Source organism: Microbacterium sp. GXF0217 (assembly GCF_054798195.1).
This window is the reverse complement of the sequence record NZ_JBSJZG010000003.1, coordinates 571,567-613,812: the sequence shown is the minus strand read 5'-3', so window position 1 is coordinate 613,812 and position 42,246 is coordinate 571,567. Positions and strand designations below refer to the sequence as shown.

Genomic DNA, 42,246 nt, shown 5'->3' with positions numbered 1-42,246 from the left:
GAGACGAGGATAATTTGGCATTTGACAAGTGCACGCTGTTGAGTTCTCAAGGATCAGACGCTCCCCCGACCCAGCCTCACGACCAGGCCCGAAGGGCAACTTCTCTATCTTACCTCGCTTGATCCGTTTGTCAAATCGACGCGCCGAGCGAACTCGGCCCGCGATCCGAGGATCACAAGGCATCCCGTAAACAATCTCGCACCGGAGTGTGTGAACTGTTTTCGGGAGGTGTTCCGCCACTTGAGGGGAGCTGACCTGCTGGTCTCTCTCAACCCTGTGGGGCGAACAGGTAATAACTTACGCTGGATCCGGGGGTCGGGCAAATCCAGGCGGACCCCCGGGCGTGTCGCCTGGATTTCCGGGGCCTTCGCGCTGGGAGCGGTCGTACGATCGGGCCATGCAGACCCTCCCGTCTCGTCTCTCCGTCGACGCCCTCGCCTCTGCGAGCGTGCTTGCGCTGTGTCGCGCCGCCCGGCATCCCGCAGTGGATGAGACGCGGATCGATGCGCGCCGCCTCGCCGCCGCGTACCGGAGCGATCGATATCTCACCGTCGACAGCCACTCCCCCGAGGTGTGGTCTCCGATGTCGGGGTTCTGGCGCGTCGCCGACGGCTGGGTCCGGACCCATGGAAACTACCCTCATCACGCGCACGCTCTTCGAATTGCGCTCGACCTCGGCTCGGATGCCGGGGCCGATGCCCTCGCAGCCGCGCTGGCGGACCGCTCGATGCAGGACGCCGTCGCGCGCATCGCGGGTGCGGGCGGCCTCGCCGTCCCGGTACGGCCCGAGAACCCGGACACGGACCGAGCACTCCAGGACACCCCGCTGGTCGAGTCCGTCGACACCGGCCAGCCGGCCAGACAGCGGTCCGTCCCTCGGCGCGGTCTCGACGGCATTCGTGTTCTCGATCTCACGCGAGTGATCGCGGGTCCCGTGTGCACCCGGACGCTCGCTCTTCTCGGCGCGGACGTCCTTCGCGTCGATCCGCCGGGGCTCGCGGAACCGACCTGGCAGCACCTCGATACCGGACACGGCAAACGCTCGACGATTCTCGATGCGCGTTCCGCCCGCTTCCAAGAGCTCCTCGGCGCGGCCGATGTCCTCGTCCTCGGATACCGGCCGTCCTCGCTCGCCCGCCTCGGGCTGACACGCGAGGATCTGGCAGATCGGCATCCGGGTCTCATCGTCGCCGAGCTGAGCGCCTGGGGGCACGAGCATCCTGATCGACGCGGATTCGACAGCCTCGTCCAGGCCGAGTCCGGCATCGCGATGGTCGAGTCCCCGGACGGAGATCGCCCGGGGGTGCTTCCCGCACAGGCCCTGGATCATTCCGCCGGCTATCTGCTCGCCGCCGGGATCTGCGATGCCGTCCATGCTGAGGACGGCATCGCACGCGCGGTCCGCACCTCACTGCGACGCATCGCCGCCGAGTTGCTCGGGATGCCGCGCACCGCCGAACCCCACCCGGCACCGCCGGTCGACCCGGCCGCGCACACCCAGGGGTTCCTGGTCGACGGCCACGCGGTCACGACTGCGCGATCCGCGATTCCCGGCCTCGAGTTCGAGGCGCCCCGAGCCTGGGGACGGGACTCCGCGGTCTGGTGATCAGCGGGCGCTCCGCCGAATCCCGATAACCACGCAGAGCACTGCGGTGAGCCCTCCCCACACCGCGCATGCCGGCGGGAGGACCCGATAGGCCAGGTGCTGCACCGTGAATTCATCGGTGAACGGACCGAACGCGATCATCCCGGCGACCCATGCGACCACGAGCACAGCCGGCAGCGACAGCCACCACGCGACGCGCACCCCACCAGGCAGCAGTCGGACGAGCTCGGCACGCGGCATCCGATGGCGCAGCCAGACGAGCATCCAGACGCCGACGATGAGCAGGCCGACCACGCTGGAGCCGTGCTGCAGCCATTTGAATCCGGGCAACGGGCCCCACTCGGCATCCAGAATCGGAAGCAGTTGGCTGCCCCAGCGCCCCTCGTGCGTGAACAGGTCCCAGAGGATGTGCGATGCGACGCCGATCAGCAGGGATGCCGCCAGCAGCAGCGGATACCCGCGCGACTCCCCCGCGCCGAGCGCCTGTCGCACGGCCGTCGATGGCTTCTGCTCCCACTCACGCGGAAGGCGGGCAGCGATGAAGGACGGTGCGAGCTCCCCCGCGGCCGGCCGCAGCAGGAGCCGCCAGAGCAGGAACAGCGCGAATGCGATGACGCCCGTCCACAGCAGGTTCGCCCAGGTGTGGGTGAAGCCGTACCCTAGACCGATGCCGCGGAGGAACAGCGGAAGATCCGGCGTCATCGCGCCGATCGCGATCGCTGCGGGGATCAGCGGCGTGCGCACGAACGGCAGCGCGATGACCGCGTGGCTCGGCGTGAACGGCACGGGTCAGCCGATGAACACGCCCGCGAGCGTCTTCTTCCCTCGCCGGAGCACTGAGACGCCGCCGGGCAGGGTGCCCTGCACCACGGCCGACTCGTCCTCCACGCGAACGCCGTCCAGCGTCACTCCGCCCTGGCCGATGGCCCGACGCGCCTCACCGTTGGAGGACACCAGCTCTGTTGCGACCAGCGCCTCGATGATCGGAGTGCCGGCGGCCACCGTCGCGTTCGGCAGCTCCGCCAGGGCGGAGCGCAGCGTCTCAGCATCCAGTGCCGTCAGATCGCCCTGACCGAACAGCGCGTCGGATGCTGCGATCACGGCGGCGGTCGCATCGACGCCGTGCACGGTCGCGACCACCTCGAGCGCGAGGCGCTTCTGAGCGGCGCGACGGAACGGCTCCGTCTCGACCAGCGCTGCGTACTCCTCGATCTCAGCCTTGGTCAGGAAAGTGAAGACCTTGAGACGCTCAACGACGTCGGCATCGGCCGTGCTCAACCAGAACTGGTAGAACGCATACGGACTGGTCATGTCCGCGTTGATCCAGATCGCGTTGCCCTCGCTCTTGCCGAACTTGGTGCCGTCGCTGTTCGTGATGAGCGGTGTGCCGATCGCGTGCACCGACGTGCTCTCCACACGATGGATCAGGTCGGTTCCGCTGGTGAGGTTGCCCCACTGATCGCTGCCGCCGGTCTGCAGCACGCAGCCGTACTGGCGGTACAGCTCAAGGAAGTCCAGTCCCTGAAGGATCTGGTAGCTGAATTCGGTGTAGCTGATACCGGCATCCGAGTTCAGGCGCGCGGCGACGGCATCCTTCTTCAGCATCGTGCCGACACGGTAGTGCTTGCCGATCTCGCGCAGGAAGTCGATGGCGGACAGCGGTGCCGTCCAGTCCAGGTTGTTGACCATGCGCGCGGCGTTGTCGCCCTCGAAGCTCAGGTAGCGCTCGACCTGCCCGCGCAGACTGTCCACCCACTCGGCGACGGTCTCCCTGGTGTTCAGGGTGCGTTCTGCCGTCGGACGCGGGTCTCCGATGAGGCCGGTCGACCCTCCGACGAGTCCGAGCGGCTTGTGTCCCGCCAGCTGCAGCCGACGCAGCAGAAGCAGCTGCACGAGATGCCCGAGGTGCAGACTCGGAGCGGTCGGGTCGAAGCCGCAGTAATACGTGATCGGGTCCCCGGCGAGAAGGGCGCGCAGCGCCTCCTGATCGGTGGACACGTGGACGAGGCCGCGCCAGACGATCTCATCCCACACGTTCTCGAACGCGGGATCGATCGCCTGCGGGGCAGTCGTCAGAGCGGAATTCGACACGCGTTCCAGGCTATCAGCGCGGCACCTGCCGGACGATCAGGCGTGCACGCCCCACCACACCAGGAACGCCGCGCCCAACGCGATCACCCAGCTGACCAGGCTGCCGACCAGGAAGTACTCCGCGCGCGCCCCGGTCTCGCCGTCCTTGGAGATCTCGGGGAAGCGCACGATGCCCTTCGCCGCCAGCATTGCGGCCAGGATCGGGTACGCGGCAGTCAGGGTGAGCATGAACACGATCACGCGCTCGAGCGGTCCGATCAGGCGTCCGCCCTTGAACCCGCCGCGCTGCGTCGGCTGCGCCGGCTCGACTGCGGCCGAGTCGGAATCGTCCGCCGCGACGTCGGCTGCCGTCGTCGGCGCACCCGGGGCGATCCCCGCGTCATCCGGTCGCCAGGTGTGCTCGCCGGACAGCGCAGCCCTGACGACGAGATTCGCCGATTCCAGCAGGAACACCACGACGCCGATGACGAGCACGGCGAGGTCGAAGGGGATCGGCCCGAACGGGGAGCCCATCCGCCAGGACAGGCCGATGATTCCCGCATCCGGCCGCGCACCGGCCCACGCCACCGAGACCGCGACGATGAAGGCGAGGCCGACCGCAGGCCAGAAGCCGAGCCGGGAATCACGCTCCCTCGGCATGGCCCGTACCCAGGCCGCTCCGACGACGATCGCGACGATCATCGGCAGCAGCGCATCCGCGACGCTGCCGAGCACGAGCAGCACGATGAGGGTCACGAGGTAGCCGATCCAGCGCGGCGGCACGAACTGGCGGACGAGATCGACCGCTCCGACGGCCAGCAGCAGGAATCCGGCGAGGATCATGAGGCCGCCCCTCTCAGCTGCGCGACTCCTTCGATCAGCGCGGCTGCTCCGGCGCTGCGCAGCGACTTGGACACGCTCGGCTGGGTGATCCCCTCGGTGCGCGCGAGCTCGGCCTGCGGGGTACCGGTGAGACGCCCGTATGTGAGCCGTCGCTCCCGCTCGCTCATGTCGCCGACCAGTTCGTCACGGGTCAGCAGGTAGGCGTTCGATGCGGCGATCAGCGGCTCCATGACCTCATCCTGCCCCGGGGCACCGACGATCCATGTGCGCATGCGCGGCACGGCGCGCTGCTCGCGGGCGTGCACCGTCTCGATCGCCTCGCGCGCCGCGTACCAGCCTGGTCCGTCCGAGAGGGCGCCGTGCGCGGAATCAATCGCGCGGATCTCTCCCACCCCGATCCCGAAGCGGAACGAGATCCCGTCCGGAAGTGCGAGCTGAAGCATGAGCAGCGACGTCAGCGCATCGCCGAGCCGTGTGTAGACCGCCTGCTGCTCGTCGCCAACGGTGGGCGTCAGCGGCTGCGTCGCGAGCGGGAGATCCGCTTCCACGCGCGCGATGGCTTCATCGAGCACGCGCTGGGCGGATGCGCGGTCCTCGAGACGACGGGAGCCGACGATGTCGGCGATCACAGCGATGACCATGGCATAACCATAACACGCATGTGTTCGTTATATGCGCTAATAAGTTATTTGATTCAAATATGCGCCATGAGCGCATTCACTGATGGGTACGCGTCACAGCCCCAGAGCGTGCGCCGCCTTCTGCGCACGGGCGATGAGCTCGGCGCGCTGCTCCGCGACGCGGACCCCGGCCGTCCCGCCGGTTCCGGTCCGCGAGGCGACCGACCCCTCGATCGACAGCACTTCCCGCACCTCGGGGACGAGGTGCGGCGAGACCGAGAGCAGCAATTCGTCCGAAGCATCCTCCAGGCCGATCCCCTGCTCCTCGCACGCGCGCACGAGCGCACCGGAGATCTCGTGCGCGTCACGGAAGGGCACGCGGCGCTTCACGAGCCACTCGGCCACATCGGTCGCGAGCGAGAAGCCCTGCGGGGCCAGCTCGGCCATCCGCGCGGTGTCGAAGCGGAGCGTCGCGATCATCCCGGCGAACGCGGGCAGAACGACCTCGAGCGTCCGCACGGAGTCGAACACCGGCTCCTTGTCCTCCTGCAGATCGCGGTTGTACGCGAGCGGAAGTCCCTTGAGCGTCGCCATGAGGCCGGACAGGTTGCCGATCAGCCGACCGGACTTGCCTCTGGCGAGCTCGGCGATGTCGGGGTTCTTCTTCTGCGGCATGATGCTCGAGCCTGTCGAGTAGCCGTCGTGCAGCGTGACGAAGCCGAACTCGCGCGTGTTCCAGAGGATGATCTCCTCGCTCAGACGCGAGAGGTCGATTCCGGTCATCGCGGCGATGAACGCGAACTCGGCGACCACGTCGCGCGCGGCCGTGCCATCGAGGGAGTTCTCCGCCGGGCGATCGAGTCCGAGCTCGGAAGCGACCAGCGCCGGGTCGAGCCCGAGCGTGGAGCCGGCGAGCGCTCCCCCGCCGTACGGCGAGACGGCGGCGCGGACGCGCCAGTCGACGAGGCGCTCGAGCTCGCGCACCAGCGGCCAGCCATGCGCCTGCAGGTGGTGGGCGAGCAGTACGGGTTGCGCATGCTGCAGGTGAGTGCGTCCGGGCAGGATTGCCTCGGGGTGGGCCTCGGCCTGGGCGACCAGCGCGTCGATCACGCGCAGCAGGTCCCGGGCGATGACCTTCGCGTGGTCGATCAGGTACATCCGCACGAGCGTCGCGATCTGGTCGTTGCGGCTGCGACCGGCGCGGAGACGGCCGCCCAGCTCCGGTCCGAGTTCGACGATCAGCGCCTGCTCGAGAGCGCCGTGGACGTCCTCGTCGGTGGGATGCGGGACGATCGCCCCGTCGGCGACCTTGCGGGCCACGGCATCCAGGCCCTCGTGCATGCGACGGGCCTCATCGGGCTCGAGGTAACCGGCCGCCTCGAGAGCCGTGGCGTGCGCATGCGAACCGGCGATGTCGTAGGGGGCGAGGACCCAGTCGAAGTGCGTGGAACGGCTCAGCTCCACCAGTTCAGGCGACGGTCCGCTCGCGAATCGTGCGCCCCAGAGCGCGCCCTCGTTCGTACCGTCGTGCTTCGCCTCGCTCATGGATTCAGCCTACCGATCCCGCGGGGCCGTCCTGGTACGGCGACCTTCGCCGTACGGTCGAACAACCACTCCAGCGGCCCGCGCCCGATGAGCAGCGCCCATGCCGTGCAGCCGACGATCGTGCCGATCGTGAGCGGCCAGAACGGCTCCATCGCGCGGAAGGCGACAAGATCACCAGTATCGCCGAACGTCGCCAGTGCCACCACCGCCCAGATGAGCAGTTGAGCCGCGTACGCCGTCAGCGGCATGGCGCCGGTGGCGCGCAACGGGAGCAGGAGCATCCGGACCGCATCCAGCCGGCAGATCAGCAGACAGGCTCCGATCACCGCGATCGCGAAGCCGCCGGTGCCGAAGACCTCGAACATCCCCGACGAATGCGGAACGGCGGTCAGGACCCGCTGGAGGTACAGCGAATCGGACGGCCCCGAGAACCCGGCGTACCCCACCACGGCGAGAGCTGTTCCGGCTGCCAGCATCCAGAGCTGGGTGCGCAGACGGCTCACGTCGGCACGCGCGATGCCGAGCCCCGCGAGCACGAAGGCGATCCACACCGGGAACGGGTAGTTCCAGCCCAACGCGGCCGAGAACTCGCCGCCGAACGGCCCTGACCACAGCGGCAGTTCGTCCAGCAGCGGCTGCACGAACGCCATCACGGCGCCGATCCCGGCCGCGGCCCACAGCACGGTGCTCGACGACACGGTCGTGAACGGCAGGACGAGCAGGAAGAGGATCGCATAGGCGGGCAGGATCACGTACACCGGCACGCCGGTGAGGATGAGCAGGATGCCGGTGAGCCACAGCATCCCGGCACGCACGGCCAGCCGACCGCGCGCGGTGCGCATGCGGTCACCCGTGAGCGGGACGGCGCCTCCCGTCACCAGGCCGACCGAGACGCCCGCGAGCGTCGCGAACAGGATGGACGAACGGCCGTCGACGATGAAAAGCCAAGTCGACGGGTCCGTCCAGTCCCAGTGATCGGCCGTGACGAGCAGATGCGCCGCGAACATGCCGATGACCGCGAGACTGCGGGCGAGGTCGACGCCGCCGATGCGCGCGGGGCCGTTCAACCGCTCCCACCGGTCGGACAGCCCGCGCGCCATCCGTTCAGCCCTGCCGGAGCAGCCAGACGAGCAGCGCCTTCTGCGCGTGCAGTCGGTTCTCGGCTTCGTCCCACACCACGCTCTGCGGGCCGTCGATGACGTCGGAGTCCACCTCGTAGCCGCGATCGGCCGGGAGGCAGTGGATGAAGATGGCTTCCGGATCCGCGATCTGCATGGTCTCGGGGGTGACCTTGTAACCGCCGAGATCCCGGATGCGCGCGAGCTTCTCCTCCTCCTTGCCCATCGACACCCACGTGTCGGTGACGACGACGTCCGCGCCGGCCGCGGCCTCGTTCGCGTCGGTGTAGAGGGTGATGGAGCCACCGGTCTCGGCGGCACGACGATCGGCCGCCTCGATCACGTCAGCGCGCGGCGCGTAGTCGTCGGGCGACGCGATGCGCACGTGCATGCCGGCGGTGACGCCGGCGAGCGCGTACGAGTGCGCCATGTTGCTCTGTCCGTCGCCGAAGAATGTCAGCGTCAGCCCCGTGAGGTCGCCCTTGTGCTCTCGGATCGTGAGCAGGTCGGCGAGCAGCTGGCACGGGTGGAAGTCGTCGGACAGCGCGTTGACGACCGGGACGCGCGTCCCGGCGGCCATCTCCTCGAGCCCCGCCTGCGCATACGTGCGCCACACGATCGCCGCGACCTGGCGCTCGAGCACCCTGGCCGTGTCGCTCGGGGTCTCCTTGCCGCCCAGCTGGCTGCTGGCGGTGCTGATGATCAGCGGCGAACCGCCGAGGTCCGCGATGCCCACCGCGAACGACACGCGGGTACGGGTCGACGACTTGTCGAAGATCACGGCGACGGTCTGGGGGCCAGCGAGCGACTTATCGGCCCAGCGGTCCTTCTTCAGCTCGACGGCGAGATCGAGGATCTCGGCCTGCTCTGCGGGAGTCAGGTCGTCATCACGCAGCAGGTGACGGGTCATGCGGATACCCCTTCGGTCTCGGATGCCGCGAGCGTCGCCTGCACGTCGGCAAGCGAGTCGGCGAACAGCGTCTGGAATTCTTCGATCTCGGCATCCCCGATCGTGAGCGCCGGAGCGATGCGGATCGTCTCCGGGTTCGCGGCGTTGATGATCAGTCCGCGGTTCTGAGCGGCGGCGACGACCGCTCCGGCGACGGGCGCGTTCAGCGCGACGCCGATCAGAAGCCCCTTGCCGCGGGTGCCGGTGACGAGCGGCGAGCCGATCCCGTCGATGACGGTCCGCAGCTGCGCGCCGCGCGCGGCGGCGTTCTCGACGAGACCCGCGCGCTCGATCTCGGCGAGAACGGCATCCGCCACCGCCGTGCCCAGCGGGTTGCCGCCGAACGTCGAACCGTGCGATCCGGGTGTGAACAGCGAGCTCGCCGCACCGAACGTGACGAGGGCGCCGATCGGAAACCCGCCGCCGATGCCCTTGGCGAGCGTGATAGCGTCCGGGGTGATGCCCTCGTGACTGAATCCGAACCAGGCGCCAGTGCGTCCGGCGCCGGTCTGGATCTCGTCGATGATCAGCAGGGCGCCGTGCGCGAGCGTCAGCGAACGCGCCGCGGCGAGGTAGCCCTCCGGCAGTTCGACGACGCCAGCCTCGCCCTGGATGGGCTCGACGATGACAGCCGCGACACGGTCGTCCATCGCGGCCTCGAGTGCCTCGATGGTCGCCGGGATGTGCTCGACACCGCCGGGCATGGGCTCGAACGGAGCGCGCATGCTGGTCTTCGCCGTCATCGCGAGCGAGCCCATCGTCCGACCGTGGAATCCGTTCTCGAGAGCGATGATCCGCGGGCGCTCCGCGCCGCCGTGCAGGCGGGCGAGCTTGAACGCGGCCTCGTTCGCCTCAGCGCCGGAGTTCGAGAAGTACACCCGACCGTCGATGCCGGCGCCGGCCAGGCGCTTCAGTCGAGCGGCGAGCGCCAGCTGCGGCGGGGTCGCGAAGTAGTTCGACACATGGGCGAGGGTCGCCGCCTGCCGCGAGATCGCCTCGACGAACACCGGGTGCGCGTGACCGAGCGAGGTGACGGCGATCCCGGCGAGGAAGTCGAGGTAGCGACGGTCGTCGCCGTCGTACAGGTGCGAGCCCTCACCGCGGGTGAGCAGCTCCAGCCGGTCTCCTGCGTTGAGCACCAGATCGCGCGCGGCGTCCTCCTGCCAGCCGGTCATGCCTTCTTCTTCTCTCCCAGGACCACTTCGGTCCCGATTCCCTTGCTGGTGAACAGTTCGACGAGCACCGAATGCGGCACCCGCCCGTCGATGATGGCCGCGGCGTCCACGCCCTTCTCCACGGCATCCAGACACGCGCGCATCTTCGGGATCATGCCCGATTCGAGCGAGGGCAGCATCTCGATGAGATCCCCGGACGTGATGTGCGACACCAGCGAGTCCCGATTCGGCCAGTCGGCGTACAGCCCTGGCACATCTGTGAGGATCACGAGCTTGCGCGCTCCGAGCGCCGTCGCCAGGGCGGATGCCGCGGCATCCGCGTTGACGTTCAACGACTGACCAGGGTGATCGAGGTCGGGAGCGATACTCGACACCACGGGGACGCGGCCGGCCGACAGGTGATCGAGGACGGGCGTCGGGTCGACCTGGACGACGTCTCCGACGCGCCCGAGATCCACCTCCTCGCCGTCGATCACGACGCCACGACGACGACCACCGAACAGACCGGCGTCCTCACCGCTCAGTCCGGTGGCGATGGGACCGTGCGAGTTGATCTTGCCGACCAGCTGAGGGTTCACCTGGCCGGTGAGCACCATCCGAACGACGCTGATCGCCTCGGTGTTGGTGACGCGGTAGCCGCCCTTGAACTCGCTGGGGATCTCGAGCCGGTCGAGCATCTGCGAGATCTGCGGTCCGCCGCCGTGCACGACGACAGGCATCACGCCGACGTAGCGGAGATAGGCGATGTCCTGCGCGAAGGCGTCCTGGAGCTCGTCCGAGACCATCGCGTTGCCACCGTACTTGACGACGACGATCTGGTCGCGGAACTTCTTCAGCCACGGCAGCGACTCGATGAGAGTCGACGCCTTCTCGGCCGCGATGTCCGGCGTGGTGTCCTGGAGATCGGTCATGAGGAGTACGCGCTGTTCTCGTGGACGTAGTCGTGGGTGAGGTCGTTGGTGAGGATGGTCGCCTCGGCGTCGCCGACCTTCAGGTCGATGAGCACGTCGGTCGCGCGCGGCGCGAGATCGACCTCTTCCCGCGGACGGTCCGGTCCGCCCTCGGTGCACACGCGCACGCCGTTCATCCACACATCGACGTCGTACGGGTCGAACTGCGCGCTGGTCGTGCCGATCGCCGCGAGCACGCGACCCCAGTTCGGATCGTTGCCGAAGACGGCGGCCTTGAAGAGATTGTTGCGCGCCACGGAACGGCCGACATCCACAGCCTCCTGTTCGGTGGCCGCGTTCGTCACGCGGATCGTGATGTCGTGACCGGCGCCTTCGGCATCGCCCTGGAGCTTGACGGCGAGCTCCAGGCAGAGCTCGCGCAGCGCAGCGGTGAAGTCCGCCAGCTCGGGCTTCACGCCGCTCGCGGCGTTGGCGAGCAGGGTGACCTGATCGTTGGTCGACATGCAGCCGTCCGAGTCGAGACGGTCGAACGTCGTCCCGGTCGCCGACCGCAGCGCGGTGTCGGCTTCGAGCGCTTCCAGATCGGCATCCGTGGTGAGGACGACGAGCATCGTGGCGAGGCCGGGGGCGAGCATGCCCGCGCCCTTGGCCATTCCGCCGATCGTCCAGCCATCGCGCGAGATCACTGCCGTCTTCGCGACGGTGTCCGTCGTCATGATCGCGTGGGCCGCGCTGTCGCCGCCGTCGGTGGAGAGCTCGGCGATCGCCTGCGTCGTGCCGGCGAGCACCTTGGTGCGGAACACCTCGTCGCCGGTGCCGATGAGACCTGTGGAGCACACCAGCACATCGCCGGCGCTGATGTCGAGCAGCTCGGCAACCTTCTCGGCGGTCTGATGCGTCGTCTGGAACCCGAACGCTCCGGTGAAGCAGTTCGCACCGCCGGAGTTGAGGACCACGGCCTCGACGACACGATCCTGGATGACCTGTTGCGACCAGATGATCGGGTTGGCCTTGGCACGGTTGCTCGTGAAGACGGCGGCGCCGACCTTGCGCGGACCGCGGTTCACGACGACGGCGACGTCCGGCTTGCCGGTCGACTTCAGACCTGCGGCGACTCCTGCCGCCTCGAATCCTGCGGGGGCGGTGACGCTCACGGTGCGACTCCGTTCACGGTGAGGGCGCGAGCTTCGGGCAGCCCGAGCGCGATGTTCATGGATTGGATGGCAGCACCGGCGGTGCCCTTGACGAGATTGTCGACCGCGGTCACGACCGTCACGCGGTTCGCTGCGCGGTCGATCGCGAGTCCGATGAGCGCGGTGTTGGCGCCCAGGACGTCGGCCGTGCGCGGGAACTGTCCTTCGGGCAGCAGTTGGACGAACGTCTCGTCGCCGTATGCGCTCGCCCAGGCATCCCGGATCTGCGCATCGGTCGCGCCGTCGGCGATGGGTGCGGTCGAGGTCGCCAGGATGCCGCGCGACATCGGGACCAGCACGGGAGTGAACGAGATCCGCGGGTCGGCCGCACCAGCGGCGGCGAGCGCCTGCTGGATCTCGGGGATGTGCCGGTGCGTACCGCCGACCGCGTACGGGTTGGCTGTTCCGAGGATCTCGCTGCCGAGCAGGTTGGTCTTCAGGCTCTTCCCTGCACCGGAGGGACCGACGGCCAGGACCGAGACGATGTCGGAGGGATCGATGACGCCGGCGGCGACGCCCGGCACGAGGCTGAGGCTCACGGTGGAGGCGTTGCATCCGGGGGCGGCGATGCGGGTCGCGCTGCGCAGCTGCTCGCGCTGCTTCCCACCGCCCACCAGGAGCTCTGGGACGCCGTACGTCCACGCGTCGTGGAAGTGGCCGCCGTAGAACGCGTCCCACGAGGACTTCGAGGTGAGGCGGTGATCGGCGCCGGCGTCGATGACGAGGGGCACGTCGCCGAGCGCATCCGTGTACTGCCCGGACTGCCCGTGCGGCAGTGCCAGGAAGACGATGTCGTGCCCGGCGAGGATCTCGGGCGTCGTGTCCTGCAGCTCGAGGTGAGCGAGCGACCGCAGGTGCGGCTGATGCTGGATCAGCGGCTGCCCCGCGTTGGAATGCGCGGTGACGGTGCGGATGTCTATGTCGGGATGATCGGCCAGCAGGCGCAGGATCTCGCCCCCCGCATAGCCGGAGGCGCCGGAGACGGCGACGGTATACGTCATGGTTCCACCTTAACGGTCGGGATGGTCGTCGACGGAGGCGGCGACGCTCACGGCCGTGCCCGGTGCAGGCAGAAACGCGAGGTCGCCTAGAGTCGGCGGTCGCCGCGGCGTCGGCGCACCGGAGCGACGCTCGGGAGGAGCGTCAGCGAAGCGGGTGCGACCGAAGGCATGGCGCGACGATATCGCCCGCGGCGAGCTCGACGCAAATCGGCGGTGTCACACGTGTCCCTGCTCGCGCTGCGCCTGCACGAGGGAGGCGCGGCCGTCACACCACCTGCGGTGTGCGCACGGCATCCCGCAGCGGCGCGGCGAAGAACTGCAGCTCCAGCGCGCTGGAGCGCTCGAAGGCCCGGAACATCCGCGCTCTGGTCTCGGAGTCGGCCGCGGCTGCTCGCTGCGCGACGAAGGCGATCGCCTGCGTCGTCGCCTGTTCGAAGGCGGGGTCGGCGTAGGTCGAGAGCCACGAGGCGTACGGATGCCGCAGATCGCGCGCGTATTCGCCGAAAGCGCCCGCGTGCAGGCGCGTGCCCAGGTCGGTGTACAGCCAGAAGCAGGGCAGGATCGCCGCGATCAGTTCCGCGTAGTCGCCGCCGAACGCGGTCGAGCGGAGGTGGTCGAGGTACGCAGTCGTCGTCGCTGAGGGTTCGGCGCAGAAGGTGTCGGAACCCACGCCGCCCTCTGGCGTCAGCCAGGAGGCGTGCAGCTCGAGTTCTCCGACGATCGACCCCTGCGCGGAGTTCGCCCAGAACGCCTGCTCTGCCGGCGTCGGTGCGAGTCTGGCCGCCTCAGCAAGCACACGCGCGTACTCGCGCAGATACAGCGCGTCCTGGCCGAGGTAGAACAGGAAGGGCTCGCGTTCCAGCGTGCCATCGGCGAGCGCCCTGATGAAGGCGAGTTCGTCGATGCCGTCGCGGATGCCGCGGATGCGCGTCCACCACTCGTCCGCGACATCCGCGGCCGACGGGCCGACGTCGATTCCTCCCCGATTCCACAGACCGGCGAAATGACTGATCGGACCGTGCCCCTGGCCGACGTCGAGGCGTTCACCGGCCCGGAGAGATTCTCGCAACCAGGAGCGCGCCGACGCGACGGCCCCGGCGGGTGTCTCTCCCCTCGCGAGGCGAGTGGCGACGGCCGACGACAGCGAGCAGCCGGTGCCGTGTGTGTTCGTCGTCGCGATCCGCACGCCGGTGAACTCGTGCACGCCGTCGTGCGCGACGTCGACGAGCGCATCGGGGGCCTCATCTCCGGTCAGATGCCCTCCCTTCACCAGGACGGCGGCGCCGGTCTGCGCGGAGAGCGCGCGTCCGGCGGCGAGCGCGCCGGCCCAGTCCTCGACCGGCCCGCCGATCAGCACCCCGAGTTCGGCGATGTTGGGCGTGATGACGTCCGCTCGCGTCAGCAGCTCCCGCAGTGCGTCCTCGGCGTCGGCGTCGAGCAGCCGGTCGCCGCTCGTGGAAACCATCACCGGGTCAACCACGACGACCGGCGGGCGCTGCGCGTCCAGCCAGGCGATCACCGTGCGGATGACGTCGGCGTTCGCCAGCATCCCGATCTTGACGGCGTCGATGACGATGTCATCCGAGAGCGCATCGAGCTGAGCGTTCAGGAACGCGGGCGGCGGAATGTGGACGTCGCGCACGCCCCGGGTGTTCTGCGCGGTCAGCGCGGTGATGGCGGCCATGCCGTACCCGCCGTTCGCGGCGATCGATTTCAGATCGGCCTGAATGCCGGCTCCGCCGGATGGATCGCTGCCTGCGATGCTGAGCACGCGGGGCGTGCCTGCATTCGACGACTCGGAAAACGGACGCAGAAGATCGCTCATGCGCGACATCCCTTCGCTAGTACGAACTAGATCAGGTTCGACGGGTCTGTTCTCAGCCGCGGTCGCGGCACCCCGTGTCACTGCCCGCAGTCTATGCCCTGGCCAGGACCAGGACGTCAGGGAGTCAGAGAGGCGGACAGAGCCGCCACCCGCGTCGCCGCCTCGGCCAGGCGGTCGGCGAACGCGGGATCGGATGCCGAGCGCGCCGCGAGCGCGTCGATGATCTGTGTCGCCGTCTCGGGGCTCGAGCCCGCGATCGTCAGCACCATGTCCGCGCCCGCATCGACCGCCATGACGGCGTTGGCGACCGGATCGGCGTAGGCCGGATCGCCGGAGGACAACAGCATGCCGAGATCGTCGGTGACGGCGACACCGGTGAAGCCGAGCTCGTCCCGGAGTATCGCGTACCACTCCGGCGACAGCGTCGCGGGGAGATCCGACACCGCCGTGAATCTCAGATGCCCCATCATGACGAGCTCTGCACCCGCGTCGATCCCTGCGCGGAACGGCAGCGCATCGATCGCCCTCCACTCTTCCAGGCTCAGCGCGGTCGTGGGGATGGAATGGTGCGAGTCCCCCTCCGCGGCGCCGTGTCCGGGGAAGTGCTTGAGGGTCGTCGCGGCGTGTTTCTTCTCACCGGTCACGACCGCGGCGACCCGCTCGGCGACCGCCTGCGGATCGGTCCCGTACGACCGTCGGAAGATGAACGACCCGTCGGAGCGCGGCACATCGGCGACGACGCCGAAGTTGATGTCGATCCCGCCCTGTTCGAGCAACTGGCCGCGGGCGGAGAACGCAGCCTGCGCCGCCGCTGGGTCCTCGCTCTTCAGCGTCCGGGCGGAGGGCAGGTCATCCCACGGCAGACGGGCGACGTCGCCGCCCTCCTCATCCGTCGCGATGAGCGCCCCTGGCGACGCCGCATGCACGGCATCCGTCAGGGAGCGCAGTTCCTCGGGCCCGGCGGGGATGTTGTTCCCCATCAGGATCAGCCCGCGGGGAGCGCCCGCGACGTAGGAAGCAAGGGCCGCCGGATCCGTCCCGTCGGCGTAGCCCATGGTGATGAGAGCGGCCTGCTCTCTGCCCGGCATCTCCGCGACGCGTTCCGCCGCCCGTTCGAGCTCGGTCTTCGGCGTGGGTGTCGGCGTCGGCGTCGGCTCCGGTGACGCCGTCGGAGAGGGTGCGGAGGTCGCACTCTCCGGCCCCGGCCCGGCGGCCGGTGCGCATGCCGCCAGCCCCGCACCCAACGACACCAGCACCGCGGCGGCCGCGAAGCGCCGCTGCGAGATCGTCATGCGTCCATCCTGCCCTGCGTCGACTGGGCGTTCCCTCGATCATCGAGCAGGCGCGGCTCCGCCCGCTCGACGATCGAGCACGCAATCACTCGCGCAGCGTCGCCCCGAATCGCTCGGTCGCGACGGCGACGCCCGCGAGCTTCGCCTCGGTGGCCTCTGCCGCGGTCAGCGTCCGATCCGGCGCACGGAAACGCAGCGCGAACGTCAGGCTCTTCGAACCCTCGGGAAGCCCTTCGCCGCGGTAGTCGTCCACGAGCCGCAGGGATTCCAGCAGTTCGCCTGCGCCCTCGACGAGCGCCTCGCGGAGGTCGCCGGCGGCGAGAGCCGCCGGGACGACCAGCGACACGTCCTGCGTCGCCGCCGGGAAGGTCGACAGGCTCTCGGCCACCACGCGGCCGCCGGCGAGCTCGAGGATGCCGTCGAGATCCAGCTCCAGAACGACCGCGCGCCCTGGGAGGTCCGCGTCGGAGGCCACGTCAGGATGCAGCTCGCCCACGTAGCCGACCTCGGCGCCGCGCACGCTGAGCACACCGGTGCGCCCCGGGTGCAGCGCGGCGCGCTGCCCCTGGACGACGTCGATCTCGGTGCCGGCGGCCACAGCGAGGACCTGAACCACGTCGAGTGCGTCGCTGAGGCCGTACGCCTCGGCGGCGCGCCCCGGCTGGCGCGGTGTCGCGTTGCCCGTGAACAGGGCTGCGATGTGACGACGCTGCGGCGGGATCGAGGCGTTCAGGGCGGCGAGCGTCTCGTCGGACGGACGCGCACCGAGCGGCGGAACCTCGTCGGTGCCGTAGACGACATCGGCTTCGGGGAGGAACACGATGCCGGCCTCGAAGATCGCGACGTCGGTCAAGCCCCTCGCGACGTTTCGATGCGCTGTCTGCAGAAGGCCCGGAACCAGCGAGCGCCGCAGGAACGGCGCCTGGCCGTCGAGAGCGTTCGCCAGACGGATGCTGGCGACATGCTCGCCCGACTCCGATCCGTGCAGATCGTTGTGCGCCTCGGTCGTGAACGGGAACGACGGCGTCTCGACGAGACCCGCAGCGGCCAGCGCATTCGCGACGCGACGACGACCGAGCTGCATCGCCGTCAGCCCGCGGCCGGACGGCGGCGTGGGCAGCACGGACGGGATGCGGATGAGACCGTGGATGCGGGCGACCTCCTCGGCGAGCGTCCACTTGTCGGTGAGGTCTGGACGCCAGCTCGGCGGGATGACGAACCATCCGTCCGAGGTCTCCGCGACCTCGGCGCCGATCATCTCGAGGGCGTCGACGATCTCGGCATCCTCGTAGTCCACCCCGATCAGGCCGGGTACGAACTCGGCCGGAAGGTCGATCCCCGCGATCTCGACCTCGGAGTACAGCGCTCCGCCGATCTCGTCCAGGGTGCCGCCGGCGAGCTCGACCATGAGGTCGGCGACGCGACGAGCCGCGACGAACGGGATGAGGGGGTCGACACCGCGCTCGAAGCGCTTGGACGCCTCGCTGGGCAGCTTGTGCCGGCGCGCGGTGCGCGCGATCGACACCGGGTCGAAGTTCGCGGCTTCGATGAGCACGTTGCGCGTCTCATCCGACATCTCGGTCGTCCCGCCGCCCATGACGCCGGCGAGACCGATCGGACCGGACTCGTCGGTGATGAGCAGGTCCTCGACGTGCAGCGTGCGCTCCTGACCGTCGAGGGTCGTCATCTTCTCGCCCTGCTGCGCACGGCGGACCGTGATCCCACCGGAGAGCTTGTCCAGGTCGTAGCCGTGGATCGGGTTGCCGAGCTCGAGCATGACGTAGTTGGTGATGTCGATGAGCACGCCCAGCGAGCGGATGCCGGCGAGTGCGAGCCGCGACACCATCCACGGCGGCGTCGGCCGGGTCGGATCGACATCGCGGACAACGCGGACGACGAACTCCTGCACCGCGGGCGCTTCGCGCAGCGGCTCAGCGGTGACGGCGAGCGGGAAGCCGGCCCCTGGGGCCACTTCGTCCCACTCGTGCTCGGCCGGGTCGCGGAAGTCCGCACCCGTGGCGTGCGCGTACTCGCGTGCCACGCCGCGGAGCGAGAACGCGTAGCCACGGTCCGGCGTGACGTTGATCTCGATGGCTACGTCGTCCAGGCCCAGCAGGGCGAGGGCGTCGGTGCCCACCTCGGGGTCGAGACCCAGCGTCGACAGGACCAGGATGCCGTTGTGCTCGTCCCCCAGGCCGAGTTCGCGCGCCGAGGCGATCATGCCGTCCGACACGTGTCCGTAGGTCTTGCGTGCCGCGATCGGGAACGGACCGGGGAGCACCGCGCCGGGCAGCGTCGCCACGATCTTGTCGCCGACGGCGAAGTTGCTGGCGCCGCACACGATACCGCGGACGCCGCCGTTCGCGTCGCCGACGTCGACCTGGCACCACCGGATGGTCTTGCCGTTCGACTGCGGCTCCTCATCGAATGACAGGACCTCTCCGACGACGACGGGGCCGGAGATCTCGACCCGGTGGATCTCCTCCTCCTCGAAGCCGACGGCCACGAGGGACGCGAAGACGTCCTCAGGGGTGGCATCCGCTGCCACATCCACGTACTCACGCAACCACGAAAGCGGGACGCGCATCACACCACCATCCCGAACTGCTCGCTGAAGCGGACATCGCCCTCGGCCATGTCGCGCATGTCCTTCACATCACTGCGGAACATCAGCGCCCGCTCGATGCCCATGCCGAACGCGAAACCGCTGTAGACCTCCGGATCGATGCCGGCGGCCCGCAGCACGTTCGGGTTGATCATTCCGCAGCCGCCCCATTCGATCCAGCGCGCGCCGCCCTTGAACGTCGGGTGCCACAGGTCGACCTCGGCCGACGGCTCCGTGAACGGGAAGTAGTTGGTGCGGAAGCGGGTCTTCGCCTCCGGCCCGAACAGGGCGCGCGCGACGTGGTCGAGGGTGCCCTTGAGATGCGCCATCGTGATGCCCTGATCGACGACGAGCCCCTCGAACTGGGTGAACACCGGCAGATGCGTGGCATCGAACTCGTCGGTGCGGTAGACCCGCCCAGGGCACAGCACGTAGATCGGAATCTCGCGCTCGATCATCGAGCGCACCTGGACGGGACTCGTGTGCGTGCGCATCACGAGGTGGCGCGAGGTCGGGTCGACGTAGAACGTGTCCTGCTCCTGGCGGGCGGGGTGATCCACGTCGAAGTTCAGAGCGTCGAAGTTGAACCACTCGTGCTCGAGCTCCGGCCCCTCCGCGATCTCCCAGCCCATCCCGACGAAGATGTCGCACACCTCGTCCTGCAGGAGGGTCAGCGGATGCCGTGCACCCACGCGCGTGCGCGAGGACACCGCGGTGATGTCGACGCGCTCGGCCTCGAGACGCGCAGCCGTCTCGGCTGCGGCGAGCTCGGTCTCTTTCGCGGCGAGCGCCTGCGAGACCCGGCCGCGCCCTTGGCCGACGAGCTTGCCGAACGCCGCCTTGTGCTCGGGGGCGACCTGGCGCATCGAGGCGTTGAGGACCGCCAGGGGCGACCCCTCCCCGACATGCGCCGCACGCGCGGCCTTCAGCTCTGCGGTGCTGGCGGCGGCGGCGATCGCATCGAGCGCTGCTGCGACGGCGGTCTCCACCGCCTCGGGCGTGATCTCAGGTACGTCTGACACGAGAATCGAGTCTACCGGCGCGCGATGAGCGCGCCGTGCCGTCGATCACCGGAGGCCGGAATCCAAACCGTCCCTGCCGGCACCCTTCTGCATCGCGATCGCCTCGGTGAGCGTCGACTCGTCATCGGCCGCCGGGTTGTGCGCCGTCGCGATCGCCCGCAGCTTCGTCGAACGACGCGTGCGGATCTCGAGGTACTTCGCGATGCCGGAGAGGATCAGACACATGACGATGTAGATGCCGCCGATGATGAACGCGGACTGCAGGATCGGCCGGCCCTGCTGGGAGCTGAGCAGCTTCGCGTAATACAGCAGCTCGGGGTAGGTGATGATGAACCCGAGCGCGGTGTCCTTCATCGTCACGACGAGCTGAGCCACGATGACGGGCAGCATGACGCGGACGGCCTGCGGGAGCAGGATGAGCCGCATGACACCGCTCTTGCGCAGACCGATCGCGTAGCCGGCCTCCTTCTGCCCACGCGGCAGCGACTCGATGCCGGCGCGCAGCACCTCCGCGAGCACTGAACCGTTGTAGGCCATCAGCGCGAGTACGACGGCCCAATAAGGGTCCATCTTGATGCCGAGCGACGGCAGACCGAAGTACAGCAGCATCATCAGGACGAGCACGGGGATGGCTCGGAAGAGTTCGGTGATCGCCGTGATCGGAATGCGCACCCACGCGTGATCGGAGAGCCGTCCGATCGCCAGCACGAAGCCGAGAACCAGACTGAGCACGGCCGCGAGTGCGAAGGCCGCGAGCGTGTTGACCAGGTGGACGCCGATCTGCTCCCACACCCGGGTGAACGTGAAGACGTACCACTTGCTCGCGTCGAACTGCCCAGAGACGTAGAGGCGATAGACCAGGAAGCCGAGCACGGCGAGGACGACCAGCACCGTGACGACGCCGAGGATGCGGTTGCGTGCGATGGCCTTCGGACCGGGCACATCGTAGAGAACGGAAGTCATCGTGCGATCCTCCATCGCCTCTCAAGAGAGTTCTGCACCCAGCTGAGCAGCAGCACCAGGACAACGAAGATGATGGCCACCCAGAGCAGGACTTCCATGGGGTTGCCAGGGCGCGTGTGCGAATCGTTGATCGCGGCACGCACCGACGCGAGTTCGGCGACGGAGAATCCGGCAGCGACCGTCGTGTTCTTGAGCAGAGCGATGAAGACGCTCATCATGGGCGGCACCACGGAACGGAAAGCCTGCGGCAGCACGATCAGCGACATCACCTGGCCGAACGGCAGGCCGATCGCGCGGGCGGCCTCGGCCTGGCCGACCGGAACCGTGGCGATTCCGGCTCGCAGGACCTCGGCGACGTACGTGGCGGTATAGATGCCGATCGCGAGGATGCCGAGAGTCAGATTGCTCAGCTTCGGCAGACCGAGCTGCGGGTACCCGAAGACGAAGAAGAAGAAGACCAGGGTGAGGGGCGTGTTCCTGACGAGGTTCACGTACACCGTGCCGACGCCGCGGGCGATCGGAACAGGCGAGACGCGCATCGCGCCGACGATCACGCCGAGCACGAGCGCGATCGCTCCGCCGGCGAAGAACACGATCAGCGTGTTCAGGAGCGCTGCGCTCCACAGGTCGAGGTTGCCGAAGACGACGTCCACTGCGCCCTGCCCTTCTCAAGTAGGTGAGGAGGGGACGACCGGATGGCCGTCCCCTCCGCGGTCAATCAGTCGACAGCGGGCTGCTCGACCTCGATGCCGCTAGAACCCAGGTTCGCGTCGAAGATCGCCTGCCAGATGTCGCCACCGTCCGTGAAGAGGGTGTTGATGTGCTCCTGCAGCGCGGTGTCGCCCTTGGGCAGGCCGACGCCGTAGCGCTCTTCGGTGAACAGCCCGCCGACGACCTTGACGTCGTCCGGGTACTGCGCCGCGTAGCCGATCAGGATCGCCTGGTCGGTGGTGACGGCATCCACTTTGCCGGAGATCAGGTCCTCGACGCAGGCCGAGTACAGGTCGTACTCCTGCGTCTTGATCTCGGGGTAGTTCTCCTTGATGTTCTGGATCGGGGTGGAACCGGTCGCCGAGCAGACGGTCATGCCGTTGAAGTCCGAAACATCCTCGACATCGGTGATCTCGCTGTCCGCGCCGACCAGGAAGCCCTGACCGGTGATGAAGTACGGACCGGCGAAGTCGATCTGCTCCTTGCGCTTGTCGGTGATCGAGTACGTGCCGACGTAGTAGTCGATGTCGCCGTTCACGAGCGCCTGCTCGCGGTTCGCCGAAGCGATCGGCTGGAACTCGATCTGCTCCTCCTCGAAGCCGAGGGACGCAGCGATCCAGCGCGCGATGTCCACGTCGAAGCCGGTGCGCTCCCCCGTCGTGACGTCCAGGTAGCCGAGACCGGGCTGGTCCTCCTTGACGCCGATGATGACGCCGTCGCGCGCCGTCATGGCATCGAACGTCGGGCTGCCTTCCAGCGTGACGTCCTCAGCGACCTCGAACCAGGTCGTGTCCTCGCCGGCGTCGCCGCCGCCGGTGTCGCCGCCGGGGTCGGACGGCGTGCCGCTGTTGCAGCCGGTCAGCGCGAGCAGCGCTGCTGCCGCGATCCCGATCCCTGCCAGTGTCCGTGTGCGTCGCATGTGCGTCTCCTTCGTGTGCTGTGTGTGCAGGATGGTCAAGTCGGATCAGTGCGTGAGGAGCTTCGAGAGGAAGTCCTTCGCGCGGTCGCTCTTCGGGTTCGTGAAGAACTCCTCGGGCGTCGCCTCTTCGACGATCTTCCCGTCCGCCATGAAGACGACGCGGTTCGCGGCCTTGCGCGCGAAGCCCATCTCGTGCGTGACGACGATCATCGTCATCCCGTCCTTGGCGAGTTCGACCATGACGTCGAGGACCTCGTTGATCATCTCGGGGTCGAGCGCGCTGGTCGGCTCGTCGAACAGCATCACCTTGGGGTTCATCGCCAGCGCTCGTGCGATCGCGACGCGCTGCTGCTGGCCGCCGGAGAGCTGCGCCGGGAGCTTCGATGCCTGCTGGGCGACGCCGACGCGGTCGAGCAGCAGCATCGCCTCCTTCTCGGCATCCGCCTTCTTCATGCCGCGGACCTTGATCGGCCCGAGCGTGACGTTCTCGAGGATCGTCAGGTGGGCGAAGAGGTTGAACGACTGGAAGACCATGCCGACATCGGCGCGCAGGTGCGCGAGGCCCTTGCCCTCGGCGGGCAGTTCCTTGCCGTCGATAGAGATCGTTCCGCTCGTGATCGTCTCGAGCCGGTTGATGGTGCGGCACAGCGTCGACTTGCCGGACCCGGAGGGCCCGATCACGACGACGACCTCGCCCTTGCCGACAGTGAGGTTGATATCGGTCAGCGCCTGGAACTCGCCGTAGTGCTTCTGGACATTGTCCACGACGACAAGGGGCGCACCAGTCTCGGTCATGCTCCCCACCCTAGGAGTCGGGAGCCCCCGGAACCAGAGCCGAATCGCCCGAGTTACACAGTTGTAACCGGGCGGAATCGTTCAGCGCGCGGCGGCTGCGCGTTGCGTGAACGCGCTCTCGTACAGGCAGACGCTCGCCGCGGTGGCGAGGTTCAGAGATTCCGCGCGTCCGAAGATCGGCAGCTTGAGCGCGCGATCGGCCAGCGCGAGCGACTCGTCCTCGAGTCCGCGGGCCTCATTGCCGAACAGCCAGGCGGTGGGGCCGTCCAGCACGCCCTCCGCACGGGCGGCCAGCAGGTCATCGCCCTTTACATCGGCCGCCAGCACCGTGATCCCGGCGGCGCGTGCCCGCGCCACGACATCCACCAGGTCGCCGCCGACCGACACCGGAAGGTGGAACAGGGACCCCGTCGTCGCACGGACGACCTTCGGGTTGTACGGGTCGACGGTGCGTCCGGTGAGGACCACGGCATCCGCGCCGGCGGCATCCGCGGCCCGGATGATGGTCCCGAGGTTGCCCGGATCGCGCACTTCCTCACAGATCGCGATCAGCCGCGGGGATGCCGCGAAAATCTCCTTCACGGCGGTCGGGGTCTGCTGGACGACCGCGACGAGCCCCTGCGGAGTGACGGTGTCCGCCATCGCGTTCAGGACGTACTCAGTGACGTATTCCACTACGACGCCGTGCTGGGTCGCCTTGGCCCGTATGTCCGGATGCTTCTCCCACCCGTTCGGCGTCGAGAACAGCTCGACGATCGCGTCCGGACGGTAAGAGAGCGCTTCGCGCACCGCCTGCGGGCCCTCCAACAGGAACAGGCCCGTCTCGGTGCGGGCACTGCGCTTGGTGAGCTTGGCGACAGCGCGAACACGGGGGGACCGGGGATTCTCCAGCACGATCTCAGTCTAGGGACACCGGGACCGCTCCCGCGCGCATCGCGGAGCGCTGTTCACTCGGCGTCCACGCAGATGAGCGGGTTAGTGTGCCCTGGTGCCATCCGCCGTCCCCCGCTCTCCGAATCGTCGGCGCGCCGCCGTCGGTTCGGCCGCTGCCCTCACGCTCGCGGCGGGCCTTCTCGTGCACCGTTACGGCTCGGGGGATGCCGGCGACATCGTCGGCGACGCGCTGTATGCGACGCTCATCTACCTCCTGCTGGCACTGCTCGCCCCGCGCAGCCCGCGGCGCCTGATCGGCGCGCTCGCGCTCATCTTCTGCGCGCTCGTGGAGTTCCTGCAGCTCACCGGCATCCCGCGCGAGGCGGCGACCGTCTTCCCGCCGGCCGCCCTGGTCCTCGGTGCCGGGTTCGACCAGCGGGACCTGCTGGTCTATGCGGCGGCCGTGGTCATCGTGATGATCATCGACGTCGCGCTCTCGCGCGCCACGCGACCACGGTCGCACACGGCGTAGAGACGATGAAACGGGCGCCCTCCCGAAGGAGGACGCCCGTTTCCGAGAGGATGCTTACGCAGCCGTCTTCGGCGCGTTCACGTCCGAAGGCAGAGCCTTCTTGGCCGTCTCGACGAGCGAGGCGAACGTGGCCGGCTCGTTCACCGCGAGCTCGGCGAGCATGCGACGGTCGACCTGCACACCCGCGAGGCCGAGGCCCTGGATGAAGCGGTTGTACGTGATGCCGTTCTGGCGGGCCGCAGCGTTGATGCGCTGGATCCACAGACGGCGGAAGTCGCCCTTGCGCTTGCGACGGTCGCGGTACGCGTAGACGAGGGAGTGAGTGACCTGCTCCTTGGCCTTGCGGTACAGACGCGAACGCTGACCGCGGTAACCGGACGCGCGCTCGAGGATGACGCGACGCTTCTTGTGGGCGTTGACCGCCCTCTTGACTCTTGCCATTTTCCTGTATTCCTGTTCGTGCGTTCGGGCGCGTCAGCGACCGAGAAGCTTCTTCGCGACCTTGGTGTCAGCCTTCGACAGCACCTGGTCCTGGTTGAGGCGGCGGGTGCGACGGCTCGACTTGTGCTCGAGGTTGTGGCGCATACCGGCCTGCTGCTTCTTCAGCTTTCCGCTTCCGGTGATCTTGAAGCGCTTCTTAGCACCCGAGTGGGTCTTCTGCTTCGGCATCTTCTCTTCCTTCGTATGGCGCCTTCTCAGGCGACGGTGTTCACCCGCGCAATGCGGGAGTCTGTGGGGGCGGGTGTTACTCCGCTGCGGCCTTGTCCGCGGCATCCGCGGTGTCCGCGGTCTTGCCATCGCGGGCGGCCTGCTTGTTCGCGGCGCGCTGAGCGTCGCGGACGGCGTTCTGCTCGGCCTTCGCTTCGGACTTGTTCTTCAGCGGAGCGACGACCATGACCATGTTGCGTCCATCGATCGTGGGGTTCGACTCCACGGTCCCGAACTCGGCGACATCCTCCGCGAACTTGCGGAGCAGACGCACACCCTGCTCGGGACGCGACTGCTCTCGTCCACGGAACAGGATCATCGCCTTCACCTTGTCGCCGGCCTTCAGGAAGCCCTCGGCACGCTTGAGCTTCGTCGTGTAGTCGTGAGCCTCGATCTTCAGACGGAAGCGGACTTCCTTGAGGATCGTGTTCGCCTGGTTGCGGCGAGCTTCCTTCGCCTTCTGGGCGGCCTCGTACTTGAACTTGCCATAGTCCATGATCTTGACCACGGGCGGCTTCGAGTTGGGGGCAACCTCGACCAGGTCGAGGTCGGCTTCCTGCGCAAGGCGCAGCGCCGCCTCGATACGGACGACGCCGATCTGCTCACCCGCGGGACCGACGAGGCGGACCTCGGGGACGCGGATGCGCTCATTGGTGCGGGGATCGCTGATGCGGAACTCCTTAGACGATGGTTTCGGCCACCAGGATGCGGTTGGCATCCCGGGCGAAATCAGAATCGTCTCCCACCCACCGGCGTTCAGACACCGGCTGGCACCCTGTCTGCCGGCCGCTCTTTCGAACGGAACCGGTGGAGTGCAAGACCCGGTAGCCTGGAACGGCAAGCGCGGGTGGGAAGTGAATCCTCTTTCGTACCGGAACAAAACGTTCCGGAGCCCGGCACAGTCTAACAGAAGGCAAGGCGAAGTGACGACTCAGGCATCAGGCGACGACCACAGGCATGACGAGTGGGCTCGGCAGGAGGATGCCGCGACCGCCGCATCCCGCGATATCGCCGATGTTCCGGCGGTCGAGGTGATCACCACGACCGCGGTGCACCTCATGAGCGCGGCGGCCGTGAAGCTCGGCCTCGCCGACGACCCCGACACGCAGCTCGACCTCGACGAGGCGCGCAAGCTCATCAACGCGCTGGCCGGCCTCATCACCGCCGGGGCGCCGGAGATCAGCGACATGCACGCCCGTTCGCTGCGCGATGGACTGCGGTCGCTGCAGCTCGCGTTCCGCGAGGCATCCACCATCCAGGACCCGATCGGCAAGGGGCCGGGCGAGAAGTGGACGGGGCCGGTCACGTAATTCGGTCAGCCGGCTTCGGCCCTGCGGGCTCCGGGGCGCCGCCTTCGCTCGCAGAGTGGGCCCCTCCCGCTTCGCGGGCCCCTCCCGATGCTCGCTCCGGTCGGCGCCCCTGCGCCCTCCGGACCTGCGTCCTCACGATTCCATGATCGGTGGATGAGGAGGAGGCTTTCACGACGTCCCCGCTGACTCCGGCTGCTCGCTCGTATCCGTCGCTGAACTGGTGAACGGGGAGGGACGGGCGGAGCGTCGCTGTCAGGCGGAGCGGCGGAGTTTCACCGTCAGGGAATCGGCGAGGACGGCGATGCGGTCATCGGCGGCCCAGCGCTGCGCGAGGCGCGCGAGCACAGCATCCAGAACGTCGCGCTCCAGCCCGTCGACGAGCTCGAGGATGACGACGAGCTCGGGCCCGCGCAGCCGCGCATCGGGGTCCCCCGGCGCCACCGCGACATCGATCACGGCGAGCTCATGCGCGACGCTCGCCTGCAGCGCCGCGTACACCTCGGGCGAGAGGAAGCTCGGCTCCCAGGCCTGCCCCTGCGCAACGGCCCAGACGGCCGGACGGCGCAGCACGAACTCCGTGTCGCTGGTCGGATCGAGCACGATCAGATCGGTGTCCTCGGCGGAAGCGGCCAGCGCTGCCCTGACAGCCTCGACCGGGATCGGCCGGGCCGAAGCATTCCACCGCTGCATCGCCTGGACGGAGGAGAACACGGGCTGCACGCGCCGTCCGTCCGGCGCCGCGACCGTGACGATGGACAGCTCCTGCGTCTTGTCGACCGCGAGCCCAGAAGGAGCGACGCCCTCTTCGCCCTTCTCGGCGATCAGCGGGATCAGGACGCGCGCCGCACGGAAGGCGTCGACGACCTCGACCTGACTGCCCGCTCCCGCGCGGAAGCGGACAAGCGCATCGAGCAGCGCAGGATCGGCCGAACCGTCGTCCGCAGCGTGCGGGTTCGACTCGAAGCTGCGCCCCTCCCAGGGAACGCCGGCCGAGTCACCCTCGTTCGGGTGGTCGCAGGAATCAGTCCCCTGCGACATCCAGCGCCTCAGCCAGCGTGAACGCGCCGGCGTAGAGTGCCTTGCCGACGATCGCGCCCTCGACGCCCAGCGGCACGAGCTCGCGCAGCGCCGCGATGTCGTCGAGGCTGGAGATGCCCCCGGAGGCGACGACGGGCTTCGGGGTGCGCGAAGCAACCTCGCGCAGAAGTTCGAGGTTCGGCCCGCGCAGCGTGCCGTCCTTGGTCACGTCGGTCACGACGTAACGGCTGCAGCCCGCCTCCTCGAGACGGTCGAGGACCTCCCAGAGGTCCCCGCCCTCTTCGGTCCAGCCGCGCGCCGCCAGCGTCGTACCGCGGACATCCAGCCCGACGGCCACGGCCTCTCCGTAGCGGCCGATGACATCCGCCGCCCACTCCGGGTTCTCCAGAGCCGCCGTGCCGAGGTTGATGCGGGACGCACCGGTCTCGAGCGCGGCCTCGAGGCTCGCGTCGTCACGGATGCCGCCGGAGAGCTCGACGTTCACGTTGCGGAACTGCTTGATGACCTTGCGGAGGATGCTCGCGTTCGAGCCGCGTCCGAACGCGGCGTCGAGGTCGACGAGGTGGATCCACTCAGCGCCTTGATCGACCCATTCGGCCGCGGCATCCAACGGGTCGCCGTAGCTGGTCTCGCTGCCCGCCTCGCCCTGGGTGAGCCGCACCGCCTTGCCGCCGGCCACATCGACGGCCGGGAGAAGGATCAGGCTGGGTGTTGACGCGAAGTCGTTCATGTCGTCCTCGGGTGGGATGGATGCGCTCCGTTGGCGGGCACGAGACACGAGACTAGTCCGCCCGGCGGCACGGTTCAAAACGGTGACCTCCGCGTGACGGCATGCGTCATCGACTCAGAGCGTGCCGACCCAGTTGCGCAGCAGCTGGATGCCGGCCTCGCCGGACTTCTCGGGATGGAACTGCGTCGCGGAAAGCGGCCCATTCTCGACGGCGGCGAGGAACGGCGAACCATACGTCGCCCACGTCAGCGCGGGCTCGGGGAACGGCGGCATGACGTCCAGTTCCCAGTGCTGCGCGGCGAAGGAGTGCACGAAGTAGAAGCGCTCGTCCTCGATGCCCCGGAACAGCACGCTGCCCTCATCCGGCGTCACCGTGTTCCAGCCCATGTGCGGCAGCACGGGAGCGTCGAGTTCGGTGACGGCCCCGGGCCACTCCCCCAGTCCCTCGGTGTCGACGCCGCGCTCGACACCGTGCTCGAAGAGCACCTGCATGCCGACGCAGATCCCGAGCACGGGGCGCCCACCGGCCAGGCGCCGCTCGATGATCTCATCGCCGCCGTGCGACGCGAGCGCCTCGCGCACGGCGGAGAACGCACCGACGCCCGGCACGACGAGGCCGTCCGCCTCGAGCGCCTCTGCCCTGTTCCCGGTGAGCACGGCATCCGCACCGGCCGCGATCAGCGCCTTGACGGCGGAGTGGACATTGCCGGACTCGTAATCGAAGACGGCGACCCGGGGGCGACTCACAGCGCGCCCTTGGTGGACGGGATGCCGACGATCTGCGGGTCGAGCGCCTTGGCCTGACGGAACGCGCGTGCGAAGGCCTTGTACTCGGCCTCGGCGATGTGATGAGGGTCACGCCCGCCGAGCACGCGCACGTGGACCGTGAGCCCGGCGTTGAAGGTGATCGCCTCGAACGAGTGGCGCACGAGCGACCCGGTGAAGTGCCCGCCGATGAGGTGGTGCTCGAAGCCGACGGGCTCGCCGGTGTGCACGAGGTAGGGGCGGCCGCTGATGTCGACGACGGCCTGAGCGAGCGCTTCGTCGAGCGGGACGAGCGCGTCGCCGTAACGGGAGATGCCCGATTTGTCGCCCAGCGCATCGCGGATCGTCTGTCCGAGCACGATAGAGATGTCCTCGACCGTGTGGTGAGCGTCGATGTTCGTGTCGCCGGAGGCGCGCACCGTGAGGTCCGTCAGCGAGTGCTTGGCGAACGCCGTGAGCATGTGATCGAAGAAGGGCACCGACGTGTCGATGTGGCTGATGCCCGAACCGTCCAGGTTCAGCTCGAGCTCGACGGACGACTCGGACGTGCTGCGGGTGCGGCTGGCGGTACGGCTCATGAGGCCGATTCTATCGATGCCAGTGCGTCCAGGAACGCCGTCGTCTCGGCCTCGGTGCCAGCCGTGACCCGCAGGTGTCCTGCGATTCCGACGTCCCGCACGAGAACCCCCTGGTCGTACAGCGCCTGCCAGGTCGCCTTCGGATCTGCCACGCCGCCGAAGAGCACGAAGTTCGACCAGGAGTCGTGCGGCGAGTAGCCCAGCGCTTCGAGCGTCGCCGTGATCCGGTCGCGCTGCTCGACGATCTCGTCGACCATGGCGAGCATGGTGTCGGCGTTGCGCAGCGCGGCGATCGCCGCGGCCTGCGTGAGAGCGCTCAGGTGATAGGGCAGTCGGACAAGGCGCAGCGCGTCGATGAAGACGGGATCCGCAGCGAGATAGCCCACGCGCGCACCGGCGAATGCGAAGGCCTTGCTCATGGTGCGGGAGATCGCCAGACGCGGACGCCCGCCGAGCAGCGTCAGCGCGGACGGCGCATCGCGAGGCGCGAACTCCTGATACGCCTCGTCGACGACGACGATGCCACGGGATGCTTCGTACACGGCCTCGACGACATCGAGGCCGAGCGGCGTGCCGGTGGGGTTGTTCGGCGAGCACAGCAGGACGATGTCCGGGTCGGCGGCGGCCACCTGCGCCGCGGCATCGTCCGGCGTCACCGTGTAGTCGGGCTCGCGCGTCCCGGCGATCCAGGTGGATCCCGTGCCCTGCGCGATCAGCGGGTACATCGAGTAGGTCGGGGCGAAGCCGAAGGCGGTGCGCCCCGGGCCTCCGAACGCCTGCGCGATGTGCTGCAGTACTTCGTTCGATCCGTTGCCCGCCCAGATCTGATCCGCCGACAGTTCGTGGCCGAGGTACTCGGCGAAGCTCTCGCGCAAGGTCGTGAACTCGCGGTCCGGGTAGCGGTTCACATCCCGAAGAGCGACCGCGATGTCGTCGAGGATGTCGCTCGCGACGGCATCCGGAACCGGGTGGGTGTTCTCGTTGACGTTCAGCGCGACCGGAAGCGGCGCCTGTGGAGCGCCGTACGGGGTGAGGCCGCGCAGATCATCGCGGAGGGGAAGGTCATCGAGGGAGGTCACCCGCCCCATGCTACCGAGGCCCTCCGGCCGGCCGAGGCCGATGTGACGAACCGTCTCAGCCGGCGTACGCCGCCGGGATCGCGAGCTCATCTCCGATCATCAGCGTGCCACCTTCGAGAAGGTTGAGCTTCTGCAGACCGTCGACCACCTCGCGGGGATCGACACCGGGTGCGATTTCCTCCGCGATCGACCACAGCGTGTCGCCGGGCATGACGGTGACGGTCTCGAACGATGCGGTCACCTCTTCACCGCCGGCATACGCGGATCCTCCGCTCAGCACTGCGAACGCGAGACCGACCGCCAGAGGTAGCGCCGCGAGAGCGAGCAGAACACGGCGACCCCGTGCCGTCAGACGCAGTCGGGTGACTGCCGCGGACGGACGGATGGACGGTGCGGTGACGCTGATGCTGCTCATGATCGCTGCTCCTCGTGCTTCCTCTCCCGATCGGGAGATGTTGGCGTAGCGTTCGCATTCCCCACTCGGCCGGGAGTGGGGGATGCGAAGCTACGTACCGAATGTATCTTCGAATTCGAATCTTTGTCAAGCATTATTCGAAACCGGATCTTCGAATCCACCGACACGCTCGAACAGATCTTCCCCGAACAGGGGAACCTCGGATACGGTTTCGCTAACGACACCTCACCACGGGCCTCCGACATCGATGCCGGGCACCCGATAGGTCAACGAAGGAGCAGCCATGAGCGACGCATCAGCCCCCGGCACTGAGGCACCGCGCACTCGTCGACGCAAGAGCCTGAGCGCCAAGCAGATGGCGATCCTCGAGGTTATTCAGACCTCGATCGCGCGGCACGGCTATCCGCCGAGCATGCGCGAGATCGGCGACGCAGTCGGGCTGAAGTCGCTCTCGAGTGTCACGCATCAGCTCGGCCAGCTCGAGCTCAGCGGCTACCTTCGTCGGGACCCGGGCAAGACGCGCGCCATGGAGGTGCTGATCGATCTGCCTGGCAGCGGCACCGAGAACCCCGCCGACACGGCACCTCCGGTCGGTGATGCGGCGCTCGTGCCACTCGTCGGGCAGATCGCGGCCGGCGTGCCGATCACGGCCGAGCAGCAGGTCGAAGAGATCTTCCCCTTGCCGCGTCAGCTCGTCGGCAAGGGCGATCTGTTCATGCTCAAGGTCAACGGCGAGTCGATGATCGATGCCGCGATCTGCGACGGCGACTGGGTCGTGGTGCGCACGCAGAACACGGCGGAGAACGGCGAGATCGTCGCCGCCATGCTCGACGACGAGGCCACGGTCAAAACTTTCCGCCGCCGCGACGGCCACACCTGGCTGCTCCCCCGCAACTCCGCGTTCGAGCCCATCCTCGGCGACGATGCGACCGTGCTCGGCAAGGTCGTCGCGGTACTTCGCGCCGTCTGAGCAGCGACTCGGTGGTCTCGTCGTATCCACCTGCTGACAATGCGGACGCGGGCCGCGAAGAACCTGCGCTTCGCGGGCGGATGCCGGGATCGGCTGTCGCTGCACGCTCCAGGGTGAACGGGGCGGTTGCGTGACACCCTGTGTCGCGTCACGCGCGTCTCGTAGGCTCGGAGCATGCCCCAGCCGTTCGGATCCTGGCCCTCCCCGTTCCACGCCGCCGATATCGCGGCATCCGCTCCCCGTATCGACGGCGCCTGCTTCGCGGGAGACGAGATCTGGTGGGGCGAGTCCGTACCGGCACAGGGCGGCCGGGTGACCGTGCGCAGCTCCACCGGGACCGAGGTGCTCCCGTCACCCTGGAGCGCTCGTTCCCGCGTGCACGAATACGGCGGCGGGTCCTGGACGGCGGATGCCGACGGCATCCTGTACTTCGTCGAAGCCCGAGGGCAGCAGGTGCACCGATTGGAACCGGGCGGCACGCCGCAGCCCCTGACCGCGCCCGGACCGGCGCACGGCGGTCTGCGGCTCCAGCACGGCAGGCTGCTCGCCGTGCGCGAGGACCTCACGTCCGACCCGCACCAGCGCGCGATCGTCGAGATCCCCACCGACGGCTCGGCCGCGGCAGACGCATCAGCGGTGATCGTGCACGCTCAAGGTCCTGGATTCTTCGCACACCCGGCGCTCTCCCCCGACGGCGCACGGATCGCGTGGGTGCAGTGGCAGGGCGATCGGATGCCGTGGGAGAGCGCTCAGGTGCACATCGCGCGCATCGGCGACGACGCAGCTGCCGTTCTGCCGACCCGCGCGGCGCTGCAGCCGGAGTGGGCCGACGATGCGACGCTGATCTACTCGGACATCCCCGACGACCGATGGACACTGCATCGCGTCCGCGTGGACGGTGCGACGCCGTCCACCGCCGCGGCAGTCGCCCCGGCCGATGCCGACACCGGCTACGGGCTGTGGGTGCTGGGCAACCGCTGGTATCGCCCGCTGGACGATGGGCGCATCGTCGTCGTGCGCACCAACGGTCGCGATGAGGTCGTCGTGATCGCACCGGACGGCGGCGTCCGCGCACTCGCGGTCCCCTGCGACGGTCACGTGAGCATCGACGACGCCGACGGGACGCAGGTGCTCGTGACCGGGACGGGCTCGACCGTCTCCCCTGGGCTGTGGTCCGTCGACGTCGACTCCGGCGCCGTCGTCGCGATCGCCGGTGGCCGACCCGTCGATCCGGCCTGGATGCCGCCAGCGCGGCCGATCGTCGTGGACGGCGCCCACGGCCCCGTGCACGCGTTCGCTTACGCGCCGGCGAACCCGGAGTGCGCCGCAGCGCATGACGAGCTGCCGCCGTACATCGTGTTCGTGCACGGCGGTCCGACCGCCCATGTCACCGGCGCCGCGTCCGCCGGGATCGCGTTCTACACGAGCCGCGGCATCGGCGTCCTGGATGTCAATTACGGAGGTTCGACCGGATACGGACGCGCCTATCGGGAGCGTCTGGACCACAGCTGGGGCGTCATCGACGTGGACGATGTCCTCGCAGCGGCGCGCGGACTCGCGGACGCGGGACTCGCCGACCCTGCACGCATCGCGATACGCGGCGGTTCGGCCGGCGGATGGACAGCCCTCGCCGCGCTGGTCCGGGGCGGCGTCTTCGGCGCCGGAATCAGCCGGTACGGCGTCACCGACCTGCGCGCCCTGGCCGCAGACACGCATGACTTCGAGAAGGAGTACCTGAACGGGCTCGTCGGACCGCTGCCCGAAGCGGAAGCCCTGTACGTCGAGCGCTCGCCGCTGACCAACGCCGCGCGGATCGATGTCCCCGTCCTGCTGCTGCAGGGCGCGGATGACCCGGTCGTACCGCCATCGCAGTCCGAGGCGATCCGCGAGGCCCTGGCCGCGCGCGGGATAGACCACGAGTACGTGGTCTATCCCGGCGAGAGCCACGGGTTCCGCAGCGCGGAGACGATCGTCGACGCGCTCGAGCGCGAACTGGACTTCCTCGGCCGGGTGTTCGACTTCCGGCCCGTCCGGTAGTCGCTACTCGCCGACGCGGTTGCGCAGGCGCATCGCGCGCTCGGCCTCGCGGGTGTCCTGACGCTCGCGCAGCGTCTGGCGCTTGTCGAACTCGCGCTTGCCCTTGGCCAGTGCGATCTCGACCTTGGCACGGCCGTCGGAGAAGTACAGCTTGAGCGGGATCAGGGTGTAGCCGCCAGCCGAGACCGCATGCTGCAGCTTGTCGATCTCGTGGCGGTGCAGCAGCAGCTTCCGGGTGCGCTTGGAGGCGTGGTTGGTCCAGTGCCCCTGCGAGTACTCCGGGATGTGCACGGCATCCAGGAACGCCTCGTTGCCCTTGATGAACGCGTAGCCGTCACTGAGGTTCGCGCGACCCTGACGCAGCGACTTCACCTCGGTGCCGGTGAGCACGAGTCCCGCCTCGTACGACTTCTCGATGGTGTAGTCGTGACGTGCGCGACGATTGGTCGCGACGACCTTCTCCCCGCGTTCCCTGGGCATGCTGTTCTCCCGTGTCTGCGCCGTGCGGGCGCACGGCAGCCTGTCAGCTTATCAGGTGCGCAGCCAGCGACGGATCGCGAAGCCGGCCGAAAGCGCTGCGAGCACGACGCCGATCACGATGAGGATCGGCACCACGAGCGCGGCATCCTGCATCGTGACCCAGGTGGTGATCGATGGCACCCGCCCGCGGAGATATCCGTCGACGCCGAAGTGCATTCCGGCGAGGACGGCCGCGCTCGCGAGCACGGAGCCGAGGAACGCCGCGAACACGCCTTCGAGGACGAACGGCGTCTGGATCACTCTGTTCGATGCGCCGACCAGGCGCATGATGCCGATCTCCTTGCGCCGGGCGTACGCCGACAATCGGATGGTCGTCGCGATCAGCAGCACCGCCGCGATCAGCATCAGGGCCGCGATGCCGACCGCGATGTAGGTGGCGACCGTCAGGGCGGAGAAGAGCGGATCCAGGTACTTCAGCTGATCCACCACCTCCTCGACGCCCTGCACGCCGGTGAACGACTCCGCGATGACGCGGGACTGGGCGGGGTCCTTGAGTGTCACCCAGAAGCTCTGCTGCATCTGGTCCTCGGTGAGGACGCCGGCCTGCTCCTCACCGACGAGTTCGACGAGGTTCGCGTAGGCCTCCGCCTTGTCCTCGAAGCGGACGCTGCCGATGAGCGGTGACAGCGCGTCGCCGTCGAGCTCGGCCTGCACGGCATCCAATTGCTCCTGTGTCGCCTCGCCGTCCAGACACGTGTCGGTCTCGGAGACCGGCGAGCACATGTAGACGGCGACCTGCGCGCGTTCGGACCAGAAGGCCCGCATGGTGGAGATCTGCTCCTGCATCAGGATCGCCGCCCCCACGAACGTCAGCGAGACGAACGTCACGAGCACGACGGAGATGACCATGGAGGCGTTGCGCCGAAGGCCCACGAGAGCCTCGGTCAGGATGAGTCCGATCCTCATGACGTCGGCCCCACTTCGTTGTCATCCTTGTCCACGAGGCCGAGACGATCGGCCACCCCCACCTCGGCGATGTCGACCTCGGGGAGGACGATCGGGTGCGTGAGGGAGGGCGTCTGCTCCGCCGCGTCCACGGCGGCCGCGTCGGATGCCGGAGCGGATGCCGGCGGTGATGCCGGTGCCGTCGTGACCGGGCCGGTGGCCGCTCGGTTCTTCGTCTCCCGCATGCGGGCCAGCGTCTCGGCATCCAGCGGCGGGATGGAAGCCGTCTCGCGCTGCACCTCCTGAACCGCGGTGAGCGCTGCGGCGGCGGCGGCGCCGCGCTCCTGGGCGGGAGCCAGCAGCGGAATGGCCGAGGTGTCGCCGTAGCCGCCGTGCACCTCGTCGCGGACCATCTCGCCGTCGCGCAGCTCGATCACGCGGCGCTGCATCTGGTCGACGAAGGCGGCCTCGTGCGTGGCCATGAGCACCGTGGTCCCGCCCGCGTTGATGCGTGCGAGCAGCTGCATGATGCCGACAGAGGTCGCCGGGTCCAGGTTTCCGGTCGGCTCGTCCGCCAGAAGGATCTGCGGTCGATTGACGATCGCGCGCGCGATCGCGACGCGTTGTTGCTCGCCGCCGGACAGTTCGTGCGGCATCCGCTTCTGCTTGCCGTCCAGTCCGACGAGCGCGAGCGCTTCGGGCACGGCCTGCTGGATGAACCCGCGCGAGGAGCCGGTGACCTGGAGCGTGAACGCCACGTTCTGGTAGACGGTCTTCGACGGCAGCAGTCGGAAGTCCTGGAACACCGAGCCGATGTGGCGGCGGAAGTAGGGCACCTTGCGGTTCGCCAGCGAGCGGAGGTCGCGACCGAGCACGGCGACGCGGCCGGTGGAGGGGACCTCCTCGCGCAGGATGAGCTGCAGGCAGGTCGATTTGCCGGAGCCCGAAGCGCCGACGAGGAAGACGAAGTCCCCGCGCTGCACTTCGAAGTCGACTCCCGACAGGGCGGGGCGTTTGGTGCCCCGATAGCGTTTGGTGACGTTCTCGAACCGAATCATGGCGCTACGAGCCTAAGCGCGGCCAGGGCGCTGCCCGCGAGCGACACCCCTCATGCGCCCGCGCGGGGCGGCAGATGTCGCACAGGACTGATATAGATGAAGAAGGACACCGGAGGGGTCGTCCTGCGCCCGTGCCGCGCACAGCAACGGCGCGAGAACTCGAGGACATCATGAGCACGCCTGCCGGTTGGTATGACGACGGATCGGGGCGCCAGCGCTGGTGGGACGGCACGAAGTGGACCGACCAGTTCGCTCCGGAGTCGCCCGCGACGGATGCCGGGGTCCCGCCCTACGCCTCGAACGCGCCCGTCGGTTCGCCCGCGCAGGGGGACTCGGCGCCGTATGCGGCCGCTGCGCCTGCCGGATCCGGCGTGAAGCCGAAGCCCCACATCCTGGGGTGGATCGCGCTCGGCGTCGCAGCGCTCGGTTTCCTCCTCGCCTGCATCCCGGCGACCGTGATCGTCGGCCTCATCCTGCTTCCGATCGCTCTGATCCTGTCGATCGTCGCGCTCTTCATGAAGGGCGCCAAGTGGCCGGCCATCACCGGACTCATCCTCGCCGTCGTCGGCGGGATCATCGGCACGGTCGTGCTCGTCGTCACCCTGGTCTCGGTCGGGATGCAGGCGATCGAGGACATCTCGGACACGACGGTCTCCGCGTCGCCGCAGGACGAAGCAGACGACTCTGACGATGCGGCTGATGACGCCGTCGAATCCGGCGCGCGACCGACCGTCGACGAGGTCGCAGGCGCGATCGAGGCGTATCTCGCAGCAACCGGAACCGAAGACACCTACTCGGACGCTCAGATCACCTGCTTCGCTGAGGCGTTCGTGGCGTCCGACACCGACGACGCGACGCTGCGCGCCATCGTCGAGGCGAACGGGGACTTCACCCAGCTGGACGCCGCTGAAGCCTTCGCGACCCTGCTCGGCGAGAACATCACGACCTGCGCACTCGTCCAGTGAGGCACTGACATACGAAGGCGGCCCCGGTGAATCACCGGGGCCGCCTTCGTGCTGTGCGGATCAGTCGTCGTCGCGGCGCTTGCGCCAGCGGATGCCCGCGGAGATGAAGCCGTCGAGGTCGCCGTCGAAGACGGACGCCGGGTTGCCGGACTCGTACCCGGTGCGCAGGTCCTTGACCAACTGCTGACCGTAGAGGAAGTACGAGCGCATCTGGTCGCCCCAGCTCGCGGTGATGTTGCCCGCGAGCTCTTTCTTCTTCGCCGCTTCCTCCTCCTTCTGCAGCAGCAGCAGGCGGGTCTGCAGGACGCGCATGGCGGCGGCGCGGTTCTGGATCTGCGACTTCTCGTTCTGCATCGACACGACGATCCCGGTCGGAAGGTGCGTGATGCGCACGGCCGAGTCGGTCGTGTTGACGGACTGGCCGCCAGGGCCGGACGAGCGGAAGACGTCGACGCGGATGTCACCCTCGGGGATGTCGACCTCGGTCGCCTCCTCCATGAGCGGGATGACCTCGACCGCGGCGAAGGACGTCTGGCGCTTGTCGGCCGACCCGAACGGGCTGATGCGCGCGAGACGGTGCGTGCCCGCCTCGACGCTGAGCGTCCCGAAGGCGTACGGGGCATCCACTTCGAAGGTCGCGGACTTGATGCCGGCGCCTTCCGCGAAGGAGGTGTCCATGACCTTCACCGGATACTTGTGCTGCTCCGCCCAGCGCAGGTACATGCGCATGAGCATCTCGGCGAAGTCTGTGGCGTCGTCGCCGCCGGCGCCGGAGCGGATCGTGATGATCGCGCTGCGTTCGTCGTACTCGCCATCCAGAAGGGTCTGCACTTCGAGCTGGTTGATGATCTCCGTGAGGGAGGCGAGTTCGCTGCGCGCTTCGAGCGCAGAGTCCTCATCGCCCATCTCGTTGGCGAGGTCGATGAGCACCTCGAGATCGTCGAGCCGCTGCGCGATGCCGGTGATGCGCGCGAGTTCGGATTGGCGGTGGCTGAGCGCACTGGTCACCTTCTGCGCGCGCTCGGTGTCGTCCCAGAGATCGGGCGCACCGGCCTCTTCGCTGAGTCGCGCGATATCGTCGCGGAGACGGGAGACATCGACGACCTCGCTGATGTCGCCGAAGGTTTGCCTGAGCGCCTGGATTTCGGCGGAGAGATCGAGTTCGAGCATGACACCCCAGCCTATCCTGCTTCGCGACGCCGTGAGAGGCCGGGTGCCGCGAGTAGAGTTGCCGACGATGAGCAGTGCATCCTCGGTCCTCAGGCAGTTCGGGCCGATGGTGTACCTGCCGACGATCCTGTTCTCGCTCGGCGAGGGCGCCGTGCTCCCGCTGATCCCGGTGATCGCTGCGAACATGGGCGCCGACGTCGCCTCGGCCGCCCTGGTCGCCTCTGCTCTCGTCGTCGGACAGCTCTGCGGCAATCTCCCGGCCGGCTGGGCCGTGGCGCGCATCGGCGAGCGCTACACGATGGTGATCGCCGGCCTGATCTCGATGCTCGCCGTTGCCGGCATGATCTTCGCACCCGTGATCGGCGCCTTCGCCGCCGCGGTGTTCCTCCTCGGGTTCTGCGCCGCCGCCTTCGGGCTCGCCAGGCACGCGTTCATGACGACGCGCGTGCCGATCGCCTTCCGCGCCCGCGCGCTGTCGCTGCTGGGCGGAAGCTTCCGCCTCGGAGTCTTCATCGGTCCGTTCATCACCGCGGCCCTCCTGCAGGTGTTCGATGAGACCGCTGCGATCTGGTTCTTCCTGGTGTGTCTGGCCGCGATGGTCGTGCTCGTGCTGTTCGGGCCCGATCCGGAGAAGACCGCTCCCCCGTCCGCCGCGAACGGCTCGCTCGCCGAGGACACCGGCGAAGCGGTGTCCGGCTCGATTCCGACGACCGATCGGCCGGGTGTCCTGCGCACGATGTGGCATCACCGCGGCGTGCTCAGCCGGCTCGGGCTCGCCGCGGCATCCCTGTCCGCCGTCCGTTCCGCGCGGCAGGTGGTGCTGCCGCTGTGGGGAGTCTCGCTGGGTCTGGATGCTCAGACGATCGCACTCGTCGTCGGCGTCTCCGGCGCGATCGACTTCGCCCTGTTCTATGCGAGCGGTCAGGTGATGGACCGATTCGGCAGGCTGTGGGCCGCGATGCCGGCCATGGTGCTGATGGGCTCAGGATTCCTGGTGCTCTCGTTCACGCACGACGGCGAAGCCGCGGTGCTCTGGTTCGGCATGCTCGCCGCCGTGCTCGGAGTCGGCAACGGCCTGTCCAGCGGCATCCTGCTCACGCTCGGCGCCGACGTCGCGCCGCGCGCGGAACCCGCCGCCTTCCTCGGTTCGTGGCGGACCCTGACGGATGCGGGTGGCGCCGTCGCGCCGCTCCTCGTCTCCGGCGTGACCGCGATGGCCTCGCTGTCGGTCGCGACGGGGCTGATGGGGCTCGTCGGCCTGATCGGCGCGCTGGGTTTCGTGCGGTGGATCCCGAAGTTCAGCCCTCGGAGACCTGGCTGACGGTCATTGCAGCGCCGTCCGACTGGTCGCCGATGCTTCCAGGGCCATGCCGTCCGGCACGAAGGGCGAGAACAGCGGCGGATGCCAGGTGGCCGCGACCGTGACGCGTGCGGTCACGCCGTCCGGTGCGTCTGCGGATACGAGTGTCGCGGTCCCCGGCATCGCCGCCACGACGGCCTCGGCCTGTTCGCGCACGCCCGCCGGCGTGAGCTCGGCCCGTGCGGACTCGCCGTCGACGACGAGGGTGAACCCGTCCGACCCGGCGAGCGCCGCGGCATCCGCCAGCGAGTCGAGGCGTTTCTGCGCGATGTACAGGTCCGTCGCGCACACGCAGGCGAAGACGACCGCGATCGCGAGCAGGGCGTATCCGAGCATAAGCGGGAGGATGCTTCCCTCCTCACGCGACAGGGTCTGCGCGCGTCCGGTCGTCATCCGCCGCCCCACACTCGCGAGATCTTCTGCGCCGCCGCGGCCTCAACCGGGATCGCCGTGGCCTGGTCGAGCCCGAGGACCGGCGGCACGAACGGCAACGAGACCCGCGTCGTGACGGTGACGATCACGGTTGCGCCTGGGGCAGGGCACACAGCGGATGCCGGCGTGCAGGCGACCACCACCTGAACGGCCGCGGGGTCCATGCCGTACTCCTCGACGACCTCGGCGACGATCGCGTCGCCTCGTGCGGCGGCGGACGGGGCATCCGGACCCTGGCCCATCGCACGCGCCGTGTGGCGGGCGGCGGCCTCGGCTCCGAGGGTCTGTTCCTGCACGGTACCGAGCGCGAGCACGAGGTAGACGAGCGGGACGAGCAGGATCACGCCGACCACGATGAACTCGAGCGCGGCCGATCCGTCCTCGTCACCCGCCCAACGACTCGATCGGCGCATCCGCTTCCACCTCCAAGGCGAACGGGATCCCGATGAGGCCCAGCACGGGCAATGCCGTGCGGACCCGGACGGTGACGACATCCTGACCGGCCTGCTCGCCGGCGCTCACCGTGATGTCACCGGCGTAGTCGCCGCCGATGGCCGTCGTGATCACCTCCGACGTGCGGGCGGCGCCGTCGCCGAGAGCCGTGTCGGCGAGCGCCGCGTAGTGCGCGCCCTCGACGGCGGCGTCGTGCACCACGTTGCGGATATAGATCGCCAGCCCCAACTGCAGCACGGCGAGCGTGAGCACGGTGAGGATCGAACCGACGAGGACGAATTCGACGGGACTCGAGCCGTCCTCATCGCGCGTGATTCGCCGGAGCACGACTCAGATCCCCGAGACGCTCGCGATCGCCTGCTCGAAGAGCGACGTCAATGCGGGGCCGGCCACTGCCCAGATCAGGACGACGAGGCCCGCCGTCATCAAGGTCACGAGAACCCAGCCGGGGACATCCCCGGTCTCGTCCTCGACGAGCATTCTGGTGCGCCCCGCCAGGCGCATGCGCCACTGTCGAAGTCTGTTCATGTCGGTTCCTTTCGTGGGGGCGGTGCCCGGTCAGCCGAGACCGAGCCGGAGGATGAAGAGGCCGGGGAAGATCGCGAACAGGACCGAAAGCGGCAGGATCAGGAAGACGAGCGGAAGAAGCATGTAGATCTCCTTCCGACCCGACTGCTCGATGAGCCCGCGCTTCGCGTCCTCCCGGGCATCCGTGGCCTGCGCATGCAGGACCCCGGCGAGGGGCGCGCCGTGCTCGAGCGCGGCGACGAGCTGATCCACCGCGCGGGACAGCCCAGGAAGCTGCAGGCGGGATGCCGTTTCCCCCAGGGCGTCGGCGAGCGGGGATCCGGTGTTCACATCCAGCACGACGCGCCGCAACTCGGCGGTGAGCTCCCCTGAGCCGACATCCGCAACGCGGCGGATCGCATCCAGGAGGCTCTCGCCGGCGGACAGGCACAGCGCGAGGAACTCGAGCGTCGTCGGCAGCTCCTCCTCGAGCCGGGACATCCGCGAGCGTGCTCGCGCGGTGAGCAGCATGTCCCAGCCCGCGGCGCACCCGACGGCGGTGAGGATCGGCAGCACCACGGTCGGCGCGGTCATCCGACCGGCGAGGGCGAGCACGATGACGATGAGCGCGCCGGATGCGAGGCCGGTCAGCCCCCACGCCAATTGCCTGCCGCGGAA

45 protein-coding genes and 1 riboswitch (1 of these 46 only partly in view) are annotated in these 42,246 nt (G+C 68.7%); of the genes, 7 read left to right on the top strand and 38 right to left on the bottom strand.

The genetic code is table 11. The features are described 5' to 3' along the window. The first annotated feature begins 397 nt into the window (after positions 1 to 397). Complete coding sequence (locus tag ACWAT3_RS09055) at positions 398 to 1,606, top strand: CoA transferase (RefSeq protein ID WP_460797713.1); 1,209 nt, start codon at positions 398 to 400, stop codon at positions 1,604 to 1,606. Here the strand turns inward: ACWAT3_RS09055 and ACWAT3_RS09050 are convergent, their stop codons facing one another. The 20 genes from ACWAT3_RS09050 to ACWAT3_RS08955 all read right to left on the bottom strand — a co-directional run bounded on the left by ACWAT3_RS09050 (position 1,607) and on the right by ACWAT3_RS08955 (position 24,057). Beyond that, the gene (locus tag ACWAT3_RS09050) at positions 1,607 to 2,392 is read right to left on the bottom strand and encodes a DUF4184 family protein (RefSeq protein ID WP_460797711.1); all 786 of its coding nucleotides are present in this window, start codon (positions 2,390 to 2,392) and stop codon (positions 1,607 to 1,609) included. A 3-nt stretch (positions 2,393 to 2,395) separates the two neighbouring features. Beyond that, positions 2,396 to 3,697 carry a tyrosine--tRNA ligase gene (tyrS, locus tag ACWAT3_RS09045; RefSeq protein ID WP_460797709.1) on the bottom strand — a complete coding sequence of 434 codons (1,302 nt, stop codon included), beginning with the start codon at positions 3,695 to 3,697 and terminating at the stop codon, positions 2,396 to 2,398. 36 nt (positions 3,698 to 3,733) lie between these two features. After that, positions 3,734 to 4,519, bottom strand: coding sequence for a hypothetical protein (locus ACWAT3_RS09040; protein ID WP_460797707.1), 786 nt, complete (start codon positions 4,517 to 4,519; stop codon positions 3,734 to 3,736). Beyond that, positions 4,516 to 5,160, bottom strand: coding sequence for a SatD family protein (locus ACWAT3_RS09035; protein ID WP_460797705.1), 645 nt, complete (start codon positions 5,158 to 5,160; stop codon positions 4,516 to 4,518). Before ACWAT3_RS09035 ends, ACWAT3_RS09040 begins: the two co-directional genes overlap by 4 nt. A gap of 93 nt (positions 5,161 to 5,253) precedes the next feature. Next, on the bottom strand, positions 5,254 to 6,684 hold the full coding sequence (gene argH, locus ACWAT3_RS09030; protein WP_460797703.1) for an argininosuccinate lyase: 1,431 nt from the start codon (positions 6,682 to 6,684) through the stop codon (positions 5,254 to 5,256). After that, positions 6,681 to 7,784: a heparan-alpha-glucosaminide N-acetyltransferase domain-containing protein gene (locus tag ACWAT3_RS09025; RefSeq protein ID WP_460797701.1), complete on the bottom strand. Its 1,104-nt coding sequence runs from the start codon at positions 7,782 to 7,784 to the stop codon at positions 6,681 to 6,683. The genes argH and ACWAT3_RS09025 overlap by 4 nt, the downstream gene beginning before the upstream one ends. Positions 7,785 to 7,788: 4 nt before the next feature. Beyond that, positions 7,789 to 8,712: an ornithine carbamoyltransferase gene (gene argF / locus ACWAT3_RS09020; protein WP_460797699.1), complete on the bottom strand. Its 924-nt coding sequence runs from the start codon at positions 8,710 to 8,712 to the stop codon at positions 7,789 to 7,791. After that, positions 8,709 to 9,926 (bottom strand): acetylornithine transaminase, encoded by a 1,218-nt coding sequence (locus ACWAT3_RS09015; protein ID WP_460797698.1) that lies wholly within the window; start codon positions 9,924 to 9,926, stop codon positions 8,709 to 8,711. Before ACWAT3_RS09015 ends, argF begins: the two co-directional genes overlap by 4 nt. Then, a complete protein-coding gene (argB, locus tag ACWAT3_RS09010) occupies positions 9,923 to 10,837 on the bottom strand; it encodes an acetylglutamate kinase (RefSeq protein WP_460797696.1) in 915 nt (304 codons plus the stop codon). Before argB ends, ACWAT3_RS09015 begins: the two co-directional genes overlap by 4 nt. Continuing rightward, positions 10,834 to 11,991, bottom strand: coding sequence for a bifunctional glutamate N-acetyltransferase/amino-acid acetyltransferase ArgJ (argJ, locus tag ACWAT3_RS09005; protein ID WP_460797694.1), 1,158 nt, complete (start codon positions 11,989 to 11,991; stop codon positions 10,834 to 10,836). Before argJ ends, argB begins: the two co-directional genes overlap by 4 nt. Continuing rightward, the gene (gene argC, locus ACWAT3_RS09000) at positions 11,988 to 13,031 is read right to left on the bottom strand and encodes an N-acetyl-gamma-glutamyl-phosphate reductase (RefSeq protein WP_460797692.1); all 1,044 of its coding nucleotides are present in this window, start codon (positions 13,029 to 13,031) and stop codon (positions 11,988 to 11,990) included. Before argC ends, argJ begins: the two co-directional genes overlap by 4 nt. 265 nt (positions 13,032 to 13,296) lie before the next feature. Next, entirely contained in the window at positions 13,297 to 14,856 is a 1,560-nt protein-coding gene (locus tag ACWAT3_RS08995; RefSeq protein ID WP_460797690.1) for a bifunctional hydroxymethylpyrimidine kinase/phosphomethylpyrimidine kinase, read from the bottom strand. Further along, positions 14,848 to 14,941: riboswitch (TPP riboswitch) on the bottom strand. Its footprint overlaps the gene before it by 9 nt. Before the next feature lie 31 nt (positions 14,942 to 14,972). After that, on the bottom strand, positions 14,973 to 16,148 hold the full coding sequence (locus ACWAT3_RS08990; RefSeq protein WP_460797688.1) for a glycoside hydrolase family 3 N-terminal domain-containing protein: 1,176 nt from the start codon (positions 16,146 to 16,148) through the stop codon (positions 14,973 to 14,975). Positions 16,149 to 16,233: 85 nt separating this feature from the next. After that, positions 16,234 to 18,735, bottom strand: coding sequence for a phenylalanine--tRNA ligase subunit beta (gene pheT / locus ACWAT3_RS08985; protein ID WP_460797686.1), 2,502 nt, complete (start codon positions 18,733 to 18,735; stop codon positions 16,234 to 16,236). Then, positions 18,735 to 19,775: a phenylalanine--tRNA ligase subunit alpha gene (gene pheS, locus ACWAT3_RS08980; protein ID WP_460797685.1), complete on the bottom strand. Its 1,041-nt coding sequence runs from the start codon at positions 19,773 to 19,775 to the stop codon at positions 18,735 to 18,737. The genes pheT and pheS overlap by 1 nt, the downstream gene beginning before the upstream one ends. A gap of 45 nt (positions 19,776 to 19,820) precedes the next feature. Beyond that, positions 19,821 to 20,738 carry an amino acid ABC transporter permease gene (locus tag ACWAT3_RS08975; RefSeq protein ID WP_460797683.1) on the bottom strand — a complete coding sequence of 306 codons (918 nt, stop codon included), beginning with the start codon at positions 20,736 to 20,738 and terminating at the stop codon, positions 19,821 to 19,823. Then, positions 20,735 to 21,391 carry an amino acid ABC transporter permease gene (locus ACWAT3_RS08970; protein ID WP_460797681.1) on the bottom strand — a complete coding sequence of 219 codons (657 nt, stop codon included), beginning with the start codon at positions 21,389 to 21,391 and terminating at the stop codon, positions 20,735 to 20,737. The genes ACWAT3_RS08975 and ACWAT3_RS08970 overlap by 4 nt, the downstream gene beginning before the upstream one ends. A 65-nt stretch (positions 21,392 to 21,456) precedes the next feature. Beyond that, entirely contained in the window at positions 21,457 to 22,368 is a 912-nt protein-coding gene (locus tag ACWAT3_RS08965; RefSeq protein ID WP_460797679.1) for a glutamate ABC transporter substrate-binding protein, read from the bottom strand. Positions 22,369 to 22,413: 45 nt separating this feature from the next. Next, positions 22,414 to 23,163, bottom strand: a complete 750-nt coding sequence (locus ACWAT3_RS08960; RefSeq protein ID WP_460797678.1) for an amino acid ABC transporter ATP-binding protein — start codon at positions 23,161 to 23,163, stop codon at positions 22,414 to 22,416. A gap of 81 nt (positions 23,164 to 23,244) precedes the next feature. Next, positions 23,245 to 24,057: a TrmH family RNA methyltransferase gene (locus ACWAT3_RS08955; RefSeq protein ID WP_460797676.1), complete on the bottom strand. Its 813-nt coding sequence runs from the start codon at positions 24,055 to 24,057 to the stop codon at positions 23,245 to 23,247. 94 nt (positions 24,058 to 24,151) lie between these two features. Here ACWAT3_RS08955 and ACWAT3_RS08950 point away from each other — a divergent pair, with 94 nt between their 5' ends. Then, on the top strand, positions 24,152 to 24,568 hold the full coding sequence (locus ACWAT3_RS08950) for a ribosomal maturation YjgA family protein (RefSeq protein WP_460797674.1): 417 nt from the start codon (positions 24,152 to 24,154) through the stop codon (positions 24,566 to 24,568). A 54-nt stretch (positions 24,569 to 24,622) separates the two neighbouring features. Here the strand turns inward: ACWAT3_RS08950 and rplT are convergent, their stop codons facing one another. The 3 genes from rplT to infC all read right to left on the bottom strand — a co-directional run bounded on the left by rplT (position 24,623) and on the right by infC (position 25,994). Beyond that, positions 24,623 to 25,009: a 50S ribosomal protein L20 gene (gene rplT, locus ACWAT3_RS08945; protein WP_376179528.1), complete on the bottom strand. Its 387-nt coding sequence runs from the start codon at positions 25,007 to 25,009 to the stop codon at positions 24,623 to 24,625. 33 nt (positions 25,010 to 25,042) lie between these two features. Continuing rightward, a complete protein-coding gene (gene rpmI / locus ACWAT3_RS08940) occupies positions 25,043 to 25,237 on the bottom strand; it encodes a 50S ribosomal protein L35 (RefSeq protein ID WP_017828564.1) in 195 nt (64 codons plus the stop codon). A 76-nt stretch (positions 25,238 to 25,313) separates the two neighbouring features. Beyond that, on the bottom strand, positions 25,314 to 25,994 hold the full coding sequence (gene infC, locus ACWAT3_RS08935; RefSeq protein ID WP_460797671.1) for a translation initiation factor IF-3: 681 nt from the start codon (positions 25,992 to 25,994) through the stop codon (positions 25,314 to 25,316). Between the two features lie 205 nt (positions 25,995 to 26,199). Here infC and ACWAT3_RS08930 point away from each other — a divergent pair, with 205 nt between their 5' ends. After that, positions 26,200 to 26,586, top strand: coding sequence for a DUF1844 domain-containing protein (locus ACWAT3_RS08930; RefSeq protein WP_460797670.1), 387 nt, complete (start codon positions 26,200 to 26,202; stop codon positions 26,584 to 26,586). Between the two features lie 252 nt (positions 26,587 to 26,838). Here ACWAT3_RS08930 and ACWAT3_RS08925 read toward each other — a convergent pair whose 3' ends face one another. The 6 genes from ACWAT3_RS08925 to ACWAT3_RS08900 form a co-directional block, all read right to left on the bottom strand. Further along, positions 26,839 to 27,624 (bottom strand): SseB family protein, encoded by a 786-nt coding sequence (locus ACWAT3_RS08925; protein ID WP_460797668.1) that lies wholly within the window; start codon positions 27,622 to 27,624, stop codon positions 26,839 to 26,841. Continuing rightward, positions 27,608 to 28,354: a bifunctional 1-(5-phosphoribosyl)-5-((5-phosphoribosylamino)methylideneamino)imidazole-4-carboxamide isomerase/phosphoribosylanthranilate isomerase PriA gene (gene priA, locus ACWAT3_RS08920; RefSeq protein WP_460797667.1), complete on the bottom strand. Its 747-nt coding sequence runs from the start codon at positions 28,352 to 28,354 to the stop codon at positions 27,608 to 27,610. Before priA ends, ACWAT3_RS08925 begins: the two co-directional genes overlap by 17 nt. Positions 28,355 to 28,468: 114 nt before the next feature. Continuing rightward, complete coding sequence (gene hisH, locus ACWAT3_RS08915) at positions 28,469 to 29,101, bottom strand: imidazole glycerol phosphate synthase subunit HisH (RefSeq protein ID WP_460797665.1); 633 nt, start codon at positions 29,099 to 29,101, stop codon at positions 28,469 to 28,471. Next, positions 29,098 to 29,697: an imidazoleglycerol-phosphate dehydratase HisB gene (gene hisB / locus ACWAT3_RS08910; protein ID WP_460797663.1), complete on the bottom strand. Its 600-nt coding sequence runs from the start codon at positions 29,695 to 29,697 to the stop codon at positions 29,098 to 29,100. The genes hisH and hisB overlap by 4 nt, the downstream gene beginning before the upstream one ends. Further along, positions 29,694 to 30,785 carry a histidinol-phosphate transaminase gene (locus ACWAT3_RS08905; RefSeq protein ID WP_460797753.1) on the bottom strand — a complete coding sequence of 364 codons (1,092 nt, stop codon included), beginning with the start codon at positions 30,783 to 30,785 and terminating at the stop codon, positions 29,694 to 29,696. The genes hisB and ACWAT3_RS08905 overlap by 4 nt, the downstream gene beginning before the upstream one ends. Positions 30,786 to 30,831: 46 nt before the next feature. Continuing rightward, positions 30,832 to 31,191 carry a LysM peptidoglycan-binding domain-containing protein gene (locus ACWAT3_RS08900; protein WP_460797662.1) on the bottom strand — a complete coding sequence of 120 codons (360 nt, stop codon included), beginning with the start codon at positions 31,189 to 31,191 and terminating at the stop codon, positions 30,832 to 30,834. A gap of 283 nt (positions 31,192 to 31,474) precedes the next feature. On the opposite strand from ACWAT3_RS08900, the gene lexA reads away from it, so the two are divergent. Further along, a complete protein-coding gene (gene lexA / locus ACWAT3_RS08895; RefSeq protein ID WP_460797660.1) occupies positions 31,475 to 32,161 on the top strand; it encodes a transcriptional repressor LexA in 687 nt (228 codons plus the stop codon). A gap of 174 nt (positions 32,162 to 32,335) precedes the next feature. Continuing rightward, positions 32,336 to 34,198: a S9 family peptidase gene (locus tag ACWAT3_RS08890; protein ID WP_460797659.1), complete on the top strand. Its 1,863-nt coding sequence runs from the start codon at positions 32,336 to 32,338 to the stop codon at positions 34,196 to 34,198. A 3-nt stretch (positions 34,199 to 34,201) separates the two neighbouring features. On the opposite strand, the gene smpB is transcribed toward ACWAT3_RS08890, so the two are convergent. The 3 genes from smpB to ftsE are packed head-to-tail and all read right to left on the bottom strand — an operon-like array spanning position 34,202 to position 36,681. Next, positions 34,202 to 34,678, bottom strand: coding sequence for an SsrA-binding protein SmpB (smpB, locus tag ACWAT3_RS08885; RefSeq protein WP_460797658.1), 477 nt, complete (start codon positions 34,676 to 34,678; stop codon positions 34,202 to 34,204). A 51-nt stretch (positions 34,679 to 34,729) separates the two neighbouring features. Further along, entirely contained in the window at positions 34,730 to 35,644 is a 915-nt protein-coding gene (ftsX, locus tag ACWAT3_RS08880) for a permease-like cell division protein FtsX (protein WP_460797656.1), read from the bottom strand. Continuing rightward, complete coding sequence (gene ftsE / locus ACWAT3_RS08875; RefSeq protein ID WP_460797654.1) at positions 35,641 to 36,681, bottom strand: cell division ATP-binding protein FtsE; 1,041 nt, start codon at positions 36,679 to 36,681, stop codon at positions 35,641 to 35,643. Before ftsE ends, ftsX begins: the two co-directional genes overlap by 4 nt. Before the next feature lie 170 nt (positions 36,682 to 36,851). Between ftsE and ACWAT3_RS08870 the strand changes: the two genes are divergently transcribed. After that, entirely contained in the window at positions 36,852 to 37,646 is a 795-nt protein-coding gene (locus ACWAT3_RS08870) for a DUF2510 domain-containing protein (RefSeq protein ID WP_460797653.1), read from the top strand. A 60-nt stretch (positions 37,647 to 37,706) separates the two neighbouring features. Here the strand turns inward: ACWAT3_RS08870 and prfB are convergent, their stop codons facing one another. Next, the gene (gene prfB / locus ACWAT3_RS08865; RefSeq protein ID WP_460797651.1) at positions 37,707 to 38,816 is read right to left on the bottom strand and encodes a peptide chain release factor 2; all 1,110 of its coding nucleotides are present in this window, start codon (positions 38,814 to 38,816) and stop codon (positions 37,707 to 37,709) included. 67 nt (positions 38,817 to 38,883) lie between these two features. Between prfB and ACWAT3_RS08860 the strand changes: the two genes are divergently transcribed. Next, entirely contained in the window at positions 38,884 to 40,137 is a 1,254-nt protein-coding gene (locus tag ACWAT3_RS08860) for an MFS transporter (protein WP_460797649.1), read from the top strand. Between the two features lie 3 nt (positions 40,138 to 40,140). Here the strand turns inward: ACWAT3_RS08860 and ACWAT3_RS08855 are convergent, their stop codons facing one another. The 5 genes in view from ACWAT3_RS08855 to ACWAT3_RS08835 are tightly spaced (at most 30 nt apart) and all read right to left on the bottom strand, a layout consistent with a single transcriptional unit that may run on beyond the window. After that, a complete protein-coding gene (locus tag ACWAT3_RS08855; protein ID WP_460797648.1) occupies positions 40,141 to 40,569 on the bottom strand; it encodes a pilus assembly protein TadG-related protein in 429 nt (142 codons plus the stop codon). Further along, positions 40,566 to 41,021: a TadE family protein gene (locus ACWAT3_RS08850; RefSeq protein ID WP_460797646.1), complete on the bottom strand. Its 456-nt coding sequence runs from the start codon at positions 41,019 to 41,021 to the stop codon at positions 40,566 to 40,568. The genes ACWAT3_RS08855 and ACWAT3_RS08850 overlap by 4 nt, the downstream gene beginning before the upstream one ends. Continuing rightward, positions 40,993 to 41,388: a TadE/TadG family type IV pilus assembly protein gene (locus tag ACWAT3_RS08845; RefSeq protein WP_460797644.1), complete on the bottom strand. Its 396-nt coding sequence runs from the start codon at positions 41,386 to 41,388 to the stop codon at positions 40,993 to 40,995. The genes ACWAT3_RS08850 and ACWAT3_RS08845 overlap by 29 nt, the downstream gene beginning before the upstream one ends. Before the next feature lie 3 nt (positions 41,389 to 41,391). Then, positions 41,392 to 41,589, bottom strand: a complete 198-nt coding sequence (locus tag ACWAT3_RS08840; RefSeq protein WP_460797755.1) for a hypothetical protein — start codon at positions 41,587 to 41,589, stop codon at positions 41,392 to 41,394. Between the two features lie 30 nt (positions 41,590 to 41,619). Beyond that, positions 41,620 to 42,246, bottom strand: partial view of a type II secretion system F family protein gene (locus ACWAT3_RS08835; RefSeq protein WP_460797642.1) — the 3' portion only. Its footprint extends 312 nt past the window's final position; only the last 627 of its 939 coding nucleotides appear in the window; the start codon falls outside the window, past its right edge; its stop codon occupies positions 41,620 to 41,622.

Bases quoted from the DNA above. Each gene is read 5' to 3' on its own strand.
- priA (WP_460797667.1), bottom strand. From the start codon at position 28,354: ATGAACGACTTCGCGTCAACACCCAGCCTGATCCTTCTCCCGGCCGTC.
- ACWAT3_RS09035 (WP_460797705.1), bottom strand. From the start codon at position 5,160: ATGGTCATCGCTGTGATCGCCGACATCGTCGGCTCCCGTCGTCTCGAG.
- lexA (WP_460797660.1), top strand. From the start codon at position 31,475: ATGAGCGACGCATCAGCCCCCGGCACTGAGGCACCGCGCACTCGTCGA.
- ACWAT3_RS08900 (WP_460797662.1), bottom strand. From the start codon at position 31,191: ATGAGCAGCATCAGCGTCACCGCACCGTCCATCCGTCCGTCCGCGGCA.
- argC (WP_460797692.1), bottom strand. From the start codon at position 13,031: ATGACGTATACCGTCGCCGTCTCCGGCGCCTCCGGCTATGCGGGGGGC.
- ACWAT3_RS08850 (WP_460797646.1), bottom strand. From the start codon at position 41,021: ATGCGCCGATCGAGTCGTTGGGCGGGTGACGAGGACGGATCGGCCGCG.
- prfB (WP_460797651.1), bottom strand. From the start codon at position 38,816: ATGCTCGAACTCGATCTCTCCGCCGAAATCCAGGCGCTCAGGCAAACC.
- argH (WP_460797703.1), bottom strand. From the start codon at position 6,684: ATGAGCGAGGCGAAGCACGACGGTACGAACGAGGGCGCGCTCTGGGGC.
- pheT (WP_460797686.1), bottom strand. From the start codon at position 18,735: ATGCGCGTCCCGCTTTCGTGGTTGCGTGAGTACGTGGATGTGGCAGCG.
- ftsE (WP_460797654.1), bottom strand. From the start codon at position 36,681: ATGATTCGGTTCGAGAACGTCACCAAACGCTATCGGGGCACCAAACGC.
- ACWAT3_RS08925 (WP_460797668.1), bottom strand. From the start codon at position 27,624: ATGTCGCAGGGGACTGATTCCTGCGACCACCCGAACGAGGGTGACTCG.
- ACWAT3_RS08995 (WP_460797690.1), bottom strand. From the start codon at position 14,856: ATGAGCGATCTTCTGCGTCCGTTTTCCGAGTCGTCGAATGCAGGCACG.
- ACWAT3_RS08960 (WP_460797678.1), bottom strand. From the start codon at position 23,163: ATGACCGAGACTGGTGCGCCCCTTGTCGTCGTGGACAATGTCCAGAAG.
- ACWAT3_RS09025 (WP_460797701.1), bottom strand. From the start codon at position 7,784: ATGGCGCGCGGGCTGTCCGACCGGTGGGAGCGGTTGAACGGCCCCGCG.
- ACWAT3_RS08905 (WP_460797753.1), bottom strand. From the start codon at position 30,785: ATGGGGCGGGTGACCTCCCTCGATGACCTTCCCCTCCGCGATGATCTG.
- smpB (WP_460797658.1), bottom strand. From the start codon at position 34,678: ATGCCCAGGGAACGCGGGGAGAAGGTCGTCGCGACCAATCGTCGCGCA.
- ACWAT3_RS09055 (WP_460797713.1), top strand. From the start codon at position 398: ATGCAGACCCTCCCGTCTCGTCTCTCCGTCGACGCCCTCGCCTCTGCG.
- argF (WP_460797699.1), bottom strand. From the start codon at position 8,712: ATGACCCGTCACCTGCTGCGTGATGACGACCTGACTCCCGCAGAGCAG.
- rplT (WP_376179528.1), bottom strand. From the start codon at position 25,009: ATGGCAAGAGTCAAGAGGGCGGTCAACGCCCACAAGAAGCGTCGCGTC.
- argB (WP_460797696.1), bottom strand. From the start codon at position 10,837: ATGACCGATCTCCAGGACACCACGCCGGACATCGCGGCCGAGAAGGCG.
- rpmI (WP_017828564.1), bottom strand. From the start codon at position 25,237: ATGCCGAAGCAGAAGACCCACTCGGGTGCTAAGAAGCGCTTCAAGATC.
- ACWAT3_RS08965 (WP_460797679.1), bottom strand. From the start codon at position 22,368: ATGCGACGCACACGGACACTGGCAGGGATCGGGATCGCGGCAGCAGCG.
- ACWAT3_RS08855 (WP_460797648.1), bottom strand. From the start codon at position 40,569: ATGACGACCGGACGCGCGCAGACCCTGTCGCGTGAGGAGGGAAGCATC.
- ACWAT3_RS08990 (WP_460797688.1), bottom strand. From the start codon at position 16,148: ATGACGATCTCGCAGCGGCGCTTCGCGGCCGCCGCGGTGCTGGTGTCG.
- ACWAT3_RS08840 (WP_460797755.1), bottom strand. From the start codon at position 41,589: ATGAACAGACTTCGACAGTGGCGCATGCGCCTGGCGGGGCGCACCAGA.
- ACWAT3_RS08975 (WP_460797683.1), bottom strand. From the start codon at position 20,738: ATGACTTCCGTTCTCTACGATGTGCCCGGTCCGAAGGCCATCGCACGC.
- ACWAT3_RS09040 (WP_460797707.1), bottom strand. From the start codon at position 4,519: ATGATCCTCGCCGGATTCCTGCTGCTGGCCGTCGGAGCGGTCGATCTC.
- hisB (WP_460797663.1), bottom strand. From the start codon at position 29,697: ATGAGCCGTACCGCCAGCCGCACCCGCAGCACGTCCGAGTCGTCCGTC.
- ACWAT3_RS08870 (WP_460797653.1), top strand. From the start codon at position 36,852: ATGAGCACGCCTGCCGGTTGGTATGACGACGGATCGGGGCGCCAGCGC.
- ACWAT3_RS09015 (WP_460797698.1), bottom strand. From the start codon at position 9,926: ATGACCGGCTGGCAGGAGGACGCCGCGCGCGATCTGGTGCTCAACGCA.
- ftsX (WP_460797656.1), bottom strand. From the start codon at position 35,644: ATGAGGATCGGACTCATCCTGACCGAGGCTCTCGTGGGCCTTCGGCGC.
- ACWAT3_RS08890 (WP_460797659.1), top strand. From the start codon at position 32,336: ATGCCCCAGCCGTTCGGATCCTGGCCCTCCCCGTTCCACGCCGCCGAT.
- ACWAT3_RS08860 (WP_460797649.1), top strand. From the start codon at position 38,884: ATGAGCAGTGCATCCTCGGTCCTCAGGCAGTTCGGGCCGATGGTGTAC.
- infC (WP_460797671.1), bottom strand. From the start codon at position 25,994: ATGCCAACCGCATCCTGGTGGCCGAAACCATCGTCTAAGGAGTTCCGC.